This window comes from Arcobacter sp. F155 (assembly GCF_004116455.1).
Lineage (GTDB): Bacteria > Campylobacterota > Campylobacteria > Campylobacterales > Arcobacteraceae > Halarcobacter.
This window is the reverse complement of record NZ_PDJU01000002.1, coordinates 115,343-173,013: the sequence shown is the minus strand read 5'-3', so window position 1 is coordinate 173,013 and position 57,671 is coordinate 115,343. Positions and strand designations below refer to the sequence as shown.

53 protein-coding genes and 3 tRNA genes (2 of these 56 running past the window's edge) are annotated in these 57,671 nt (G+C 29.5%); 54 read left to right on the top strand and 2 right to left on the bottom strand.

Going from position 1 to position 57,671, the window contains the following annotated elements:
* The 37 genes from CRV03_RS03320 to CRV03_RS03145 all read left to right on the top strand — a co-directional run.
* A protein-coding gene (locus tag CRV03_RS03320) for a glucose-6-phosphate isomerase (RefSeq protein ID WP_129083727.1) crosses the window boundary here: on the top strand, positions 1-26 show its final stretch. 1,177 nt of this gene lie to the left of the window's left edge; 26 of the gene's 1,203 nt are visible here — the last part of the coding sequence; its start codon lies off the left edge, out of view; its stop codon occupies positions 24-26.
* A gap of 86 nt (positions 27-112) precedes the next feature.
* Entirely contained in the window at positions 113-1,336 is a 1,224-nt protein-coding gene (locus tag CRV03_RS03315) for a nucleotide sugar dehydrogenase (protein ID WP_129083726.1), read from the top strand.
* Positions 1,337-1,346: 10 nt separating this feature from the next.
* Positions 1,347-2,591, top strand: a complete 1,245-nt coding sequence (locus tag CRV03_RS03310; RefSeq protein WP_258238992.1) for a nucleotide sugar dehydrogenase — start codon at positions 1,347-1,349, stop codon at positions 2,589-2,591.
* A complete protein-coding gene (locus CRV03_RS03305; RefSeq protein ID WP_129083724.1) occupies positions 2,591-3,619 on the top strand; it encodes an NAD-dependent epimerase in 1,029 nt (342 codons plus the stop codon). The genes CRV03_RS03310 and CRV03_RS03305 overlap by 1 nt, the downstream gene beginning before the upstream one ends.
* Positions 3,612-4,751: a non-hydrolyzing UDP-N-acetylglucosamine 2-epimerase gene (wecB, locus tag CRV03_RS03300; RefSeq protein WP_309109184.1), complete on the top strand. Its 1,140-nt coding sequence runs from the start codon at positions 3,612-3,614 to the stop codon at positions 4,749-4,751. Before CRV03_RS03305 ends, wecB begins: the two co-directional genes overlap by 8 nt.
* Position 4,752: 1 nt before the next feature.
* Positions 4,753-5,952, top strand: a complete 1,200-nt coding sequence (wecC, locus tag CRV03_RS03295; RefSeq protein WP_129083723.1) for a UDP-N-acetyl-D-mannosamine dehydrogenase — start codon at positions 4,753-4,755, stop codon at positions 5,950-5,952.
* Positions 5,949-8,081: a bi-domain-containing oxidoreductase gene (locus CRV03_RS03290; RefSeq protein ID WP_129083722.1), complete on the top strand. Its 2,133-nt coding sequence runs from the start codon at positions 5,949-5,951 to the stop codon at positions 8,079-8,081. Before wecC ends, CRV03_RS03290 begins: the two co-directional genes overlap by 4 nt.
* Positions 8,074-9,309 carry an oligosaccharide flippase family protein gene (locus CRV03_RS03285; RefSeq protein WP_129083721.1) on the top strand — a complete coding sequence of 412 codons (1,236 nt, stop codon included), beginning with the start codon at positions 8,074-8,076 and terminating at the stop codon, positions 9,307-9,309. Before CRV03_RS03290 ends, CRV03_RS03285 begins: the two co-directional genes overlap by 8 nt.
* Positions 9,299-10,018 carry a class I SAM-dependent methyltransferase gene (locus CRV03_RS03280; RefSeq protein ID WP_129083720.1) on the top strand — a complete coding sequence of 240 codons (720 nt, stop codon included), beginning with the start codon at positions 9,299-9,301 and terminating at the stop codon, positions 10,016-10,018. The genes CRV03_RS03285 and CRV03_RS03280 overlap by 11 nt, the downstream gene beginning before the upstream one ends.
* A gap of 12 nt (positions 10,019-10,030) precedes the next feature.
* On the top strand, positions 10,031-11,416 hold the full coding sequence (locus CRV03_RS03275; RefSeq protein WP_164968609.1) for a hypothetical protein: 1,386 nt from the start codon (positions 10,031-10,033) through the stop codon (positions 11,414-11,416).
* The gene (locus CRV03_RS03270; RefSeq protein WP_129083718.1) at positions 11,413-13,560 is read left to right on the top strand and encodes an alginate lyase family protein; all 2,148 of its coding nucleotides are present in this window, start codon (positions 11,413-11,415) and stop codon (positions 13,558-13,560) included. Before CRV03_RS03275 ends, CRV03_RS03270 begins: the two co-directional genes overlap by 4 nt.
* The gene (locus tag CRV03_RS03265; RefSeq protein ID WP_129083717.1) at positions 13,557-15,227 is read left to right on the top strand and encodes a glycosyltransferase family 4 protein; all 1,671 of its coding nucleotides are present in this window, start codon (positions 13,557-13,559) and stop codon (positions 15,225-15,227) included. The genes CRV03_RS03270 and CRV03_RS03265 overlap by 4 nt, the downstream gene beginning before the upstream one ends.
* A complete protein-coding gene (locus tag CRV03_RS03260; protein WP_129083716.1) occupies positions 15,220-16,383 on the top strand; it encodes a hypothetical protein in 1,164 nt (387 codons plus the stop codon). The genes CRV03_RS03265 and CRV03_RS03260 overlap by 8 nt, the downstream gene beginning before the upstream one ends.
* A gap of 2 nt (positions 16,384-16,385) precedes the next feature.
* Positions 16,386-17,339 carry a hypothetical protein gene (locus CRV03_RS03255; protein WP_129083715.1) on the top strand — a complete coding sequence of 318 codons (954 nt, stop codon included), beginning with the start codon at positions 16,386-16,388 and terminating at the stop codon, positions 17,337-17,339.
* A gap of 12 nt (positions 17,340-17,351) precedes the next feature.
* Positions 17,352-18,494, top strand: a complete 1,143-nt coding sequence (locus CRV03_RS03250) for an FAD-dependent oxidoreductase (protein WP_129083714.1) — start codon at positions 17,352-17,354, stop codon at positions 18,492-18,494.
* A gap of 15 nt (positions 18,495-18,509) precedes the next feature.
* Positions 18,510-19,241 carry a glycosyltransferase gene (locus tag CRV03_RS03245; protein ID WP_129083713.1) on the top strand — a complete coding sequence of 244 codons (732 nt, stop codon included), beginning with the start codon at positions 18,510-18,512 and terminating at the stop codon, positions 19,239-19,241.
* Positions 19,238-20,173: an aldo/keto reductase gene (locus tag CRV03_RS03240; RefSeq protein ID WP_129083712.1), complete on the top strand. Its 936-nt coding sequence runs from the start codon at positions 19,238-19,240 to the stop codon at positions 20,171-20,173. Before CRV03_RS03245 ends, CRV03_RS03240 begins: the two co-directional genes overlap by 4 nt.
* The gene (locus CRV03_RS03235) at positions 20,166-20,555 is read left to right on the top strand and encodes a GtrA family protein (RefSeq protein WP_164968608.1); all 390 of its coding nucleotides are present in this window, start codon (positions 20,166-20,168) and stop codon (positions 20,553-20,555) included. Before CRV03_RS03240 ends, CRV03_RS03235 begins: the two co-directional genes overlap by 8 nt.
* Positions 20,548-21,054, top strand: coding sequence for a hypothetical protein (locus CRV03_RS03230; protein ID WP_129083710.1), 507 nt, complete (start codon positions 20,548-20,550; stop codon positions 21,052-21,054). The genes CRV03_RS03235 and CRV03_RS03230 overlap by 8 nt, the downstream gene beginning before the upstream one ends.
* Before the next feature lie 10 nt (positions 21,055-21,064).
* Complete coding sequence (gene asnB / locus CRV03_RS03225; protein ID WP_129083709.1) at positions 21,065-22,915, top strand: asparagine synthase (glutamine-hydrolyzing); 1,851 nt, start codon at positions 21,065-21,067, stop codon at positions 22,913-22,915.
* Entirely contained in the window at positions 22,908-24,011 is a 1,104-nt protein-coding gene (locus CRV03_RS03220; RefSeq protein WP_129083708.1) for a glycosyltransferase, read from the top strand. Before asnB ends, CRV03_RS03220 begins: the two co-directional genes overlap by 8 nt.
* Before the next feature lie 268 nt (positions 24,012-24,279).
* Complete coding sequence (locus CRV03_RS03215; protein ID WP_164968607.1) at positions 24,280-25,302, top strand: hypothetical protein; 1,023 nt, start codon at positions 24,280-24,282, stop codon at positions 25,300-25,302.
* Positions 25,299-26,303, top strand: coding sequence for a DUF4238 domain-containing protein (locus CRV03_RS03210; protein ID WP_129083706.1), 1,005 nt, complete (start codon positions 25,299-25,301; stop codon positions 26,301-26,303). The genes CRV03_RS03215 and CRV03_RS03210 overlap by 4 nt, the downstream gene beginning before the upstream one ends.
* A 163-nt stretch (positions 26,304-26,466) precedes the next feature.
* Positions 26,467-28,650 carry a bi-domain-containing oxidoreductase gene (locus tag CRV03_RS03205; RefSeq protein WP_129083705.1) on the top strand — a complete coding sequence of 728 codons (2,184 nt, stop codon included), beginning with the start codon at positions 26,467-26,469 and terminating at the stop codon, positions 28,648-28,650.
* On the top strand, positions 28,634-30,511 hold the full coding sequence (locus CRV03_RS03200) for a heparinase II/III family protein (protein WP_129083704.1): 1,878 nt from the start codon (positions 28,634-28,636) through the stop codon (positions 30,509-30,511). Before CRV03_RS03205 ends, CRV03_RS03200 begins: the two co-directional genes overlap by 17 nt.
* Positions 30,502-31,731: a glycosyltransferase family 4 protein gene (locus CRV03_RS03195; RefSeq protein ID WP_129083703.1), complete on the top strand. Its 1,230-nt coding sequence runs from the start codon at positions 30,502-30,504 to the stop codon at positions 31,729-31,731. Before CRV03_RS03200 ends, CRV03_RS03195 begins: the two co-directional genes overlap by 10 nt.
* A complete protein-coding gene (gene pglC / locus CRV03_RS03190; RefSeq protein WP_129083702.1) occupies positions 31,724-32,317 on the top strand; it encodes an undecaprenyl phosphate N,N'-diacetylbacillosamine 1-phosphate transferase in 594 nt (197 codons plus the stop codon). The genes CRV03_RS03195 and pglC overlap by 8 nt, the downstream gene beginning before the upstream one ends.
* Positions 32,317-32,652 carry a hypothetical protein gene (locus CRV03_RS14315; RefSeq protein WP_309109183.1) on the top strand — a complete coding sequence of 112 codons (336 nt, stop codon included), beginning with the start codon at positions 32,317-32,319 and terminating at the stop codon, positions 32,650-32,652. Before pglC ends, CRV03_RS14315 begins: the two co-directional genes overlap by 1 nt.
* Positions 32,653-32,656: 4 nt before the next feature.
* Positions 32,657-32,824, top strand: coding sequence for a hypothetical protein (locus CRV03_RS14310; protein ID WP_309109182.1), 168 nt, complete (start codon positions 32,657-32,659; stop codon positions 32,822-32,824).
* 139 nt (positions 32,825-32,963) lie between these two features.
* Positions 32,964-33,623: an acetyltransferase gene (locus CRV03_RS03180; RefSeq protein ID WP_129083701.1), complete on the top strand. Its 660-nt coding sequence runs from the start codon at positions 32,964-32,966 to the stop codon at positions 33,621-33,623.
* On the top strand, positions 33,623-34,060 hold the full coding sequence (locus CRV03_RS03175) for a MaoC family dehydratase (protein WP_129083700.1): 438 nt from the start codon (positions 33,623-33,625) through the stop codon (positions 34,058-34,060). The genes CRV03_RS03180 and CRV03_RS03175 overlap by 1 nt, the downstream gene beginning before the upstream one ends.
* A 17-nt stretch (positions 34,061-34,077) precedes the next feature.
* Positions 34,078-35,187, top strand: a complete 1,110-nt coding sequence (pglE, locus tag CRV03_RS03170) for a UDP-N-acetylbacillosamine transaminase (RefSeq protein ID WP_129083699.1) — start codon at positions 34,078-34,080, stop codon at positions 35,185-35,187.
* Between the two features lie 135 nt (positions 35,188-35,322).
* Positions 35,323-36,915 carry a polysaccharide biosynthesis protein gene (locus CRV03_RS03165; RefSeq protein WP_375153732.1) on the top strand — a complete coding sequence of 531 codons (1,593 nt, stop codon included), beginning with the start codon at positions 35,323-35,325 and terminating at the stop codon, positions 36,913-36,915.
* A gap of 62 nt (positions 36,916-36,977) precedes the next feature.
* Positions 36,978-37,991 carry an ADP-glyceromanno-heptose 6-epimerase gene (gene rfaD / locus CRV03_RS03160; RefSeq protein ID WP_129083697.1) on the top strand — a complete coding sequence of 338 codons (1,014 nt, stop codon included), beginning with the start codon at positions 36,978-36,980 and terminating at the stop codon, positions 37,989-37,991.
* 3 nt (positions 37,992-37,994) lie between these two features.
* Entirely contained in the window at positions 37,995-39,434 is a 1,440-nt protein-coding gene (rfaE1, locus tag CRV03_RS03155; RefSeq protein WP_375153730.1) for a D-glycero-beta-D-manno-heptose-7-phosphate kinase, read from the top strand.
* Positions 39,435-40,001, top strand: a complete 567-nt coding sequence (gene gmhA / locus CRV03_RS03150; RefSeq protein ID WP_129083696.1) for a D-sedoheptulose 7-phosphate isomerase — start codon at positions 39,435-39,437, stop codon at positions 39,999-40,001.
* Positions 40,002-40,862: a glycosyltransferase gene (locus CRV03_RS03145; RefSeq protein ID WP_129083695.1), complete on the top strand. Its 861-nt coding sequence runs from the start codon at positions 40,002-40,004 to the stop codon at positions 40,860-40,862.
* Here CRV03_RS03145 and CRV03_RS03140 read toward each other — a convergent pair whose 3' ends face one another.
* A complete protein-coding gene (locus tag CRV03_RS03140) occupies positions 40,863-41,666 on the bottom strand; it encodes a DNA ligase (RefSeq protein WP_129083694.1) in 804 nt (267 codons plus the stop codon).
* A gap of 147 nt (positions 41,667-41,813) precedes the next feature.
* Here CRV03_RS03140 and rpmB point away from each other — a divergent pair, with 147 nt between their 5' ends.
* The 17 genes from rpmB to cooS all read left to right on the top strand — a co-directional run bounded on the left by rpmB (position 41,814) and on the right by cooS (position 56,962).
* Entirely contained in the window at positions 41,814-42,002 is a 189-nt protein-coding gene (rpmB, locus tag CRV03_RS03135) for a 50S ribosomal protein L28 (protein ID WP_129007240.1), read from the top strand.
* Positions 42,003-42,024: 22 nt separating this feature from the next.
* On the top strand, positions 42,025-43,152 hold the full coding sequence (locus tag CRV03_RS03130) for a TrkA family potassium uptake protein (protein WP_129083693.1): 1,128 nt from the start codon (positions 42,025-42,027) through the stop codon (positions 43,150-43,152).
* A gap of 1 nt (position 43,153) precedes the next feature.
* Complete coding sequence (argJ, locus tag CRV03_RS03125; RefSeq protein WP_129083692.1) at positions 43,154-44,335, top strand: bifunctional glutamate N-acetyltransferase/amino-acid acetyltransferase ArgJ; 1,182 nt, start codon at positions 43,154-43,156, stop codon at positions 44,333-44,335.
* 63 nt (positions 44,336-44,398) lie between these two features.
* Positions 44,399-44,608 (top strand): YdcH family protein, encoded by a 210-nt coding sequence (locus CRV03_RS03120; protein ID WP_129083691.1) that lies wholly within the window; start codon positions 44,399-44,401, stop codon positions 44,606-44,608.
* Positions 44,609-44,747: 139 nt separating this feature from the next.
* The gene (gene gyrA, locus CRV03_RS03115; RefSeq protein WP_129083690.1) at positions 44,748-47,327 is read left to right on the top strand and encodes a DNA gyrase subunit A; all 2,580 of its coding nucleotides are present in this window, start codon (positions 44,748-44,750) and stop codon (positions 47,325-47,327) included.
* Entirely contained in the window at positions 47,327-48,364 is a 1,038-nt protein-coding gene (locus CRV03_RS03110; protein WP_129083689.1) for an aspartate-semialdehyde dehydrogenase, read from the top strand. The genes gyrA and CRV03_RS03110 overlap by 1 nt, the downstream gene beginning before the upstream one ends.
* On the top strand, positions 48,364-48,888 hold the full coding sequence (locus CRV03_RS03105) for a YqhA family protein (protein ID WP_258238991.1): 525 nt from the start codon (positions 48,364-48,366) through the stop codon (positions 48,886-48,888). Before CRV03_RS03110 ends, CRV03_RS03105 begins: the two co-directional genes overlap by 1 nt.
* 17 nt (positions 48,889-48,905) lie before the next feature.
* A complete protein-coding gene (gene hemE / locus CRV03_RS03100) occupies positions 48,906-49,943 on the top strand; it encodes a uroporphyrinogen decarboxylase (RefSeq protein WP_129083688.1) in 1,038 nt (345 codons plus the stop codon).
* Positions 49,944-50,861 carry a radical SAM protein gene (locus tag CRV03_RS03095; protein ID WP_129083687.1) on the top strand — a complete coding sequence of 306 codons (918 nt, stop codon included), beginning with the start codon at positions 49,944-49,946 and terminating at the stop codon, positions 50,859-50,861.
* Positions 50,862-50,935: 74 nt separating this feature from the next.
* A tRNA-Asn gene (locus tag CRV03_RS03090) sits at positions 50,936-51,010 on the top strand.
* Between the two features lie 43 nt (positions 51,011-51,053).
* A tRNA-Asn gene (locus CRV03_RS03085) sits at positions 51,054-51,128 on the top strand.
* A 31-nt stretch (positions 51,129-51,159) separates the two neighbouring features.
* Positions 51,160-51,234, top strand: a tRNA-Asn gene (locus tag CRV03_RS03080).
* A gap of 564 nt (positions 51,235-51,798) precedes the next feature.
* On the top strand, positions 51,799-52,767 hold the full coding sequence (locus CRV03_RS03075; RefSeq protein ID WP_129083686.1) for an ABC transporter substrate-binding protein: 969 nt from the start codon (positions 51,799-51,801) through the stop codon (positions 52,765-52,767).
* A gap of 5 nt (positions 52,768-52,772) precedes the next feature.
* Positions 52,773-53,522, top strand: coding sequence for an ABC transporter permease (locus CRV03_RS03070; RefSeq protein WP_129083685.1), 750 nt, complete (start codon positions 52,773-52,775; stop codon positions 53,520-53,522).
* Positions 53,515-54,282 (top strand): ABC transporter ATP-binding protein, encoded by a 768-nt coding sequence (locus tag CRV03_RS03065; protein WP_129083684.1) that lies wholly within the window; start codon positions 53,515-53,517, stop codon positions 54,280-54,282. The genes CRV03_RS03070 and CRV03_RS03065 overlap by 8 nt, the downstream gene beginning before the upstream one ends.
* A 3-nt stretch (positions 54,283-54,285) precedes the next feature.
* A complete protein-coding gene (locus CRV03_RS03060) occupies positions 54,286-55,041 on the top strand; it encodes an AAA family ATPase (RefSeq protein ID WP_129083683.1) in 756 nt (251 codons plus the stop codon).
* Positions 55,034-56,962 (top strand): anaerobic carbon-monoxide dehydrogenase catalytic subunit, encoded by a 1,929-nt coding sequence (gene cooS, locus CRV03_RS03055; RefSeq protein WP_129083682.1) that lies wholly within the window; start codon positions 55,034-55,036, stop codon positions 56,960-56,962. Before CRV03_RS03060 ends, cooS begins: the two co-directional genes overlap by 8 nt.
* A 64-nt stretch (positions 56,963-57,026) precedes the next feature.
* On the opposite strand, the gene CRV03_RS03050 is transcribed toward cooS, so the two are convergent.
* Positions 57,027-57,671 carry the 3' end of a protein adenylyltransferase SelO family protein gene (locus CRV03_RS03050; protein WP_129083681.1) on the bottom strand. The gene runs 1,044 nt beyond the window's last position, so 645 of the gene's 1,689 nt are visible here — the last part of the coding sequence; its start codon lies off the right edge, out of view; the stop codon is at positions 57,027-57,029.

The following is a 57,671-nucleotide window of genomic DNA, read 5'->3' as shown; positions in this document are numbered from 1 at the left end:
TAAAGAATAGCTTGAAAAGAAAATAATATAACAAACTTGTAAGAAGAAAATAGCTAAAATTACAAATTGAAATTAAAATAAAATATAGATAATATCAAGGATAAAATTATTAATGCTTAATAATAAGTCATATAAAATAGCAATAGCAGGCACTGGATATGTAGGTCTATCAAATGGACTACTTCTTGCACAACATAATGAAGTAGTAGCATTAGATATAGTTCCAGAAAAAGTGGAATTATTAAATAATAAAAATTCACCTATTGAAGATAAAGAGATAGAAGAATATTTATTAAAAGATGATTTAAACTTTAAAGCAACTCTTGATAAAAAAGAGGCATATAAAAATGCAAACTATATTATCATAGCTACACCAACAGACTATGACCCTGAAACAAACTATTTTAATACAAAATCAATAGAGTATGTAGTACAAGATGTTCTTGATATAAACCCAAAAGCTACAATGGTAATAAAATCTACTATCCCTGTAGGATATACAAAATCATTAAGAGAAAAGTTTAGTACAAATAATATTATTTTTTCACCAGAATTTTTAAGAGAAGGAAAAGCATTATTTGATAATCTTTATCCTAGTAGAATAATTGTAGGTGAAAAATCAGAACGTGCTACAATCTTTGCAAATCTTTTAGCACAAGGTGCTATAAAAGAAAATATAGATATTCTTTTTACAGACTCAACAGAAGCAGAAGCAGTAAAGCTTTTCTCAAATACATACTTAGCTATGAGAGTAGCATACTTCAATGAACTTGACTCATATGCTCAAACTCATGACTTAGATACAGAAGAAATCATCAAAGGTGTAGGCTTAGATCCAAGAATTGGAACTCACTATAACAATCCTTCTTTTGGATATGGTGGTTACTGCTTACCAAAAGATACAAAACAACTAAGAGCTAACTATGAAGATGTACCGTCTAACTTGATAGGAGCTATAGTGGAATCAAACACTACTAGAAAAGATTTTATAGCTGATAGTATTATTAAAAAACTTCATATAACACCACAAAATACTACAAATATAGATACAAATAAAAAAGTAGGTATTTTTAGACTTGTTATGAAACAAGGAAGTGATAACTTTAGAAGCTCTGCAATAGCAGGAGTAATTAAAAGAATCAAAGCAAAGGGAATAGAGGTAGTAATCTATGAACCAAACTTTAGTGAAGATACATACTTTAATTCAAAAGTTATAAAAGACATAAATGAGTTTAAAAAAGTAAGTGATGTAATCGTTGCAAATAGATTAGAAGATAGCCTAACTGATGTATCAGATAAGATATATACTAGAGATATCTTTAATAGCGATAGTTAAGGGAGTTTTTTTGGAAAAAATATGTGTATTAGGACTTGGTTATGTTGGTTTACCTCTAGCTCATGCATTTTCAAGTAAATATCAAGTTATAGGTTTTGATATAAATAAACAAAGAGTAGAAGAATTAAATAATAATTATGATAGAACAGAAGAATTAAGTACTATCCAGCTAAAAGAGGCTTTTACTAATGGTATTAAATTTACAGAAAATTTAGATGAAATCAAGAATTGTAATATTTATATTATAACTGTACCAACTCCTATTGATAAATATAATAAACCTGATCTTTCTCCACTTATAAAATCTTCACAAACTATAGGAACTATACTTAAAAAAAATGATATTGTTATTTATGAGTCTACTGTATATCCTGGTGTTACAGAAGAGGTTTGTGTTCCAGAACTTGAAAAAGAGTCAGGTATGAAATTTAATAAAGATTTTTTCTGCGGTTATAGTCCTGAAAGAATAAATCCTGGAGACAAAGAACATACAGTTACAAAAATACTTAAAGTAACAGCAGGTTCTACACCTGAAATAGCAGATAAAGTAGATAACCTTTATTCTTCTATTATTACTGCTGGTACATATAAATGCAGTTCTATAAAAGTAGCGGAAGCCTCAAAAGTTATTGAAAATACTCAAAGGGATGTTAATATAGCTTTAGTAAATGAATTATCGCTTATTTTTAATACAATGAATATAAATACAAATGAAGTCATTGAAGCTGCAGCTACAAAGTGGAATTTTATTAAATTAAAACCTGGTCTTGTTGGCGGACATTGTATAGGAGTTGATCCTTATTATCTAACATATAAAGCAGAAGAGTTAGGATATAAACCAAACCTTATTTTAGGTGCAAGACAAATAAACAATGGGATGTCTAAATATGTAGCAGAACGAACAATAAAGCTTATGATACAAAAAGGTTTACCAATAAAAGATTCAAAAGTACTTATTCTAGGAATTACTTTTAAAGAAAATTGTCCTGATGTAAGAAATACAAAGGTTATTGATATCATATTAGAGATGAGAGAATATGGCTGTAGTATAGATGTTCACGATCCTTGGGCAGATAAAGAAGAAGTGAATCTAGAGTATAATATTGATATAGAAGAGAATTATAATATAGATGATTATAAGGCAGTGATATTAGCTGTAGGACATGATGAGTATAAAAATTTAAAAATATCAAATGAAAATAAAGTGATATTTGATATTAAATCAATACTACCTAATGCAGATGGAAGACTATAATGAAAATTCTTGTGACAGGTACTGCTGGTTTTATAGGCTTTCATTTAGCAAAAAAACTTCTTGAAAGAGGAGATGAAGTAGTAGGACTTGATAATATAAATGACTACTATGACGTTAATCTAAAATATGCAAGATTGAATGAGCTTGGAATTTCACAAAATGAAATCACATCAAATAAATTGATAAAAAGTGATAAATATTCTACTCATAAGTTTATAAAAATGGATTTATCTAATACAAATGATATAAATGCACTTTTTGAAAAAGAGAAGTTTGATGCAGTATGTAACCTAGCAGCACAAGCAGGAGTAAGATACTCTTTAGAAAATCCTCATGCATATATTGATAGTAATATTAAAGGTTTTATGAATATCCTTGAAGCTTGTAGAAACTATGATGTTAAAAACTTATCTTATGCAAGTAGTAGTTCTGTGTATGGGTTAAATAAGTCTCAGCCATTTAAAACTACAGATAAAACAGATACCCCAATAAGTCTTTATGCCGCAACAAAAAAGTCAAATGAACTTATGGCACATACTTATTCTCATCTTTATGATATTAAAGCTACTGGACTACGATTTTTTACAGTTTATGGTCCATGGGGAAGACCAGATATGGCACCAATGCTTTTTGCTGATGCAATTACAAATGATAGACCAATTAACGTATTTAATCATGGAAATATGAGTAGAGACTTTACTTATGTAGATGATATAGTAGATGGGATTATAAAAGTAATTGATAATCCAACTAATTATAATGTATATAATATAGGAAATAATGCCCCTGTGTCATTAATGGAGTTTATAGAGACTCTTGAAAATTCAATAGGTAAAGAGGCTACAAAAAACTTCATGCCTATTCAAGATGGTGATGTAGAAAGTACATATGCAGATGTGAGTGGTTTAATTAATGACTTTGATTATAAGCCAGATACAAAACTAAGTGATGGTATTGAAAAGTTTGTAACTTGGTATTTAGAGTTTTTTTGGTATGAAAAAGATGGGAGTAAAATAAAAAATGATTAAAAGAATATTATTAGTATTTGGTACAAGACCTGAAGCTATCAAAATGGCTCCACTTGTAAAAGCACTTGAACAAGATAAAAATATTGATTCAAAAGTATGTGTTACAGCACAGCATAGAGAAATGCTTGATCAAGTATTAGAACTTTTTGATATAAAACCTGATTATGATTTAAATCTTATGAAGCCAGGTCAAGGTTTGTATGACATTACTTCAAGTGTACTTTTGGGGATGAAAGGTGTGTTATATGAATTTAAACCTGATGTTGTTTTGGTTCATGGTGATACTACAACTACAAGTTCGGCTTCACTTGCAGCTTTTTATCAGCAAATAAAAATAGGACATGTGGAAGCAGGACTTAGAACAGGTGATATTTATAGCCCTTGGCCAGAAGAAGCGAATAGGCAAATAACAGGAGTATTGTCAAATTACCACTTTGCTCCGACAACTACAAGTCAAAATAATCTTTTAAAAGAAAATAAAGACCCTAAAAATATAATAGTAACTGGAAATACAGTTATCGATGCACTCTTTTTAGCACTTGAGAAAATAAAAAATAATAATGAACTAGAAAATAAAATTTTACAATCACTAATCAAAAATAACTATTCTCTGAAAGGTGATAGAAGGATCATACTTGTAACTGGTCATAGAAGAGAAAATCATGGTCAGGGCTTTATAAATATTTGTGAAGCTTTAAAAATAATCGCCATCAATAATCCAGACATAGATATAGTGTACCCTGTACATCTAAATCCAAATGTTCAAAAACCAGTAAAAGATATACTTTCAAATACATCAAATGTGTACCTAATAGAACCACTCCAATATGAACAGTTTATTTATATGATCAACAATTCTTACTTTATAATCACAGATAGTGGTGGTGTGCAAGAAGAAGCACCATCTTTAGGTAAACCAGTTCTTGTAATGAGAGATACAACAGAAAGACCAGAAGCAGTGGAAGCAGGAACAGTAAAACTTGTAGGTACAAATAAAGAAACTATCATCAATGAAGCTCAAAGACTATTACATGATAGAAATGAATATAGTAATATGAGTAAAGCACATAATCCATATGGAGATGGAAAAGCTTGTCAAAGAATATTAGAATTTTTAAAAGAGGTTAAATAGTATGAATCAAAGAAAAAAAATATGTGTATTAGGATTAGGCTATATAGGTTTACCTACAGCGGCACTTCTGGCAAATAGAGGCTATGAAGTACATGGTGTAGATGTAGTAGAAAGTACTGTAAATACTATAAATAGAGGTGAAATTCATATTGTAGAACCTGAACTTGATACTTTTGTAAAGAGTGCTGTAAACTGTGGTAATCTTAAAGCTAGTTTGACTCCTGATGTGGCTGATGTATTTATCATTGCAGTTCCTACTCCTTTTCATGAGGGATATGTACCTAATACTGATTATATTGTAAGTGCAACAAAAGCAATAGCAGCATATGTAAAAGATAATGATATTGTAATACTTGAATCAACTTCACCAGTAGGAACTACAGAACTAGTAGAAAAGACTCTAAAAGATGAAAATATTGATACGAGTAAGCTTTATATTTCACATTGTCCCGAAAGAGTTCTTCCTGGTCATATTATGAGAGAACTTATTGAAAATGACAGAATAGTAGGAGGACTTACAAAAGAATCTACTATAAAAACAGTAGAGTTTTATAAAACTTTTGTGAGTGGAGAAGTTTTAAGTACAGATGCAAGAACAGCAGAGATGGCAAAATTAACTGAAAACTCTTTTAGAGATACAAATATAGCCTTTGCAAATGAACTAAGTATGCTATGTGATAAATTTGATATAAATGTATGGGAACTAATTAGTTTAGCAAATAGACACCCAAGAGTGAATATACTTCAACCAGGTGCTGGAGTTGGAGGGCACTGTATAGCAGTTGACCCTTGGTTTATAGTCCATGCAGGCGGTGAAACTGCAAAGATGATAAAAACTGCTAGAGAAGTAAACACATACAAAACAGAATGGGCAATAGAAAAGATAAAAAATTCAGCATTATCTTATGAATCTAAACATGGCAAAAAAGCAAAAGTCGCTTGTATGGGACTTGCATTTAAACCTGATATAGATGACCTAAGAGAATCACCCGCACTATATATAGCTAGAAGATTAAAAGCGGATGGATTAGATATATTGGCAGTAGAACCAAATATAAAAACTTATGATGAATTTGAAATAGTTGATTATAAAGAAGCATTAGAGCAAGCTAATATAGTGACATTTTTAGTGGCACATAAAGAGTTTAAAAAACTTGATATAGAAACAGATTTAGATTTTTGTGGGGTGTTAAATAAATGATTCAAGCAATTATTAAAAAAGGTAAAGTTTTAGGTGAAGAAACACCTGCTCCAAATGTTACTAAAGGTTCTTTACTTATAAAAGTTGTCAATAGTTGTATCTCAGCTGGTACTGAAATGAGTGGTGTTACAAACAGCGGAAAGTCTCTTATTAAAAGAGCGATGGAACAACCAGCACAAGTTGCAAAAGTTATTAATATGGCTAAAACTGTAGGACTACAAAAAACTATTGCAAAAGTTAAGGGAACTCTTGATGCAGGTAATGCTACTGGCTATTCTATAAGTGGTGTAGTTATAGCTATAGGGGATGGAGTTGAAGGTTTTGAAGTTGGAGATAGAGTAACTGCAGCAGGAGCAGGAATAGCTAATCATGCAGAATATGTAGATGTACCACAAAATTTAGTTATGAAAATGCCTCAAACTTTAGATTTTAAAGAAGCTTCTACAGTTACACTTGGTGGAATAGCTATGCAAGGTGTACGAAGAGCCGATATGAAATTTGGTGAATTTTGTGTTGTTACTGGAGCTGGAATACTTGGACTTTTGGCTGTTCAAATGCTTAAACTTAGTGGTGTAAGAGTTGCTGCTATTGACTTAGATGAATCAAGGCTAGGAGTAGCAAAAGAACTTGGAGCAGAGATTGTTATAAATCCGACAAAAGAAGATCCAATAAAAACAGTTGAAAGTTGGAGTGGTGGTTATGGAGCAGATTGTGTCCTTTTTACTGCCGCTACTAGTTCATCGGCTCCATTGTCTCAAAGTTTTCAAATGTGTAAGAAAAAAGGGAAAGTTGTACTTGTTGGTGTTGTCGGTATGGAGATAAATAGAGCTGATATTTATCAAAAAGAACTTGATTTTATGATTTCAACATCTTATGGACCAGGAAGATATGATAAATCTTATGAAGAAAAAGGAATTGATTATCCATATGCTTATGTAAGATGGACAGAAAACAGAAATATGACTGAATATCTTAGATTGGTTGGTACAGGTGATATAAAGCTGGATAAACTTATAAACGGTGTTTATCCTATAGAAGCGGTAACACAAGCATATGAATCTTTACAAGCAGACAATAAACCTCTTATGGTATTACTTGATTATGGACAAGTTGAACTAGGTAAAATAAATGAATACCTAAATCAAGATAAAAAAGTAATACTCCATACAAATGCTAATAAAAACAGATCTATAATAAATGTAGCACTCGTTGGTTCTGGTGGCTTTGCTACAGGTATGCATATGCCAAATATTGAAAAACTATCAAACAAATATAAACTTCATGCAGTTATGAGCAGAACAGGACACAGTGCTAAATCTGTGGCAAAACAATATGGTGCCACTTATGCAACCACAAATCTTGAAGATGTACTAAATGACAAAGATATAGATTTAGTGATGATAGCTACTAGACATGATAGTCATGCTTCACTTGTCCTTCAAGCCCTTAAAGCAGGTAAGCATGTATTTGTAGAAAAACCACTTGCTACAAATCAGCAAGAATTAGATTTGATAAAAGAGTTTTATGGTAGTGATGTAGAAAATAAGCCAGTACTATTTACGGGATTTAATAGAAGATTTAGCAAATACACTACCGAGATTGTAAAACATACTTCAAAAAGAAATAATCCTCTTTTGATTCAGTATAGAATGAATGCAGGGTTTATACCATTAGATCACTGGGTACATGAAAATGGCGGGAGAATAGTAGGTGAGGGCTGCCACATAGTTGACCTTATGACTTCTATAGTTGGTGAAAAAGTTATTTCTATCTCAAGTGAGAGTTTAACTCCTAAAAACAACAAATTTTCATCAACTGATAATAAATCTATAGTTTTAAAATATGAAGATGGCTCACTTGCAAATATTCAGTACTTTGCAACTGGTTCGAAAGATATCAGTAAAGAGTATATGGAAGTGCATTTTGATAATAAAACTATAGTGATGGATGATTATAAATCATTAAAAGGCTATGGTGTTAAAGTCGCTGAAATCATAACAAATATCAGTGAGAAAGGTCAGTTTGAAGAGCTTGAGGCATTATATGAAACTTTAAGTGGTAAAACTGCTAAATGGCCAATTGAATTATGGGATATGATTCAAACAACGGAAATCACTTTTAATGTTTAAAAGCGAGTTAGTTAGCAATATTTTACATTCGTACAGTTCAAGAATTATACTTATAGTTCTTGGGCTTTTAGGTAATGTTATTATTACTAGAAGTTTAGGTGTAGAAAATTATGGTACATATACACTCTTGTTAACTATTATCGCTATTGCAACACAATTTGGAAATTTTGGTTTACACTCAGCCAATATTTATTATGTGGCACAAAAAAAGATGTTTTTAGGGATGTTGCTTAAAAATTCTATTTGGTTTTCATTTTTTATCAGTTTGATTGTTGGTTTTATTATTTATTTTTTAAATTATCATTATCCTAGTATATTAAATATTGAACCAGACTTGTTGTATTTAGCACTTATATTTATACCTATTTCATTGATGTCTCTCCTTGTAAAGAACTTATTAGTAGGTATAGGAGAGATTAAGTTAGATAATAGATTGACAGTATATATAAGAGTTATAACTATTTTAGCTTTGGTATCTATTGTTACTTTTTATAACTTAGATGTAAAAAATGCACTCGTTATTTTTGGATTTAGCTTATTGCTTGGTTTGATTGTCACATATATCAAACTCAAAAAAGAGATAACATATAGGTATAAATTGTCTTTGAAATTATTAAAAAAGATTTCAAAATTTGGATTTAAAGCATATCTGTCTGCGATATTCGCATTTTTAGTTTTGAAATCAGATTTGTTTTTTGTGAATTATTATTTGATAAAAACTGATTTAGGACATTATTCTTTGGCAGTAAGTTTTATAGATTATATTTATATTTTACCAGTGGTAATTGGAACAGTTTTATTTCAAAAATTATCATCACTCAAAAAAAATGATGAAAAGTATAATTTAATGAAAAAAATCACTATTGTTTTTAGTGGAGTATATTTTTTATTTTTAGTATGTATCTATTTTTTATCAGAGTATTTGATTACATTTCTATATGGAGAACAGTTTAGTGATTCGGTTATTTTAGTGAATTTATTATTAATAGGAATATTCTTTATGGGTATTAATACATTATTTCAACAATATATAGCAACTACAGGATTTCCTAAAGAGTTGATTTATTATTGGATAGTTGCTTTTGTTGTTAATGTAGTTATAAATATAAACTTTATTGAAACTTATGGTTTGGAGCTTGTTGCTATAAGTACTATTGTTGCATATTTTTTAGTTTTTATATTTAGTTTTTTTAAAGTAATTAAGCAAAGGAATTTACATGTCTTATAAAAAAGATTTATTTGAAAAATATCACAGCATTCATGGAGCCAATATTGATTCATCTATAGAGGCAAAAGTTAATTATTATGAAAAATATTTTAGAAGTTTTTATGAAAAATACTTTCCAAAAGATAAACAAATTAATATTTTAGAAATAGGTTGTAACAAAGGATTTTTACTAAATGTTTTAGAGAAAAGAAATTATAAAAATTTATTTGGAATAGATTTATCTCATGAGGACTTAGAATACGCAAAAAAAATCAATAGCAGTAGCACATTTTTAGAAAATATAGATGCTTTTGAATATTGTGCAAATAATAAAAATAAATTTGATGTAATTATTATAAAAGCCGTTTTAGAACATATTGATAAAGAAAAAATATTTCCACTTATCAAATTAATGAGAGAATCATTAACTGAACAAGGTGTTCTAATAATTGATGTTCCAAATATGGATTGGTTATTTGCTACACATGAACGATATATGGATTTTACTCATGAGGTTGGATTCACAAGGGAGTCATTATCTCAAGTAACACTTAACTTTTTTGATAGAGTTGAAGTTTTTACAGCTGGTAATATTTTTAATACAAAAAAGGGGAAAGTAGTACACTTTATAGCAAAAAAAATAATGGGACTATTATTGAGAGCATTAGATCCAGAAGGTCACGCTACTGCGTGGAATGATAGAAATTTAATTGCAATTTGTAAAAAGTAAAATTAATATGATATGATGAATGAACTAAACCATTTATTTGAAACTCTTAAAGTACAATGTAGTAAATTCCCAAAAGGTATCGATGAGTTTATTTATATAGGCAATTGCTATGAAAAAGTTTTTGAGCTTTATGATGAAAATGTAGAGTTTAGAAACGATGTCAAAGAACTGATAGATTTATCAAATAGTGAAATTAAAGAGCAAATTGAAAACATTATTTTAAGTATATTAGTAGATAGATTTTCAGCTGACAATTATAAAATGAGTAACTTTTTCTCACAAAGTAAAAATGAGAATCAAAGAAAAAAATATATCTCAATCATTGCTTCAAGTATGATAACTCAAATAGTTAAAATAGGTCAAAATAATATTAATAAAGAAGAGTTTTGGAGTACATTATCTAAAGTCCTACATGACAAAAAATTGATTTATAATCTACTGCAAGAAAATATTAATGATATTGATATAAAAAAGTTTTATGATGATAATTTTTTAGCAGTATTTAATGAAATATATAAAGACAGATATGCATATATTTCAATTGACAACTATTATTTACTTTGTATAGTTTCTGATTTATTTACTAATTATTACAAACACTTAATAAATCCTTATAGTATAAAATCAAAAAGATTAGAAACAATATACAGAGATAAAAACTACGATCTAAATCAAGAAAATCAATATGAAAAATATGGGCTTGTAGAAATAGATAATTCAAGAGAATTGTTAATTTCAGATAGCAGAATTTTAGATAAAAAAACCAATATATCTTATGAGATAAATTTGATAGATTTCAATGTATATAAAGTATTGTTAGAATATTTTGAGAAATATAATTTTACACTTTCATTTGCACCTGATAATGAAAGTATATACGATTTTATATTTGATTCAACACTCACTACTGAAGCTGTAGAATTTGGTGTAAGTCCAACTATTGAAACATTGAGAACAGAATGTTCTCATAAAATTAAATTTGTTGATTATACATCAAAAGATACATTTTGGATTCGAAATATTAATAGTGATCTTTATATTGAAGAGATAGTGGGTGATTTTGTGGAACACCAAGATAGTATAGTAACGAAATTGATTCATATGGAATATACAACTAAAGATGAAGAACTTTATATTAAGCATATAGATTTTGAATATATTTTTTATAGTGTTGATGAATTTATAAATAGATATGACGAAAATAATTTTACACAAAAAGGTGAAATGTATAAAAGAAAGAAGATATTTAAAATCGATAATGCATCAATACCTTTTAATGGAGATTTTTTATATCCAATAGTTTATTTTACATTTGAGAACAAAGAACTTGTAAAAGAGGCATTAGAGAATATGGAGATAATTTCTAATGTATCATATATTGAGAAAGGTAGCAAATGAACCTAAAATTTATAATAAATAAAGCCCTAACAATACCACCGCATATATTTATTAAAAAAGTATATTGTGTAACGATACGAAAGATTAGACATATTGTCAAAAAAAGAAAAGACTTTGTATTTACAACTTATATAAACAACAGTAATTCAAGAGTAAAAAAATCCTATATTGTTTTGGATGATTTAAAAAATATAGACGATAAAAATCTCAAAGAAATTTCAAAACTTTATCTTGAACATCGATTTGATTTGCTTGGAAGTGGTTGGGTGAAAAATAGTTATGATTGTGAGGCTATTGGAGTTGAAGGAAACAGATACTATCAAAATGAAAAATTTGAAATTACTAATCTAGTATCAAAACCTAGTGTCCAGCATTCTAAAAAGATTTATTCTTTGGTAGATGATGGTTATGAGCCAATAGATTGGCAAAAAGATTTTAAAAGTGGATTTAGGTGGAGTGCGAATGAGTGGTATCTCAATCAGAGAAATTCACTTGCAGGTGTAGATATAAAAGTACCTTGGGAGATAGGGAGATTACAGCATTTGCCTCAATTTGCAATAAATTGTGTATCAGGGTATGATGAATTATTGATAAAAGAGTTTAGAAATCAAATATGCGATTTTATAGCTTTAAATCCTCCTCGCTTTGGGGTGCAGTGGACATGTACGATGGATGTAGGCATTAGAGTGGCTAATATGCTATTGGCTTATGATATTTTTAAACAAATGGATAAAACAAATATTTTAGATAAAGAGTTCGATAGAGCATTTTCACAATCTGTGTATGAATATGGTGTACATATAGTAAACAATCTTGAATATGGTGAAAATCTTACTTCAAATCATTACCTTAGTGATATAGTAGGTTTACTGTTTGTAGCTTCTTATTTGGAGTGCAATGATGAGATAAACAGATGGCTTGGCTTTGCGGTACAAGAAGTGATAAATGAGATGCAAAAACAGTTTTATGAAGATGGAAGTAACTTTGAGGCAAGCACAAGTTACCATAGACTTAGTTCAGAGTTTATGGTGTTTGCTACAGCATTGATACTAGGACTTGATAAAGAAAAATGTGAAGCACTACAAAACTATAAAACAGATAACTGGAAAGTGCAACCAAAACTCAAATCATATAAAGAGCAAGAGTATAAAATAATAGACAATAAAGTTGTACTACCTAGTTGGTATATTGATAGACTTTATAAAAGTGGAAAGTTTACAAAAGATATTACAAAACCAACAAGTGAGATAGTTCAGTTTGGAGATAATGATAGCGGAAGATTTTTTAGACTAAGTCCAAATGGAGAATGGTTAAATAAAGAGCAAGCTATATCTAAATATAAAAATCTTGAAAACTATAATCAAGATGATGAAAAGTATTGGGATGAAAATGTTCTGAATCATCAAACTTTATTATGTGCTATGGGTGGTTTGTTTGAAGAGAAAAAATTTGATACAAGTTTTCAAATAGAAAAAAAGATTATTGAATCTCTAGCAAAAAATAGGAAGTTGGATATTCCAAGTTTTGAGTTAAAAATAGTAAAACAAAATAATAAAATTTTTGATGATTTAGAGTATTCAACTACTAAAATTTTCGATTTACCTTTAAAAGACGATAAGTCGCTGTTGGACAATCTAAAATTCATAGCATACCAAGACACTGGAATCTATTTATTCAAATCAGACAGAGTCTATCTCGCTATTTGGGCAGGTTCAAACGGGCAAAAAGGAAATGGCGGACACGCTCACAATGATAAGCTTTCTTTTGAACTAAATATTGATAGTGAAGATATTATCGTAGATGCAGGAACATATCTCTACACACCTCTTCCAAATAGAAGAAATCAGTTTAGAAGTACAAAAGCTCACAATGCTTTGGTAGTAGAAAATGAAGAACAAAATGAGTGGCTAGACGGAAGATACGGTCTTTTTAGTATGAAAAATCAGTCAAAGTGTTATTTGTTAGACTATGGAGAAAATTTTGTTAATGTAGCTGTAGAGTACCGAGGCATAAAACAAAGAAGAAAATTCACAATTGAAAAAGAGAAAATAATAATAGAAAACTACAGTAATAAAAAATTTAGTGAAAACTACAATGATTTTAAACTCTATTCAAATGGATATGGAAAGTTGGTGAGTATATGAAAAATAAAATTTTTATATCGATTTATAGGTTTGATGAAGAGTATCTAACTTTTATAAATGATAATTTTAAAGAGAGTGAAAATGTTTTTGTATCACTTTTTGAGCTTAAAAATAAAGGGATAAAAAATCTTATAAAAGAGTTTATATCTTATAAAAAATATGACGAGGTTGTTATAGTCTTTAATGATGAGAACTATTTTTTAGTACAAGATCTTTTTTATACCTTAAGCCTTAGTATTTTTAGTTTAAATATCACTAGAATATTGCCTGATAAAAGACAAGAAAAAGTTTCATTATTAAAAAGAATCAGTTCTGTATTTAAGATGATAGGTAGTGCGATTGAAACAAAAAAATTAGTTAAAAAAATAGCGAGTGATATTAGAGTAAAAAATCAAAAATCAAAAATCAAACTTGATATGAATAGTAAAGTTTTTTATTTAAAAACAAATCTAAGTTTTGGCACAAAAGCTGGAGGTAGTTTGGGTCATATCTCTGGTGTGGTTAACTCTTTGGCAAAAAAATCAGACTTGACATACATATCTGCCGAAATACCGATAATGATAGATGAGAGTATAAAAAAAGAAAAAATATATTTAAATGATGTGGTATATAGTGTTCCTTATGAGCTTAATAGTATAAAAATAAATGAAGCTTTTTTAAATCAAGTGGATGAGTTAATGTTAGCTAACAAACCAGAAGTGATTTACCAAAGGCTTACACTTTTTAATTATGCAGGAGCATATCTTTCAAATAAGTATAAAGTTCCTTTGATAGTGGAATACAATGGCTCAGAGGTGTGGGTACAAAACAACTGGGGAACTGATGGTTTGAAATATTCTAAATTAGCTTTGGATATGGAAAAGTATGTTTTAAATAGTGCAGATACTATTATCACTGTTTCACAAGTTTTACAAGACGAACTAATCGAGAGAGGGTTTGATAAAGATAAAATCGTATTTTATCCAAACTGTATAGATGAGAGAGTATATGACTATAAAAACTTCCAAGAACCTAATAAGGTAACTTTGAGAGAAAAGTTAGGCTTCAATAAAAATGATAAAATATTTACATTTATAGGAACTTTTGGTGCATGGCATGGTGTGGAATTTTTGGCAAATAGCATAGTTCGATTGGTTCAAGATCATAAGCAAGAGTTAGATAATTCTAATGTTAAATTCTTACTTATAGGTGATGGTCTTCTAGGTGAAAAAGTAAGAAGCTTACTAGGAACAGAAGATATAAAAAGTTATGTAAAGCTTACAGGGCTTATACCGCAAAAAGAAGCTCCGATTTATCTAAGTATATCTGACTGTTTTTTATCACCACATATAAAGCAAAAAGGAAAATTTATAGGAAGCCCTACGAAACTTTTTGAATATATGGCATTTGCTAAACCAATCATCGCTAGTAATCTTGACCAGATAGGGGAAGTTTTTGCAGATAAGTTATATGCAAATGAGTTAGATAAGTTTAACACTATTAAAAGCGATAGTGCAATAGTTTATGAACCTGACAACTATGATGAATTTATAAAGTCAATATTATTTGTTGCTACAAAAGGTAATGAGATAGAAAATATTGGTAAAAATGCTTATGAAATGGCTATGGAAAAATATACATGGGATGTGCATGTTGATAAAATAGTTGAGAAGTTCAATAATGCTTGAATATATTGGAAATAAAATAATGCCCACAAGATACGAGGGTATTGAAGATGCAATAAGTGGAATAAATAAAAGCAATATCTATGGAGTTGGCGAAAAAGATGGTGATTTTTTTAATGCAGGATGGAGCGATGATCAGGGGTTGTATGTCTTTTCACAGTTTCTAAATAAGTATTTTAATTTGTCAGCTATGGAATCTATAGGTTTATTTTATGTATTGATTATAAGTCTTGGTTTTGTATTTTATATTTTGGGTTCAATGTTACTGTTCTCTAATAAAAAAACTATATTTGCATCTTTTATTGGAATATTGATACTAACCTTATTAACTTATAAAGTTAGAGATACTTATGTAATGTTTTATTTTACTGGTTCATTTATTTTTATTTTTCTTTGGATGTTTAAAAAACAGAAGGATATAAAACCTGCGTTGTTGCTTAGTGTGTTGTTTATCATTGGATTATTTCTAGAGATGTCAAATTTATTCAGAGGGCATGCTGGAACAGGAGTGTTACTGTTTATTTGTTTATATATTTTTCTTAGTAGATTTTGTATTAAAAATAAAGTTTTATTTATAAGTGTTTTGCTTACATCTTCTTTAGCTATTAATTTTTTATGGTCAAATACAATACAAATACCAAAAGAAAGATTTTTAAAGCAGGTTGGTACAGACTTACCTATTACTTCTAGTCATCCATTTTGGCATAGTGTTTATATAGGGTTAGGATTTGTTGATAATCATATAGTATCAACATATAAAGATGAAATAGGAATTGAGAAAGTAAAATCAATAAATCCTGATGTTAAATATTTATCGATGGAATATGAAAATATTCTTCGAGGTGAAGTTATTGAGTATGTTATAAAATATCCGTTGTTATTTCTTCAAAATATAAGTGCAAAAATTGGTGTTTTGGTTTTTTACTTTATTTTATTTGTTAATTTAGGAATATATTATATTGTTAAAAATATTAAAAATATTGAATATAGAGAAGCTTTACCATTTTATATAGGGATTATGTTTAATTCTTTATTTGGTATTTTAGTAATTCCTAGTTTAAATTATATTATAGGGTTTATTTCATTTTCAATATTGTTTGCTATTTACATTATGAACTATGCCTTTGAAAAAAATAAAACTATGAAAGGAAATTTATAATTATGAAAAAAGATAATTTTGTTTCAGTTGGAATTGTTTTAAGTGATAAAATTACTGTTCATCAAATTAAAGCTTTGCACAATATGATAGAAAAACAATATTCTTATTTTGAAATTTTATTATTAAATTTTAATATGATTTTAGAAAGTCAGCAAGACTATAATAATTTGGTTAAAGAAATAAGTAATTTAAGAATTATAGAACTTTCAAATTATGTTGATATTGAAGTTGCACATACAGTTTTAATTGAAAATTGTATTGGAGATTATTGTGTTATTATAGATTTAGCACATGACAGTTTAGATGACTTAAAAAACATGCTGGAAAAGGCAGAGTACTATGATGTTATTGTAGGAAAAAGAGAAAAAAAAGTACAATCTTTTTTTGAGGCAGTTACATCAAGGTTTTTTTACAAAACCATTTCATTATTTACGGGTATCAAAATAAACAGTATGTATAGTGATTTTTTTATTATAAATAGAAAGGTAATAAATTTCATAACAAAAAATGAAGATAGAGTAAAATTTTTGAAACTTTTAAAATTTAATAACGGATTTTCAAAATATGAATATTCTTATATGCCATTAGGTCCAAAAAGTAATCAAAGGAATTTTTTAGATAATATAAACTTTACTATCGACATTCTTATAAATTATTCACATAGACTTATAAGAATGGCAACAATACTTTCTTTAGGTGCATCACTTTTAAATCTTTTTTATACAATGTATGTATTAGGAAGTTATTTTTTTAGAGACAATGTAGTGGAAGGGTGGACATCTTCGAATTTCTATAATTCATCTATGTATTTTATACTATTTTTAGTACTAGCAGTATTGGGTGAATATATTAGAATGATTATACAAAACCAAAAGAATACCCCATTTTACGAAATCACAAATGAAAAAAGTAGTATGGCTATTTTCTCTAATAAAAAGAATATTGATAGTGAGTAAAGGTATTAAGTTTTGAAAAAATATGATTGTATAGTAATTGGCGGTGGTTTTTTTGGTTCCACATTAGGACTTTTTCTAAAAGAATATTTCGATGATGTTCTAGTGCTAGAACAAGAAAGTGATATATTGCAAAGAGCCAGCTATGTAAATCAAGCTAGAGTTCATATGGGGTATCACTATCCTAGAAGTTTAGTGACTGCATTTAGGTCTTTAGCTAATTTTCCAAGGTTTATTATGGATTTTGAAAAAGCAATAAAAAGTGATTTTGATAAATATTATGCTATATCAAAGATAGGTTCAAAAGTAAATGCAAATCAATTTTATGAAATATATAAAAAAATGGGAGCACCTATTAGTAAAGCACCAGCACATACTAAAGCATTGTTTAATGATAAGCTTATTGATGAAGTATTTAGAGTAAAAGAGTTTGCTTTTGATGCAAAAATACTCAAAGAGATAGTTTTAGATAAATATGATGAAAGCGGATGTGAATTAAGATTAAAGACAAGAGTAAACAGTGTAGAGCAAAGTGGTGAGTCTATAAATGTTCATTTAGAAGATGATGAGAAGCTTAATGCAAAGTTTGTATTTAACTGTACATACTCAGGACTCAATACAGTTTTAGAAAACTCACACTTACCACTGCTAAATCTAAAGCATGAAATTACTGAGATGTCTTTGATAGAGCTCCCAGATGAACTTAAAAACTTTTCTATTACAGTGATGGATGGACCATTTTTTTCTATTATGCCTTTTCCTTCAAGAGGACTAAATACTCTAAGTCATGTACGATATACCCCACACGGAAGCTGGATAGACAAAGAAAAATACAACAATGGTTATGAAGTGCTAAAAGAATACGAAAAAAAATCAAACTTTAGATATATGATAAATGATGCAAAAAGATATATTCCGCTTCTTGAAGATGCAATTTATAAGGATAGTATTTTTGAAGTAAAAACAGTACAAGTAAAAAATGAAATGGATGATGGAAGACCAATACTTTTTACAAAAGATTATGAGATGAAAAATTTCTCAAATATCATGGGTGGGAAAATAGATAATATCTATGAAATACTTGACACTATAAAAGAGACAAAAGAGTTTTTAGGTGTTAAAAAAAGACATTTTTGGAATATATTTTCAAGAATTTAAAAGGAGTTAATAAAAATGTCAAAACCAAAAATTGAAATAACTATTCCAGTTTTGAACGAGCAAGATACACTCAAAACGCAGATTGAAAAGATCTTAAGTTTTATAAATAAGGAGTGTAATAAATATGGAGAAATTAGATTAGTAATTGCAGATAACGGTTCTACAGATAAAACTCAAGAGTTTTCAAAAGAATTAGAAGCAAATAACTCTCAAATAAGATATTTAAGACTAGAACAAAGAGGAGTTGGAAGAGCACTTAAAGCATCATGGCAAAGTAGTACAGCGGATATAGTTGGTTATATGGATTTGGACTTGGCTACCGATTTAAAACATTTACATCAAGTTTTTGATGCATTATTAAATAAAAATTTTGAAATAGTTGCAGGTACAAGATTAGCAAAAGAGTCTGTCGTTATAGGACGAACTCCCTTAAGAAACTTTACTAGTAAAGTATTTAATAAAATTTTGAATTTTAAATTTAATGGAAATTTTACAGATGGAATGTGTGGATTTAAGTTTTTAAAAAGAACTATATTAAATGATTTAATTAGAAATGGAGCAGATAATGATGGTTGGTTTTTTTCAACAGAACTTTTAGTTGTAGCTGATTATAAGAAGTACAAAATACTTGACTTGCCAGTTGTTTGGACAGATGATCCAAACTCTAAAGTAAAAATTATAAAGTTATCTATTGAGTATCTTAAAGCGATGAATATATTGAAAAAAAGATTGGAAAATAATAAATGAATAATATTGAAAAAAGATTAATTCTGGGAACAGCATTGTGGGGATGGGGTGTTTCAAAAAAAGAAGCTTTTTTAATTTTAGACAATTATGTGGAAAATGGTGGTTTATATATTGATTGTGCAACTAATTATCCAATAAATAAAAATATAAAAGATTATGGTTTGGCTTTATTATGGATAGAAGAGTGGATTAAAATCAATAATAAAAAATTGTTTATAATTGTAAAAGTAGGCTCTATTGATAATTTAGGTACACCTAATTTTGATTTATCAAGCAATAATATATTAACAGTTTCTAAAAGACTTACAGATATTTTTGGTGATTCTTTGGGATGTATATCAGTACATTGGGATAATAGAATAGAAAATAAAGATTTTAAATTAGTACAAGAAACTGTAATTGCTCTAAAAGAAATTAAAGAAAAAAACAATTTATCTATAGGATTATCAGGTATTAAAAATCCAAGATTTTATTATGAAGCGATGCCAGATTTAGTAGATGATTGGATTATACAATGTAAAGAGAATTTTTTAACTCAAGAAGCAAGATTAAATTATCAAGAATATTTTCCCCTTGCAAAATATTATGCATATGGAATCAATATGGGAGGAATTAAACTTTCAGATGAGAAATCAGTTTCAGCACGAATAAGAGAAATTAATTACTCTAGTAAGCTAAAAGAGGTAATATCAACTAGTTTACAAGATAATCAAATCATAGATAATGGTTTAAGTACTGTAAATGACTTAAATATGGCATTCATTTTTCTCAATACTATTTATAACGGAATTATAATAGGTCCTAGAACAGTTGAACAGTTAATTTCAACATTTAAAACATGGGATGTTTTATCCAATTTAGACTCTAATAAATTAAATCAATTAAAATTATTTATAGATAACTTACATTCAAGGATTAAGGAAATTGAATAATATAAAAGAAGTTTTTCGTTATGTTTTAGCAGGATTAATAAATACTGCTGTAGGATATGGAGTCTTCCTTTTTTTGGTTTATTTTATATCTTTAAGTGCATACTATGCAAATGCTATTGGTTATTTTTTTGGTTTATGCACAGCTTTTATTTTAAACAAATATTTTGTATTTAATACAACACATACATCAATTGAACATTTATTTAAATTTGTTATATCTTTTTTTATTGCTTATACTATTAATATATGTGTCTTGTTTATATGTTTGAATATATTAAATTTATCACCTGCTGTAGGACAAATATTTGCTATGTTTTTTTATACGGTAAGTTTTTATATTTTAAATAAGTTTTTAGTTTTTAGGAAGGAAAAAAATGGCTAATTGTTTAAAAAAAATTATTAATGCAGAAGACAATGATATTATTATAACTTGGGGTGGAAGATATAGAGAAGTTGAACAGTCAATATTAGGTATTAACAATGCTAACATTTATGGTGTATGGGGAGAGCCATCTTTTTATCATAATGCAGGACATAGTGATAATCCAGGATTATATATTTTTGGACAAGTATTACATAAAATTTCATTTAAAGATTCAATACCATTTCTTATTGCACTTGCATTTACTTATCTTCCAGGTGTTTTAGTTGTTCCTTACACATATTACTTAGTTGGTCTTATAAGTATGGGGTCTGTGATGTTTATTTTTTATTCAGATAAATATTTATCTATTGTAGAAAATGAGGATAAATATAAATATTCAAGCAGTATTTATTTTTATGGCGCACTATTATATTTGTTTTTTTGCATATTTTACTTACAAAAGACTATTATAGATTCAGGGTACATTAAAATGCTTTTAATAAATCTTCTAAAATAAGGAAAATAAAATGTGTGGAATAACAGGTGCAATAAATTTTAAAAATATTAAAGAAAATGATAAAGAGTATGTAGAAAAATTTAATAGTTCTATCTCTCACAGAGGACCAGATGCAAGTGGAATGTGGAGTGATGAAAATGTGGTTTTTGGACATGTACGACTTTCGATAATAGATTTATCAACAGGTTCAAATCAGCCTATGCTAAGTCATGATGAAGATATTGTAATAGTTTTTAATGGTGAGATATACAATCATGAAGAGATAAAAAAAGAGTTCAAAGATGAGTTTGTATTTAAAACTGATCACTCAGATACTGAAGTGATTATTTATGCTTATAAAAAATGGGGTATAGAAGCTCTGCAAAAGTTTACAGGTATGTTCGCAATAGCTTTATATGACAAGGTTAAACAAAAAGTATATTTAGTAAGAGATAGATTTGGTAAAAAACCTTTTTATTTTACAACGGTAGATGATACACTCTACTTTTCTTCTGAAAATCAAGCTTTTTTTGAAAGTGGACTGATAAAAAAAGAGTTTAATGATGAAGCTATATATCATTATCTTACTTTTTTAACTGTTCCTGCACCGCAAACATTTTTTAAAAATGTATCTAAAATTGAAGCTGGATATTATTATGAGATATCAAGTTCTGGTATGAGTAAACATAAGTATTGGGATATAGCTGATTATCTAAATACCAAGAATAGTTGTAGCTACGATGAAGCTAAGGAACAGACTGAAAAGTTGTTAGAAACTGCTATGAAGTATAGAAATGTAGCTGATGTAACTATCTCTATAGCTCTTAGTGGAGGGCTAGATAGTTCGCTCAATCTTTTTTATACTAAACAAAACAGAAGTGATGAGATATCTACTATAAATATCTCATATGAAAAAACTTCAAAATTTGATGAGTCGGTGATAGCTGAAAAATACTCTAAAGAGATGGGTGTAAAATACTTGCCAAATCAAATCTCAGAGCAAGATTTTATAGACTGGATAGAAGAGTATTTGAGCATCTCAAAAGATATACCAACAGGTGATCCAAATACGGCTTTGATGTATGGTATATCAAAAATAGTAAGAGAAAATGGATTTAAAGTTTTACTTGTGGGAGAAGGTGGAGATGAGATAGGTGGATACCCTATTTATGATAAACTTGTAAAGCTTGATAAGTATATGAAATTTATTCCAGAGAGTTTGTCAAGGATTATTACCAAACTTCCATTTCCAAATAAAATAAAGAAGAAAGTAAACAGTGTTTTAGAAAACCCAGTTTATGCACGAAGGTTTATATTTGGTTTTTCTGAAAATCAAAAATCAAAATTTTGGAAGAAAAATAAAGGTTACGACTCATACAAGATTATCAAAAAGATAAGTGATGAGATAAATATAGACTCTAAAGATAGTTTTTTACGAAAAGTTTTAAATGTAGAATATAAGCTTAGACTTGCAGAACTATTACTTCCAAGAGTTGATTATCCAAGCATGGCTGCAAGTATAGAAGCGAGAAGTCCTTTTATGGATCATACATTGGTGGAATATAGTGCATCACTACCGTGGAGTATAAAAATGAAGCATGGAGCAAAGACTATTATCAAAGATATTGCCAAAGATAAATTACCTGAGTATATTGTAAATGCTCCAAAAGTAGGATTTGGGATGCTTCTAAATCCATTTTTACAAGATACTATGCCAGTGTGGTTTAAAAATGATATTTTAGATAAAAACTCACCTATAAAAGAGTATATCAAAGATGAATTTCTTGAAGATATTTACAGTAAACACTGCCAAAGTAAAAACTATGGGTATCAACTGTGGATACTATATTCACTCAATATTTGGATGGTAAATAATGGATAAAAAACAGATACTATTTTTACTTTCACATCAGCCAAATCCTAGATTTGTAAAGCAGATAAAACACTTAGCTACTTCAAATGATGTAAGTGTGATTTACTTTTATCGTGATTATATGAAAGATTTATCAGATGAGTATAATAGTAGCTGTAAGTTAAATGAAAATATAGCAAGCATATCAAATGGAAACTATCTTCAGCGAATAGGTAAATATTTACAATCTGTACAAAAGTTATACAAAATATTAAAAGTTAATAAATATGATACATTAATTGTAAACAATATAGATACATTGGCATTTTTTAAAATATGTACACTTTTCCAAAAAACTAATACAAAAATAGTGATTGAGATATCAGACCTACGAAGTCATACCTATACAAATAGTTTAAAATCAAAAGTGATGAGAGCAATTGAGCAGTTTATGTTCAGGTTTGTAGATAAGCTTATAGTAACTTCGCCAAAATTTTATGATATGTATTATAGTAAAATATTTAATGGTAAGTGGTTTTTGTTAGAAAATAAACCTTTATCAACTTTATTACCCCAAAAAGTTAAAAAAATAAACAATAATAAAGTTGTTATAGGAATAGTTGGACTTCTTTTGCAGGGAAAACCTTATGAAATACTTTTTGAAACTGTGAAAAATGATGATAGATTTGAAGTACATATATATGGAAAAGGGACTTATCAAAAACTAGTAGAAGAGTATGCATATAAATATAATAATATAAAATATTTTGGAGAGTACAATTTTTTTCAAGATAGTGCAAAGATATATGCGAGTCTTGATATACTTTATATGCCTTATGATACTACTAATGGGTCTTTAAACAACAAGATAGCACTGCCAAACAAACTGTATGAAGCTATGTATTTTCAGGTGCCTATTATTACTAGTAGTGGCACATATTTAGGTGAGCTTGTAGAAGAGTATCGTATAGGTGAGACTATAAAGTGTTGTGATAAAGAAAATCTAATAAAATTTATAGAAAATCTTAACTATAACGAAATTTCTGAGAATTTTAAGAGCTTGCAATCAAATAAATATTTAGCAGATGAAGACTATATAAAATTAGGTGATTTTTTAAATGAATGAGTGGATTCTTTTATACAAAGTAGTTGTTAGTATATTTTTTTTGTTGTTATATATTCATTTATACAAAAAAGTAAAACATACTTTTATTCCAAAATTGATATATTTTTATTATTTTACTTTTTATATGATAGGTGGAACATTCACACTTTTTATTACTGAATTTACTGATATTTTCTATCCAAATTCTGGTTTAAATATAATTACTCCAAGCTTAATGAGTTGGATAATTTATTCAATTCTTGTGTATGTTATACCTTATGTATTTATTATGATAAGCATTGTTTTGTTTGGAAAACAAAACAATGACATAAAGTTTATTAATACTTCAAAATACTTCGTAGTTATAGGTTTAGCTACTATTTATATACTTATGAATGTAGATGTAAATCAAGTATTTTTTAATATTGCTTTTTCTTCATATTCTGAATCTGTGGCTTATAGAGCATCACTAGATTATAGTCCATTTTTTATTTTCTTGGTTAAATCATTTATGTATGTATTGGTATTAGGGGTATCTATCGAGTATTTATTTCAAAAACGAAAAATAACATCTATCTTTGCATTTATTTTTGGACTAGCTTTATTTGGATTATTTGAGCATTTTATTTTTGCAACTAAAAATGGAATGGTTTCAATAGCATTCGCCTACTTAGTAATTATGCTATTTTATTTTAGATTAAAATATTTAATTTTATTTTCTACAATTATAGTTTTGTCTTATTTGACATATTATCAAATTAATATGGGAGAGCATCATGATTTTCAAATTGCTGTACCAATAATAGCTGGTATTACAAGATTTACACAAACTATACCGTATGTTATAGATTATTATATGTTTTTTGATTTTGACTTAAAATACTATTTTTACTCCACTATAATAGGAGATACAATCGTAAACCCTAATATAAAAGTATATGAGCATGTTGTTGATATTTCAAATCAGAAAATTATTGAAGGTACTAATAATGTGTATGGTACTATTACAAGTGGAATAATTGCATATAATTATGCTAATTTTGGACCATTGTCTATAATAAATTCTTTATTTGAATATATATTTATTATGCTTTGTTTTAGATACATAGTTATTAAAAATCAAATATCATCATTTAAAATTGCATTACTCTTTATGATTACTTATTATGTAATGCATTTTGAATTTATTACTATAGTAGCTAATACTTTAGTAGGATTTGCACTTTATGTATTTGTTTATTTTACAAAAAATACTTTACTACCTCAAATACTATTTAGGAAAAAAGTTAAAAGTGGAGAGGTTGGTTTATGAAGAAAGTTAAACGACAACACTATGTACCACAGTTTTATTTAAAAAGATGGCTAAATGATATATCAGATAGTCAAATATGGGTTTATGATAAAAATCTGAAAAAATCATTTTCAAACAGTGTGCAAAGTGTAGCATCGTCAAACTATTTTTATGATTTTCCTGATGTTTCACAAGAACAGATGGATCAAATGTGTGAGAAAATAGAAGAAACCATCAAAGATGAGACTGAAAAAGCAAAAGTATTGGAATACATAACAGGGCAACTTTATGAAAAGTCATTGTCTGAGATAGAAGCTATCAACAGTGAAGTGATAAAAGGTATCATTAAAAGAGTTGAAGATGTAAGAGCATTGCCATTAGATTATTTCATAAAACATCAATTTATAAAGATAGAAGATATAGTAGAATTGTCATTTTTCATCGCATTACAACACACTAGAACTACTGAAACAAGAATAGTATTTGAACAGTTTACACAGCAGTTTGGAAAACATCTTGCAGGTACGATGATAGATAATATTGATAAAATAGAACAAGATGAAGAGTTAAAAAAAAAGTTAGGTGAAGATAGCTTTAAAGAGTATATAGAAAGTGTTAGAAGTGGTAAGTTTGGAAAAGATTCTTTTAGTGTAAGTGTTGATGAAAAATATACAAAAATACAACATCTTAGAATGATGTTTGATATCGCAGAAGATATTGAAAATATCATAATGTACTATAAGTGGATATTTTGTGTAAATAATAGTGAAATACCATTTTTTACATGTGATAATCCTGTAGTAAAAAAAGCAAATCTAAATCATATACTTTATTCAAATGGATTTAATAGTAAAGGGATAGAGATTTACTATCCTATAAGTCCTAAATATTCTATATGCATTATCGAGCCATCATACTTAGAACAAAAAGCACCTGATTTGTTAGATAGAACTATATGGAATTTTTCAAAAGAGAATGTGATTCACTACAATGACCTAATAGTGAAAAATACGACTTCATAAATATACTCAAATAAAAATGATTTTAGTTGGGTAGAAAAAAGGCTTAGTGATACTCCAAGTGTGGGAGATAAAAGTAGGAAAAGAATAACATTTGAAGATATTGGTGGTGAGAGATGAAAAAAATGATTGCATTAGATAATAAAATAAGAGGAGTAAACGAAACATGAAACAACTACTACAAGACCTTAAAAAAGGTGAGATACTACTAGAAGAGATACCTCTTCCAAATTGTGGAGCAAATGAAGTATTAATAAAAACAGAGAGAAGTCTTATATCTCCTGGTACTGAAAGAATGCTTTTGGAGTTTGGTAGAGGCTCTTACATACAAAAAGCTAAAGCTCAACCAGATAAAGTAAAAATGGTACTTGATAAGATAAAAACAGATGGTCTTGTACCTACACTTGAAACTGTATTTGCTAAGCTTGGTGAGCCTATGCCTTTGGGGTATTGTAATGCTGGAACTGTTATTGAAGTTGGTCGTAATGTCACAGAGTTTAAAGTAGGTGATAGAGTCGTCTCAAATGGTGCTCATAGTGAGGTAGTAGCTGTAGGGAAAAACTTAGTTGCTAAAATACCTGATAATGTATCTTTTGAACAAGCTTCTTTTACTGTGATAGCTTCAATTGCTTTACAAGGGATAAGATTATTTCAACCTACACTTGGAGAAAAAGTAGTAGTAATTGGTCTTGGGCTTATTGGTCAAATTACTATGGAGTTTTTAAAAGCAAATGGATGTGAGGCAATAGGTGTAGATATAGACAATGGTAAAGTAGAACTTGCAAGAACAAATGGCTTTATAGCATTAAATCCAGCTAACGGAGAAGACCCTATATCTTTTGTGGCAAATCATACAGATGAGATAGGTGTAGATGGTGTAATCATCACAGCTGCTACTAAATCAAATGGACCATTAGAGCAAGCTGCAGAGATAACTAGAAGAAAGGGTAGAATAGTAGCTGTTGGTGCTATAGGTATGAACATACCACGACCACCATTTTATGAAAAAGAGATAGCGTTTCATATATCTAGCTCTTATGGACCAGGAAGATATGATGATAAGTATGAGGTAGAAGGGATAGACTATCCAGTAGGATATGTAAGATGGACTGAAAATAGAAATTTTCAAGCTATACTTCAACTTCTTTCATCTGGAGGACTTAATTTTGATTATCTTGTAACACATAAGTATAAATTCACAGATGCACCGAAAGCTTATAATGAGATACTTAACAATCGTGATGCTTTAGGTGTAGTTCTAGAGTATGAAACAAAAGAAAACGTAAAAATTGAACGAAAAGTAAATCTTATAACTTCAAATAGCAGTGCAATATCAAGTGAAGTTGGAATTGGTGTGATAGGAGCAGGAAACTTTACAAAATTGATAGTTCTTCCTATCCTTAAAGATTCAACTGCAAAACTTATAGGGGTATCTAGCAGTAAAGGACTTTCTAGTTCACTTGCAGCTAAAAAGTTTGGATTTGAGTATAGTACGACGGACTATAAAGAGCTTTTAAAAGATGAAAAGATAAATACTATCTTTATAACTACTAGACATAACAATCATGCTTCTTTAGTTGTAGAATCATTAGAAGCTGGAAAAAATTTATTTGTAGAGAAGCCGCTTGCTGTTGACATCAATCAGTTAGCAGAGGTAGTGAAATGTTGTAATAAATTAGCAATTGAAAACAGACTTCCTAAACTGATGGTAGGGTTTAATAGAAGATTTTCACCATTTATCCAAGATATATATATGAAGACAAAAGGTAGAAGTAGTGGTCTTGCTATGAATATGATTATCAATGCAGGAGTTTTACCAAAAGATCTTTGGGTGCATGACCCTATTGTAGGTGGTGGTCGTATTATTGGTGAGGGGTGTCACTTCATAGATACTATGAGCTTTTTAGCAAATAGTGAAGTTGAGTCTGTAAGTAGTGTAGCACTAAATAGCCAAAAAGAGTTATCTATAAAAAATGATAATGTAATATTAAATCTTAGATTTAGAGATGGCTCAATAGGAACTCTTAGTTATCTTGCAAATGGAAATAAATCATATCCAAAAGAGCAGATGAATCTTTTTTGTGAAGGAAAAGTTTTTGAGCTAGATAATTATAAAAAAGTAAATGCTTATGGCGCAAGTAGTATGAAAAAATGGAATCAAGATAAAGGACACAAAGATGAGATGGTAGGGTTTGTACAGAGTATCAAATCTTCAAAAGAAAATCTTATATCTTTTGAGTCATTAGTAAATACTACACTTGCAACATTTGCACATGTACGATCACTTGAAGAAAATAGAGTGGTTCAAATAAATGAACTAGAAGATGAGTTAAATGAGCTTATTAAATAAAATCAAACCAATATATGAATACATCAAGCTTATGGGGTTTGATTGGTTTGTGTTTAGAGTAAAGTATGAGATACTAAGAAAGATAAACTATTTTGATAAAGTAAATGATAGGATACTTAAAAAAGTATCTAATTATAATATAGAAAAGTTTTACTATAAAAAAATTGGTTTAATTAATAATGATTTTATAGACAGAAAATCATTCATACAAAAAGCAGATAATGCTATTGAGGGTAAGATATTTGCTTTTTCAAATGAGTATTTTGATTATAGTGAAGACGGAAACGTCAATTGGCAGATGAATCCTATATCAAAAGTTAAGGCAAATAATACACTATCATGGAATAAATTGCCAGACTTTGGAGAGTATGGAGATATAAAGCTTATATGGGAAGCTTCTAGGTTTCCTCAAGTGTATTATTATATAAATGCTTATAGTACTACAAAAGATGAAAAATATGCTAAACAATGCATAGCTCAGATATTAGACTGGATAGAAAAAAATCCATATCCTCAAGGTGTTAATTATAAATGTGGTCAAGAAATAAGTTTTAGAGTATTTGCTTGGATAAATGCACTTGAATATTTTAGAGAGTTTTTTACTAAAGAAGATGAACAAAAAATAGTAAAAAGTATTTATACTTCACTTTTAAGAATAGATGCAAATATAGATTATGCTGTAAAATCAGTTAAAAATAATCACTCTATAAGTGAAGCTGCTGGACTTTTTATAAGTGGACTTATATTCTCACAATTTAAGGAATCAAAGTATTTTATAAATAAAGGATTGAAGTATTTACTAAAAGAAACATCATATCAAGTATATAGTGATGGTTCATATATTCAGCATTCATTTATTTATCAACGACTTACTTTAGATGTACTTTCTTTTGTGATGGTTGTATCAAAAAAGATGAATTATAACTTACCAATAGAACTAGAGCAACGACATCAACAAATGATAGAGTTTTTAAACTCGTTTATTCAAGAAAATGGATGGCTTCCAAATTATGGTTCAAATGATGGAGCAAATTTATTTCCACTAACAGGTGATAACTATAGAGATTTTAGAAGTAGTTTAAACTTTGCTAGTGTAGTAAATAGAGGTTGTAGTCTGTTTGATGATAATAAAAAGTTAGTAGAATATTTTTTTTTAGAAGATAAAGAAATTAAAGAGTTAAATAAAAAAATAAAATTTGATGATGGTGGATACTACATATTAAAAAACAAAAACTTTTTTAGCTTTCTTAGATGCCACAGCTACAAAGATAGACCCGCTTCAAACGATATGTTTCATCTTGATGTTTGGAGTGATAATAAGAATATATTTTGTGATGCAGGGTCGTATTCCTACAACACTGATAAAAAGTTTAAAAATAATTTCATAGGAGTAGTTGGTCATAATACTGCGATGATAAATAATTCAAATCAGATGGCTCAAGTATTGAACTTTGGATATTCAAATTGGACAAAAGCAAAATGTATTTATTTTGATGAAAATCATTTTTTAGGTGAGAATTATGCATACAAAAAAGAGCTTGGAGTAGTTCAAGAAAGAGATATAAAACTAGAAAATGATAAAATAATAGTAATAGATAATATAAAGAATATTAAAGAGAATACAAACATTAAGCAAATTTGGAATACAAAGTTTGATGTAGAGAAAATTGATGAATATAGCTTGAAGGTTGATGAGTATATTATTTCTTCAAATATAAAGTGCAAGCTAGAAACCAGCTATATGTCTGATTATTATAACTCTTATGATAAGGGGGTTAGAATAAGTTTTGAGATTGATACTTTTAAAGATTTTGAGATAAGAACTATAATAAAAAAGAGGACTAACACTATATGCGAATAACACTTTTTCATCAATATTTTTTAGGGAAGAATGACCCAGGTGGTTCAAGATGGAATGAATTTACATCTTTTTTTAGTAAAAAGGCAGGGTTTAAAACAAATGTTATAGCTGGGAATATTCACTATGCCACAGGAAAAAAGATACTTTCAAATACTTGGTCAAATACTGAAAAAATAGAGAATAATATTACTTTATATCGTACTTGGACTTATTCTGGGTACAATAGTAACTTTGTAGGTCGAGTGATAGGGTATCTTTCATATACCTTCTCTTCACTTATAAAAGCACTGTTTCTAAAAAAACCTGATGTGTATATTGTAACTTCACCTTCTATTTTTGTAGGGATTAGTGCAATAATAGTTTCGAAACTAAAAAGAGTACCCTTTATCTTTGAAGTAAGAGACTTGTGGCCAGAATCAGCTGTAGCAACTGGTGTATTAAATAATAAGATTTTATTAAAAATTTTATATTGGTTAGAGCATAGACTTTATAAATATAGTAAAAAAATAGTTGTACTCACACCTGCTTTTAAAGAAAATATAGAAAAAAGATATCCAGAGTTTATAGATAAAATAGAGATTATTACAAATGGTGCTGATTTTTCTATAATGGGGGAAGAGCATAAAGGAAGTGAATTAAGAAAAAAATTTGGTTGGGGTGACAAAAAAGTATTTACTTATCTTGGAGCCCATGGTGTAGCAAATGACCTTATACAAGTAGTAGAAGCTGCAAAGGCTTTTAAAGAATATGATAATATTCACTTTGTACTTATTGGTGATGGTATGCAAAAAAAGCTTTTAAAACAAAAAGCTAGTGAGTATAATCTTAAAAACATAGAGTTTATAGACTCAGTACCTAAGCATGAAGTAGTGGACTATATAAATTCAAGTGATTTATGTATGGCAATACTCAAGAAGACTGATACTTTTAAGACAGTATACCCCAATAAGGTATTTGACTATATGAGCTGTAGAAAGCCAGTATTTGTAACTATAGATGGTATAACAAGAGATTTAATAAATGAAGCAAAGTGTGGGCTCTATGCAGAACCTGAAAACTTAGAAGAGTTTAAAAAAGTAGTTGATAAGTTTTTAAGTATGAGTGATACAGAACTAAAAGATTTTGGAGAAAATGGTTACAAGTATGTAAAAGAAAAGTTTGATAGAGAGAAATTAGCTGAACGCTATATTGAATTAATTAAAGAGGTTTCAAATGCTTAAATCAATATTTGATAAACTTTTAGCACTTTTTTTAATAATACTATTTTCTCCTATTTATATAGTAGTTAGCATATTAATTTTATTAAAAATGGGTAGACCAATTTTATTTAGACAAAAGAGACCAGGCTATAAAGAAAAGATATTTGGTATATATAAGTTCAGAACTATGACAAATGATAAAGATGAAGATGGAAATCTTCTTCCCGATGAAAAAAGACTTGTAGGTATAGGAAAGTTTATAAGAAGTACAAGCTTGGATGAACTTCCACAACTTTTCAATGTGATAAAAGGAGAGATGAGCTTCGTGGGTCCTAGACCACTTCTTATAGAATATCTTGATCTATACAATGAAACTCAAAAAAGAAGACATGATGTAAAGCCAGGTATTACAGGATGGGCTCAAGTAAATGGACGAAATGCTATATCTTGGGAGCAAAAGTTTGACTATGATGTATGGTATGTGGAAAATCAATCCTTTGCTTTAGATATGAAGATACTTTGGATGACATTTTTAAAAGTAGTAAAAAGAAGTGATATAAGCTCTTCAAGTAGTGTTACTATGGAAAAGTTTACGGGAAGTAAGTGATGGGTAAAAGTATCTATATTTATGGTACAAGTAGTCAAAGGCTTGTATCAGCTGATATAGCTTCATCTTGTGGGTATGATGATATTATATTTGTAGATGATGAGGAAAACGAATATCCATCATTTGATGATATAAAAAGAACCAACGGTATTTACATGACCTTTGCTATATGTAGTAATGCTATACGAGCAAAATTATATGAAAAAGTTCAAAGTAATGGCTTTGAGATAGTTAGTTTGATACACCCAAGTGTCATAATATTTCCAAGTGCTACTATTGGCAAGGGAACTTGTGATGCCAAATGTAGTAGTAAATGCAAAAGTTGTCATATGTGAGGGTGTGATACTCAATACCTTTTGTGTAGTAAAACATGAACGTGCGATAGAAAACTTTGTGCATATCTTCCCAAAAGTAGCACTTACAGAAGATGTAAAAGTGGGTGAATTTACTGATATTGGAAATTGTTCTAATGTGATACAAGGTATAATAATAGGAAAAATGCAATAGTAGGAGGTGAATGTATGGTTGTACGAAATATTGATGATAATCAAAAAGTTGTGGGCGTTCAAGTACGGTTGTTACCTTCAGCTTTAAATAAGAGGGGGATAAATAGTAGTTTTTATTTTCCAACTTCAAGGAAACCTTCATGAATAATGTTTATGGTATTTATGGGGCAAGTGGTTTTGGAAAAGAAGTTTTACCATTGGTCAAAGAACAGTTTGGAGTTGAATCTAAGATTGTTTTTGTAGATGATGGTAATGTTCCAAATAAACTCTTAGGATGTGATATTTTAAATTTTGAGCAGTTTGTAAATCATAATGGTAAAAAAAGAGTTACGATAGCTATAGCAAACAGTAAGATTAGAGAGAAACTTACTGTAAAGTGTCTTGAAAAAGGCATTGAAATTTTTGATGTAAAAGCTTCAAACTGTGTTGTGTTAGAAGATGAAAAAATGGGTGAAGGTTCTATACTTTGTCCTTTTGTTACACTCACTTCTGACATAACTATTGGTAAGAGTTTTCAAGCAAATATCTATAGCTATGTAGCCCATGATTGTGTAATAGGCGACTATGTTACTTTTGCACCAGCTGTAAAGTGTAATGGAAATGTTCATGTAGGTGACCATGCTTATATAGGAACAGGTGCTATTATCCACCAAGGAAAACCTAATCGACCTTTGAGAATAGGTAAAGGTGCAGTAGTAGCTGCAGGTGCTGTTGTGACAAAAAGTGTACCAGATGGTATGACTGTATTTGGTAACCCTGCTATTGAATTTACCAAAGAAAATATAAAGAGGAGAACATAATGTCTAGCTCTTTAGTTTTTAATCAAGTACCCATTGATGAGATACAACAGGGAATGGAAGTAAGTTATAGCCAAACTATAACAGATGCAGATGTAAAAGCATTTGCAGGAATATCTGGAGATAGAAATCCTGTGCATATGGATGATGAGTATGCTCAAGACTCAAGATTTAAAAAACGAATAGCCCATGGGATGATGTCTGCATCATATTTTTCAGCACTTTTTGGTACAAAAATACCAGGTAAGGGGTGTGTATATGTTGCTCAAAGTTTACAATTTAAAAGACCTGTGTATCTTGGAGATACAGTTGTAGCAACCGCAACAGTTACAAAAGTAGATTTAGATAAAAGAAGAGTATTTTTTAGAACAACTTGTAAAGTAAAAAATAAAATAGTAATAGATGGAGAAGCGGAACTTTATGTTCCCAAAGATAAATAGAATTAGGAAAGTTATAGATGAATAAAAGATTATTTTTAAGTGCACCACATATGAGTGGAAATGAATTAAAATATATTGAAAAAGTATTTGAAAGTAATTATATAGCTCCCTTAGGAGAATATGTTAATAAGTTTGAAGAAATTATTATAAATTATACTGGAACAAAAAATGCACTTGCTGTAACTTCTGGAACTGCAGCAATTCATCTTGCGTTAAGAGTTTTAGGAATAGGAAAAGGTGATGAAGTTTTAGCTTCAACATTTACTTTTATAGGCTCAATTAATGCAATCATCTATCAAAATGCAACACCTGTATTTTTAGATAGTGATAAAAAAACTTGGAATATTTGTCCAAAGCTTTTAGAAGAGTACTTGAAAAGTTGTGGTAAAAAACCTAAGGCCTTAATTATTACGCATCTTTATGGAATGAGTTCTGATATTCAAAAGATAAGTGATATTTGTAAAGAGTATGGAGTTTATTTAATAGAAGACGCTGCAGAGTCTTTAGGTGCTACACAAAATGGAAAGCATACTGGAACTTTTGGTGATTTTGGAGTTTATAGTTTTAATGGGAATAAAATTCTAACTACTTCGGGGGGTGGAATGTTAGTTAGTGATAATAAAGAATGGATTGAAAAAGCAAAATTCTATTCAACTCAAGCAAAAGAGCCTTTTATTCATTATGAACATGAAGAGTATGGCTATAATTATAGAATGTCAAATGTTTTAGCTGCAATTGGTGTTGCTCAAATGGAAGTTATTGAAGATAGAGTATCTAAAAAAAGGGAGATTTTTTCTTGGTATAAAGAATTTTTAGATGATATTGAAGAAATAGAGTTTATGCCTGAACTTGAAAATACTAGAGGAAATAGATGGCTTACTGCATTAACTTTTGATAAAACTTCACATGAAAAAATTATGCAAGCATTGGAAAAAGTAAATGTAGAGTCAAGACCTCTTTGGAAACCTATGCATCAACAGCCACTATTTAATTCTTCAAAGTCATTTTTAAATGGTACAAGTGAAGAGCTATTTAAAAAAGGTTTATGCCTTGCAAGTAGTACTATTATGACAAAAGATGATATAAAAATGATATGTGATACTATAAAAGAAAACTTGGATAAGTAGATGTTTCACATTGATAAACGAATTTTAAACTTTCTAGTTATTATTTCTCTTACTATATTTTCTTTTGCATGGACTTTTTTTATATTTCATAAGTCTTTTGATTGGTTTGTTGTTTTAACTATTATAGTTTTAAGAATGATTTCATCACTTATTCTTTTTAAAGATTTTTCTCTTTCTTGGAGTAAGGCAACACAAAAGACATTCATCTTAAAAAGTATAGTTTATATCACTCCTTTCTTTTTATATGCACCATATTTTCATGGAGAAGTTAGATTTGCACTTCTTGCTTCAGAACTTTTCTTATTTGTCTTTTCTGCAAACCTTTTAATGTACTCATACTATTTTGTAGTAAATAGAAGTAAAGTTCAAAAGACAAAAAGAGTAGTAATCTATGGTGCTGGAAAAGCTGGGATGAAGCTTGAAGAAGAGTTTAGACCTAGTAAATATAAAGTAAGATATTTTATTGATGATGATAAGATTATTCAAGGTAGAAGTATTGATGGTATAAGAATTCTTTCAAAAGAGAATTTTAAAGAAAAAGCTAAAAAATACGACCTTCTTGTAATTGCTATGCCAAGTGCAACTCAAGAGCAGATAAACTCTGTTTATAAAGAGTTAAAAGAGTATTTTACAGAGATACAAATTCTTCCTTCTTTAGAAGAGATTTTGAGAGATAAAGATTTTTCAACACAGTTAAAAGATATCTCTGTTGAGGATTTATTAGCACGGCATCCAAAAGATTTAGACAAACAAAGAATTGAAAACTTTATTAAAGACAAAATTGTACTTATTACTGGTTCTGGTGGAAGTATTGGTAGTGAGATTAGTAGGCAGTGTAAGAAGTTTGGAGCTAAACAACTTATCTTAGTTGACCATAGTGAGTTTAATCTTTACAGCATTACTGATGAGTTAAACTCTGAAATAGTAGTTCCAGTTATGCAAACAGTTAGAAATTTTGGCTTTATAGAAGAGACTTTTAAAAAATATAAACCTGACATTGTTATTCATGCGGCAGCTTATAAACATGTACCACTTGTAGAAGGAAATATTTTAGAAGGTATTTCAAATAATATTATGGGTACAAAAAACTGTATTGACCTTGCTATTAAATACAAAGCTGAAAAGTTTGTACTTATTTCTACAGATAAAGCAGTAAGACCTACAAATGTGATGGGTACTACAAAGCGTATTTGTGAACTATATGCTCAAAATATCAATACAGATAAAAACACAGAAATAGTAGCTGTAAGATTTGGAAATGTTTTAGGAAGTAGTGGAAGTGTTATTCCTAAGTTTAAATCACAAATTGAAAAAGGTGGACCAATAACAGTAACTCACCCAGATATTACAAGATATTTTATGCTTATTCCAGAAGCCTGTGAACTTGTACTTCAAGCAGCTAGTATAGGAAAAGGTGGAGAGATATTTATTCTTGACATGGGGGAACCAATCAAGATTGTAGATTTAGCTAAAAATATGATTGAGTTAAGTGGAAGAAATGAGATTGAAATTGAGTATTGTGGTTTAAGACCTGGTGAAAAGCTTTATGAAGAGCTTTTAATCAATGATAGTGATATGAAAACACAATATGAATCAATCACAGTAGCAAGTCCTACTAAATATGATATAAATAGACTAAACAAAGATATAGAAGAGCTTTTAGTTTGTGAAGATAAAATAGCAAAACTAAAAGAGATAGTACCAGAGTTTGACCATAAATTAAACTAATTTAGAATCTAATTAAATTTTTGCTAAAATAGTATCTTTTAAATTAAAGAGAGAATACTATTATGAAATATACAAATATAGATTTTAATAACAAAACAATACTTATCACAGGAGCAGCAGGTTTTATTGGTTCAAGCCTATGCTTCTACTTTCAAGAAAACTACCCAGATGCAGAAATTATTGCCTTAGATTGCTTTAGAAGTGGAGAGACTTTTTCAAATGGAAACCTAAAAAGCTTTGGACACTTTAAAAACCTTTTAGGGTTTAATGGACAAGTAATAAGTGGTGATATAAATGATAAAGAATTACTAAAAGAGCTTGAAAGAAACTTCAACCTTGACTATATCTTCCATCAAGCAGCAATCTCTGATACAACTGTTCAAGAACAAGACCTAATGGTACAAACAAATGTAAATGCCTATGAAGATTTATTAAAAATTGCAATTGCTCATGGTGCAAATATGATTTATGCAAGTTCAGCTGCAACATATGGAGATAGCGATAGATTTGAAGTTGGATTTGAGCAACCAAACAATGCCTATGGTTTCTCAAAAGTTATGATGGATAACATCTCATACAAATATATCAAAAAAGGTGTAGATATCTCAATTGTAGGACTAAAATATTTTAATGTATATGGTCCAAGAGAATTTTTCAAAAACAAAACTGCTTCTATGGTAGTTCAGTTTGGACATCAAATTTTAAATGGACAAACACCAAAGTTATTTGAAGGCAGTGATAAAATCTTAAGAGACTTTATTTACATTGAAGATATCGTTCAAGCAAACATAAAAGCTTGTGCTGCAAAACAAAGTGGTGTTTACAATGTAGGTACTGGATGTGCAAGAAGCTTTGAAGATATTGTAAATATTTTACAAAAAGAGTTAGAAATTGACAATGGCAAAGAGTATATCCCAAATCCATTTGTAGGTTCTTATCAATTCTTTACTGAAGCAAATATTAAGTCAACAAAAGAAAACTTAGACTATGAGCCAAGATTTTCTATGGAAGAAGGAATTAAAGCTTACCTTCCAGAGATAAAAAGACTGTTTGAAACAGAAGTAAAAAAAGGTTAATCATTGGAAAATATTCAAAAACTAGCTTCAAACTATTTGCCAAAGATATTAGTAATTGGTGATTTGATGATTGATGAGTACCTTTGGGGCTCTTGCGATAGAATATCTCCTGAAGCTCCTGTTCAAGTAGTTGATATCAAAAAAGAGACAAAAGTTTTAGGTGGGGCAGGAAATGTTATTAGTAATCTTGTAGCACTTGGAAGTGAAGTTTCTGTTATGTCTGTTATTGGTGATGATGAAGCAGGACATGAAGTGAAATCAATGCTTGATAAACAAGGGGTAAAATCTTTTTTAGTCGAACAAACTGGAAGAAAAACTTCAAGAAAAACAAGACTTATGGCTTCTCATTCTCAAGTTGTAAGATATGATAAAGAGAGTAAAAACTCTATTTCTGCAACAAGTGCAAAAGCTATTTTTGACAAGTTACAAGAGAAGATTACTAGCTATGATACAATTTTATTATCTGATTATAATAAGGGAGTTCTAACACGTGAGCTTTTAGAAAAAATCATTCCTTATGCAAATAAATATAATAAAAAAGTTTTAGTAGATCCAAAAGGAAGTGATTTCTCTAAATACAAGGGAGCATATCTTTTAACTCCAAATAAAAAAGAAGCACAACTAGCTTCTGGTATTGAGATTCAAAATGATGATACTTTAAGAAAAGCACTTGAAAAACTAAAAGCTGATGCAAACCTTGGAGTTTCACTTATAACTCTTAGTGAAAATGGAATTGCCATATTAAACAATGATGAGGTAATAGTAAAACCAACAGTTGCAAGGGAAGTTTATGATGTAACAGGAGCAGGGGATACAGTTCTTGCTTCATTAGGTTTTGCCCTAAGTTTAGATTGTGATATAGAGACTTGTTTAGAGTTTGCAAACTTAGCTGCTGGAGTTGTAGTTGGTAAGATAGGAAGTGCAACTGCTACTTTAGATGAAATTGAAGAGTATCAAGCAAGTTTACATAAAAGTTCAATTGAACTTCATATAAAATCAAAAGAAGATATAGCAAAAATATCTGCAAGGTTAAAAGTTCAGGGTAAAAAAGTAGTATTTACAAATGGTTGCTTTGATATTTTACATAGAGGTCATGTAAGTTATTTAAATGTGGCAAAATCTTTTGGAGATGTTTTAATTTTAGGACTTAATTCAGATGCGAGTGTGAAAAGGCTTAAAGGTGAAAGTAGACCTATAAACAACGAAGAAGATAGAGCATATATTCTTTCAGCTTTAGAGTGTATTGATTATGTTGTTATCTTTGATGAAGATACTCCTTATGAGCTTATAAAAGAAGTTGAGCCTGATATTTTAGTTAAGGGTGCTGATTACGAAGGTAAAGAAGTAGTAGGAAGTGATATTGCGAAACAAACAAAACTAGTTGAGTTTGTTGATGGAAAAAGTACTACAAAAACAATAGAAAAAATCCAAGGAGCAAATTAAGTGAAAAATGTAATTGAAAATGAATTTGAAGCTCATTTAGAAACTATTTTAAAAGTTAAAGAGAGTATGACTGAGCCATTACAAAAGGCTTCAGCTCTTATCGTTGAAACACTTAAAAATGGAAATAAAGTTTTATTCTTTGGAAATGGTGGAAGTGCAGCAGATGCACAACACATTGCAGCAGAATTAACAGGAAGATACAAAACAGAAAGACGTGGGCTTCCTGGTATTGCACTTACAACTGATACTTCAGCACTTACTGCTATTGGAAATGACTATGGTTATGATAGAGTTTTTGATAGACAAGTAGAAGCTTTAGCACAAAAGGGAGATTTACTTTTTGGTATCTCTACTTCTGGAAACTCTAAGAATGTTATAAATGCATTTAAAGTAGGGCAAGAAATTGGTTGTAAAATTGTTGGAATGAGTGGAAGAGATGGTGGAGCTATGAACGACTATTGTGATGTAAATTTAGTTGTTCCCTCAGATGATACTCCAAGAATCCAAGAAATGCATATTCTTTTTGGTCATACAATTTGCCAAATAATAGATAATGAGTTATCATAAATGATTACAATAAACTATAAGACAAGAAATTCTCTTATAAGTAAAATTCTTGAAAAAGAGAATATTCAAGAAGTAAAAAAGCCATCACTTTTTTCTAAAGTCCTTGGAAATAAAGAGTTTGCAGATATCTATTTTCATAGTGGAAACTTAGATGCCGATGCTATTGAAAACATTAAGAATGCTAAGAAAGTTTTTGTAAACTCTCAAACTGTTCACCATGAGTTACTTAAAAACTTTCAAGAAAACCTTGACAAAGTAGAAGTCTTATATCCAAGTGTAAATATTGAATATAAAAAACCAAAAGAGGTTAAACAAGCCTTTTGTGAAGAGCAAAATATTGACCCTAAAAAGAAGATTATCTTTTTTACAGCTAAAAACTTTAAAACTTCAGGTGTGAAAGAGTTTATTTCTATTGTATTGCAGTTAAGTAGTGACAACTATATTGCAGTAATAGAGAGTGATAAAAAGCAAATCACAAGTCTTAGATTTCAACTATCAAAAATAAATGTAGAAGATAAAATTCTTTTATTAGAAGACTATCCAAATAAAGATGAACTATTTTTAGCTAGTGATATTTTTATATTACCTACTCATAGTAAAAACTTTGCTTCAAATATTTTAAAAGCTATGTATTGTAAGTGTGCTGTTTTTGTAACTGCAACAAATCCTGCTAAAGAGTTAGTTGATGTATTTGCTATGATGGAAAGTCCAGATGATAGAAGTATGCAGTTTAAAGTAGAGGCTTTACTTCAAAATAAAAATGATTTAAAACTAATCAAAAAACAAAATAGAAAGATAGCAAAAGAACACTCTTTAGAAAATGCCTTATCAAAAGTTGAAGAGATAATTGCTACTTTATAATTAATCTTCTCTTACTCTTAAAAATGAAGCAAACTTCGGTTTGCCATTTTTAGTAAATCCATAATATTTAAAACTAACTATTGTTCCTATTTTAAAAGATTTTTCTCTTTGCTTTTTTGTAAAACCAGTCCCTAGATTAAAAGTTATTCCATTTTCAAGTTTTACTTTTAAACTTTTCAGTACACCTGTTTTTTGAGACATATTTATACCTATAACTTCTCCTTCCATATCAGAAAACTTTTTTACTTTTAGTATATTTGAATTTCTTCCTTGAAAATACTCTAAGTTAGGATTTTTTACTATTACACCTTCACCTTTTTTATTTATTATCTCATTCTTATACTTTTCTAAATGGGCTTTGTCTTTTATTTTAATTTGTTCTATTACTTTAATATGTTGTAATTTCTCTTTTTTTATATATTTTTGTACTAACTCTAATCTTGAAAGGAAATCTCCTTTTTGATTTGGCACTTCAAAAATATTGTATGTTATCTCTTTCCATTTCTTTGAGGGGTTTTTATCCATTACTATACTTTGAATATTTTCAAAGTCATCTCTTTTTGTCCATAGTTCACCATCAAGTTCAAAATTAGGTAGAGTTTTTATAAACCATTTTGGAGCATAAATCTTATTTCCTTTTCTTGTAAGAAGTTCCTTTGTATTCCAATAAGCTCTTATTCCATCTAGTTTTTCACTCATAACCCAGTTTTTTATGGTATGATGTTGCTTATAGTTTTTGGCCTTTTGTATGTCAAGAGCAAAAATAAAACTATTTAGTATTAGTATCAAAAATATTTTGTTCATGATAAACCTTTAAATCAAATAATAAAAAATATTATAATTATATAGCTTTAGAAAAAGTTAAAGATTAAGGTCTTGTTTAAACCAAACTTAAGAACAAAAGGATATAATACGCGAATATTTTTCACTAAAAAAAATTAAGGAAAGAAAATGTCAAGAAGATGCGCTGTATCAGGAAAAGGACCTATGGTTGGAAACAACGTAAGTCACGCAAATAACAAAACAAAAAGAAGATTTTTACCAAACTTAAGAACTGTTAGAGTTACTTTAGAAGATGGTACTACTAGAAAAATCAAAATCTCTGCAAAAGAGTTAAGAACTCTTAAAAAGAACTCATAGAAAGCACATGTAAAGTGCTTTCATGAGCATTTTTAAACGAATAAAAAAAGCTCTTGGCTGGGAGATACGTTCAGCTAAACCAGAATATGATTTAAATCCATTAATCTACTCAAAACTAAAACCAATAAGACTTCCTTTAATCTTAATTCAAGTTGTTTTAATGATAGGAACTATGGGTTATGTATATCTTGAAGATTATTCAATTATGCATGCCATTTTTCAATCAGCTTATACTTTAACTAACACAGGTTTTGGTGCATTAAACGAAGCAAATTTCAAAAATGTTACAATTGTATTTACAGTATGTCTAATGCTTGCAGGTTTCGCAAGTTTAATTTTTGCTGTGGGTATTGTAATTGATGTAATAACAAATGGTACTTTGAGAGAATTATTAAAGGAAAGAAGAATGCTTTACAAGATAGCAAGACTTAGAAGACATTTTGTGATTTTTTATCATAATGAGTATACTGCTCAATTAGCAAAGCAGTTTAATGAAAACCATATTCCATTTGTTGTAGTAGATCCAAGTGATGATTTAGAAGAGATTGCAAAAGAGTGTAACTACCCATATTTTGTAAAAGAAGAGCCTTATAAAGAGGATGCTTTCTTAAAATCACACCTAAGTTCAGCTAAGGGAGTTATTTCATTATCAAAGAATATCTCAAACAATATTACTCTTATTGCATCTGTTAGATTATATGAAAAAGAGTTAGGTAGAAGTCCTTTCTTAATCATTTCAAATGCAGAAACGCAAAATGAGAAAATCAGGCTTAAAAAACTTGGGGCTGATAAAGTTGTTGCAACTCCTTCTCTTATGGCAAAAAGAGTTTCAGCTATGGCTATTAGACCAGAGATGGAAAATGTACTTGAAGAGTTTTTATATAAAAGAGATACTCCTATTGATATGGAAGAAGCTTATGTAAATGAAAACTCATGGGTAATTAATAGAGAGATTAAAGATTTAAGGTTAAGGGATAAAATCAAAGTATCTGTTATTGGAATTACAGAGAAAAAAGGAAGATTTATCCAAATGCCAAAAGGTTCTACTATAATAACAGGAGAATCAAAACTACTTTTAGTTGGAAATCAAAAAGCAATCTCTAAAGCAAAAAGAATTATCTCTTTAGAAGAAAAACCAGAGGATTTATAAAATGTTTACAATTCTACCAATAAAAGGTTTCATAGACCAGATTGATGGTTTTTACTGTGATGGTATTCATGCAGGATTAAAACCAAATGGAAACAAAGATTTAGGATTTATTTATTCAGATACACTTTGTGAAATAGAAGCAGTTTTTACTAAAAATAGATTTCAAGCTGCTCCACTTAAACATTATCAAATGTATGAAAAAGGTTTCCAGTCAAATTTTGTACTTATAAATTCAAAAAATGCAAATGCTATGACAGGACAAAGAGGAATTGATGATATAAATGAAATTTTCTCTTCTATAAATCATAATATTGTAAATCCAATTATGAGTTCAACTGGAGTTATAGGAAATCCTCTTCCAAAAGAGAAGATTATTGTTGGAGCTAACTCTTTTGATTTAAGTTCAAAAAGTGGGCAAAATCTATCAGAAGCTATTATGACAACTGATGCCTATCCAAAAACTTGTATGTATGAAGTAAAAATTGATGAAGAGAACTCATTTAAAATAGGAGCAGTTGCAAAGGGTGCAGGGATGATAAATCCAAACCTAGCAACAATGCTTTGTTTTATCTGTACTGATGCAGCTATTCCTAAAGAAGATATGAAAGAGCTTTTAAATGAAGCCTCACATACTTCATTTAATGCAATTTCTGTAGATGGTGATACATCTACAAATGATACAGTTCTTTTATTAGCTAATAAAAAATCAAATGCATATAACAAAGAGGCTTTTAAAGAGGTTTTAAAACTTGTGATGCATGATATGGCTATGTTAATGGTAGCAGATGGTGAAGGTGCTAAAAAAGCTGTTGCCTTTGAGGTAGTAGGTGCAAGAAGTGATGAAGAGGCAGAAACTGCAGCAAAAGCTTTATCTAACTCATTACTTGTAAAGACTGCACTTTTTGGGGAAGACCCAAATTTTGGAAGAATAGCTTCAACTATTGGTGCAAGTCAAATAGAGTGTGATGAAACAAAACTAACTATTTCATATAACGATGTAAAAGTTTTTGAAAAGGGAGTTATCCTTTTTGATGAAGTATGTGAAGCAAAAGCAGCAGAAGTACTTAAAAACTGTGAATATAAGGTTTTATGTGATATTGGAATAGGTGAGGGTAAATTTACAGCATATGGTTGTGACTTAGGTTATAAATATGTTGAAATTAATGCTGACTATAGAACTTAGATTTAAATACAATTAAGTCCTGGGGTGATATAATTATTTAATAAACCAATATAAGGATTGACAATGTTTCATGAATATAGAGAAGAGATAACTGAATTAAAACAAAAAGATGCACATTTCGCAAAAGTGTTTGAAAAACATAATGCATTAGATGAAGAAATCCAAGAAATGGAAAAAAATCATGCTGATCAATTCGAAGTTGAAAAGAAGAAAAAAGAGAAATTACAACTAAAAGATGAAGTTTATAATATCATCGTAAATTATAAAAAATAGAACAATCTATAATTTTATAGATTATTTTACAAAAAGGATGGGAGTTTTTGACTTTCATCCTTTTTTTTTGCTTAAAACTACCGAAAACTAAGCCTTTTTTAGATAAAATATCTAAATTTTAGAACAAAGGCATTTATTAATGGAAAACCTTTTTGAAAATCAAGACATAATCGATATTAATATAGAAGATAGTATTAAGAGTTCTTATTTAGATTACTCTATGAGTGTTATTATTGGTAGAGCACTACCTGATGCAAAGGATGGTTTAAAACCAGTTCACAGAAGAATCCTTTACGCAATGCATGATTTAAATATGAGCTCAAGAAGCCCATATAAAAAATCAGCAAGGATTGTTGGGGACGTAATCGGTAAGTACCACCCACATGGAGATAGCTCTGTTTATGATGCATTAGTAAGAATGGCACAAGATTTTTCAATGAGAGCACCATTAGTTGATGGGCAAGGTAACTTCGGTTCTATTGATGGTGATAATGCAGCAGCTATGAGGTATACGGAAGCTAGAATGACTAAAGTTTCTGAAGATATCTTAAAAGATATTGATAAAGATACAGTTAACTTTGTTCCTAACTATGATGATACTATGAGAGAACCAGATGTATTACCAACAAGAGTTCCAACTCTTTTATTAAATGGTTCAGAAGGTATTGCTGTTGGTATGGCAACAAAGATTCCACCTCATAACTTAGATGAGTTATTAGAGGCTATTCTTCACGTAATCGATAATCCAGAAGCTACTGCAGATGAGTTAATGCAATTTATTCAAGGTCCAGATTTCCCAACTGGTGGTACAATCTTTGGAAGAAGAGGTATTATTGATGCATATAATACTGGACGTGGAAGAGTAAAGATTAGAGCAAAACACCATATTGAAACTAAGGGTAAAAAAGAAGTAATCGTTTTAGATGAACTTCCATACCAAGTAAACAAATCGAGACTTATTGAGCAAATTGCAACACTTGCAAAAGATAAGCATATTGAAGGTATTTCTGAAGTTAGAGATGAGTCAGATAGAGAAGGTATTAGAGTTGTAATTGAGCTTAAAAAAGATGCAATGAGTGAAATTGTATTAAACAACCTTTACAAGTCAACTCCTATGGAAACTACATTTGGTATTATTCTTTTAGCTGTACATAACAAAGAACCAAAAGTATTTAATTTACCAGAGTTATTAAATGTATTCTTATCTCATAGAAAAACTGTAATTATCAGAAGAACAATTTTTGATTTAGAAAAAGCAAAAGCAAGAGCACATATCTTAGAAGGTCTAAAAATTGCATTAGACAATATTGATGAAGTAGTTAAAATTATTAGAGCTAGTGCAACTGATGCTGAAGCAAAAGAGAGCTTACAAAATAGATTTGGATTAAGCCCAATTCAATCACAAGCAATCTTAGATATGAGACTTGGAAGATTAACAGGTCTTCAAAGAGATAAGCTAGAAGCTGAGTACCAAGAGTTATTAACTCTTATTGCAGAGTTAGAAGCTATCTTAAAATCTGAAGATAAATTAAATGAAATTATCAGAGATGAATTATTAGAAATCAAAGAAAAATACTCTGAAGAGAGAAGAACTGAGATTGAAGATTCATATGACGAAATTGATATTGAAGATTTAATTCCAAATGAGCCAATGGTAGTTACTATTACTCATAATGGATATGTAAAAAGAGTTCCAATTAAATCTTATGAAAAACAAAGAAGAGGTGGAAAAGGTAAAGTAGCCGTAACCACTCATGAAGATGACTTCATTGAGAAGTTCTTCGTTTCAAATACCCATGATACCTTAATGTTCATTACGAATATGGGTCAATTATACTGGTTAAAAGTATATAGAATTCCAGAAGGAAGTAGATCTGCAAAAGGTAAAGCAGTAGTTAACTTAATCAACTTAAGAGCTGATGAAAAAATTATGGCTATTTTACCAACATCAGATTTCGATGAGTCTAAATCATTAGCATTCTTTACAAGAAATGGTATTGTAAAAAGAACATCATTAAAAGACTTCAGTAATATTAGATCAAATGGTGTAAGAGCTATTGTTCTTGATGATGCAGATGAAGTTGTAACAGCTAAGATTACAACAGTTGAAACTCAAAACCTAATGATTTTCACAAGCTTAGGTCAATGTATCAGATTTGATATTGAGAAAACTAGAGAGCAAGGAAGAACTACAAGAGGGGTAAGAGGTATTAAGTTTAAACATGATACTGACTTTGTAGTTGATGCAGAGATTATTGAAGATGACCAACATGAGTTATTAACAGTGTCTGAAAAAGGTATTGGAAAAAGAACAACTGTAGATGAATACAGACTTACAAATAGAGCAGGTTCTGGTGTTATTTCTATGAAACTTCACCAAAAAACTGGAAATGTAATTGGTGCTGTACTTGTAGATGAAACACAAGACTTAATGGCATTAACATCTATTGGTAAGATGATTAGAGTTGATATGCAAACAATTAGAAAAGCGGGAAGAAATACTTCTGGTGTAATCATTGTAAATGTAGATGCAAAAGACAAAGTTGTATCTATTGCAAAATGTCCAAAAGAACAAGATGAAGAACTAGATATTGAAAGTGCCGCTACTATGGATGGTATTGATTTAAATGAGTTCAATCTTACAGATAAAAGTGAAGAAACAAGTGAAAACCAAAACGATGGTTTAGATATAAACAATGACGAAAAAGGAAATGAATAATGAGAAAATTTAATGTAGCAGTCGTTGGTGCTACTGGTGCCGTTGGGGAAGAACTATTTAGAGTTTTAAAAGAGTATGATTTCCCTATCAATAACTTAGTTCCTCTAGCAAGTGCTAGAAGTGCTGGAGACAAAATCGAATATGCAGGAAAAGAGTATACAGTTTTAGAATTAACTGATACTGTTTTTGAAGAGCAAGAAGTAGATATTGCATTCTTTAGTGCTGGTGGAAGTGTATCTGAGAAATTTGCAAAATTTGCAGTAGATGCGGGTGCTGTAGTTATTGATAATACAAGCCACTTTAGAATGGATCCAAATGTTCCATTAGTAGTTCCAGAAGTAAATCCAGAAGATATTGCAAAATGGAGAGAAACAGGAATTATTGCAAACCCAAATTGTTCAACTATTCAAATGGTAATGTCATTGAAGCCATTAGATGAATTATATGGAATCAAAAGAGTTGATGTATCAACTTACCAAGCAGTATCTGGTGCTGGTAAAACTGGTATGGAAGAGCTTGTTAAACAAATGCAAGACTTCTTTGCCTTTAAATTAGATGAGTCTCAAAAAGATGCATTTGCTCACCAAATTGCTCTTAATGTAATTCCACAAATTGACGTAGCTCAACCAAATGGATTTACAAAAGAAGAGATGAAAATGATTAATGAAACTCAAAAAATCATGCACAAAGAGATTGCCGTAGCTGCAACTTGTGTTAGAGTTCCAGTATTAAGATCTCACTCTGAGTCTATCACAGTTACATTTGAAAATGATGTAGACGTAGACGTAAATGAAGTAAGAGAGTCATTAGAAAGATTTGAAAATGTTGAAGTTATTGATGATTTAGAAAACAATGCATATCCAATGCCAATCATCTCAACTGATACTGATACTACTTATGTAGGTAGAATTAGAAAAGATGTTTATTCTCCAAATGTAGTACACTATTTTAACGTAGCAGACCAAGTAAGAGTTGGAGCAGCAACAAATGCTGTAAGAATCGGACTTAAGTGGGTTGAAATGGAGAATGAAGCTTAATGATGGAAAAAATCTTTGAAGGTGCAATGTGGAAGTCAAGATATCTTGTTCTTCTTGCTGTACTTTTTGGATTATTAGGAGCAGTAGTACTATTTGTAATCGCTAGTATGGATATTTTTGTTGTAGCAAAATATGCATTTGATACGATAGTTACTAATGCTCATCCTGAAAACTTTCACGAAGATTTAGTAAGTGGTATTATTGGAGCAGTTGATTTATATCTAATTGCTGTTGTTATGTTAATCTTTTCATTTGGTATTTATGAACTTTTCATATCTCCTATAAAGCATATTCAAGAGATGCAAGATGAACAAAGAGTATTAACAATCACTTCACTAGATCAATTAAAAGATAAAATAGCAAAAGTAATAGTAATGGTTCTTGTTGTAAACTTCTTCCAAAGAGTTTTACATACAGAATATAATGGTGCATTAGAAATGCTTTATTTCGCACTTGCTGTTGCTGCATTATCAGTAGGACTTTACTTCTTAGGTAAAGTTGGTAAAAAAGAAGAAAAGAAATAGATTTTAAAGGTTAATAGATGTCAAAAATTTTTGTAGATGCATGTTTAAGAAAAGAGACTCCTTACACTCCTGTATGGATGATGAGACAAGCTGGAAGATATCTTCCAGAGTATATGGAAGTAAGAGCTCAAGCAGGTAACTTCTTAAACCTTTGCCACGACCCTAAAAAAGCTTGTGAAGTAACTATTCAACCACTTGATATTGTTGGTGTTGATGCTGCTATTTTATTTAGTGATATTCTTGTTATTCCAGATGAAATGGGAATGGATTTAGAGTTTATTAAAGGTTTTGGTCCTAAATTCAATGACCCAATTGAAAAAGAAGAGGATTTAGATAGATTAATTGGTGGTGAAGAAGCTGCTGATAAACTAACTTATGTTTATGAAACTATTAAACTTTTAAAACAAGAGTTACCAGAAGATAAAGCTCTTATTGGATTTACAGGTGCACCTTGGACTTTAGCAACTTATATGATTGAAGGACAAGGAACTAAAACATATAACATTTGTAAAAAAATGATGTATTCAAACCCAGAGTTTTTACATAGAATTTTAAGAAAAGTAACTGATGTAGTTAAGCACTATATGATTAAGCAAATTGAAGCTGGTGCTGATGTTGTTCAAATTTTTGATTCATGGGCTGCTGCAATTGAACCTGGAAAATATGACGAGTTCTCTTGGAAGTATATGGTTGAGATTGCTGAGTATATTAAAGAAAAATACCCAGAGATTCCAGTTATAATGTTCCCTAAAGGAGTAGCTGCATTTATCGAAAGAGGTGAAGTTTACGGAAACTTTGATGTATTTGGTGTAGATTGGGGAACTCCAATGGCACTAGCAAAAGAAAAACTTGGTGACAAGTATGTATTACAAGGAAATATGGAACCTTGTAGACTATACTCAAAAGAAGCAACAACACAGTGTGTAGAAGCTATTCAAAATGTAATGCAAGGTGAAGGTCATATCTTCAACTTAGGACATGGAATTTTACCTGATGTTCCAGTAGAAAATGCAAAACACTTTGTAGCAGAGTGTCAAAGAGTTTCAAAAAAGTAAATGTCTTATTCAAATAATATTATCTTTGGTCCTATTCCTTCAAGGAGATTTGGAATCTCTTTAGGAATAGACCTTTCCCCTTCAAAAAAACAATGTAATTTTGACTGTCTTTACTGTGAGCTTGAAAAAGCTAAAACAGTTGATGCTATGACAACTTATCCAAGTGTAGAAGAAGTAATCTCAGAAGTAAAAGCTTCTTTCGAAAAACATCCAAAAATTGATGTTATTACAATAACTGCAAATGGTGAACCAACTTTATATCCAGATTTAGAAAAATTAGTTGATGAACTTAATAAAATAAAGAAAGATGCAAAGACTCTTATTCTTTCAAATGGTAGTACAATCTATGATGAAAAGATTTACAAGGCACTTCTTAAAATTGATACTGTAAAGTTATCATTAGATTGTGTAAGTGAAAAGTGTTTTAAAAAGCTTGATAGAATACATGATGGAATTGATATTGAGAAAATAGTTGATTATATGGCTAAATTTAGCCAAGAGACTAATAATATACTTGTATTAGAGGTTTTATTTGTAAAAACACTAAATGACAAGGAAGAAGAGATAAAAGCTCTTTATGAGGCTATTAAGAAAATCAAACCACATAGAGTGGATATTGGTACAATTGATAGACCACCTGCATATAATGTAAAACCAGTATCTTTTGAGACTTTAGAAAATATTGCAAATATCTTTGAAGGTATTAATGTAAATATTGCTTATAAAAATAGACCAAAACTTGAATCAAGTTTCTCAGAAGAAGAAATAAAAGCAATGTTAAAAAGAAGACCTTTAACACAAGAAGACATAGATAATATGTTTGACAATGATAGTAAAATGAGTTTAGAAAAGCTATTAAAAAATCAAGAACTTACACTTGTAGATAGTAGTGGAGTTAAATTTTATAGAAAATTATAAAAATTATAAAAAATCACTTGACAAATCAAGTATTTTTTACTATAATTCCAACCCATTTAAGAGGAAGAATAGATTCCGGCATAGCTCAGTGGTAGAGTAGATGACTGTTAATCATTTGGTCCCTGGTTCGAATCCAGGTGCCGGAGCCACTTATCATTCTTTTAGATGAACAATTTTAAATTTTATATAGATTCCGGCATAGCTCAGTGGTAGAGTAGATGACTGTTAATCATTTGGTCCCTGGTTCGAATCCAGGTGCCGGAGCCACTATTTAAATTTAAAACTTTTCAAAACAAATTCCGGCATAGCTCAGTGGTAGAGTAGATGACTGTTAATCATTTGGTCCCTGGTTCGAATCCAGGTGCCGGAGCCACTTTTTAAAGCTTTTAGATATTTGAACTTAGGTTCTTTTATCTAGAAGCTTTTTTTTGCTCAAATTTTAATCAAAATTATCAAATCTAATTAAAAGCAACTTCTATTTACTTAATAAAATATGTGAATAAACAAAAACTTTTAAAATTTTTAACTTTTTATTTTAATAACTTAAATTAATAATATTGATATATTCATATTTTTTAAACATTAAAATCAATTTGTAATATAAAAATATACTTTATGCACTGTTTTATTTGGTTTTTCCCTTTAAGTATAGTTCCAAAAATATAAATAAACATTTTATTTATTATAATCAAAAATTATAACTTACAAAATCTCTTACCCTTGCTAACATACTTTTTTTGACTTCAAATTGGTAAACTTATTTTTACCTTTTTATTTATTATTAAATATTTTTTATTATAATTTTGCTCAAGATCTCTGTCAGAGATAGACACTATTATTTTTATATCTCTAAAATAATATCTGTTAACACTCCTAAAAATAGTCAACCTATTAAAACAACAACATAATAAATTTCAATGTTCAAAAAAGGATTATAATGGATAGACGTTCGTTTATTAAAAATGCCGCAACAGTTACAATTTTAACTTCATCAAGTGTTTCTTCTTTATTTGGAAGCAGTAAGCAAGAAGTAAAAATTGGTTATTTACCAATTACAGACCACTTAACTGTAATCGCTAGTAGTTTAGAAAAATATGACAATATGGTTTTAAAACCTATTAAGTTTTCTTCATGGCCTGAGTTAGCAGAAGCTTTAAGAGCAAAAGCTATTGATGGTGCCTTTGCTTTAACTCCTATTGGATTAGCTTTAAAGAAAAAAGGTACACCTATAAAAGCAGTATTAGCTGGACATAGAAATGGTTCTGTTATCACAGTAAAAAATTCTAATCAATTTAATAACGTAAAAGATTTAATTGGAAAAAATATAGCAATACCAAGTAGATTCTCTACTCATTATCTTTTAATTCATAAGTTATTAGAAGAGAATGGTATTAACCCAAATAAAGATGTAAGATTAATTGATATGTCACCTCCTGAGATGGTAAATGCAATGTCAACAGGAAAGATTGATGCATTTGTTGTAGCAGAGCCATTTGGGGCACAAGCAAACTCTCAAGATATAGGAAAAGTATTAGTATACTCAAAAGATGTATGGCAAGACCATGTTTGCTGTACTTTAAACTTAAGAGATGAGTTAATCAATAACTCTCCAATAGTTACACAAGAGTTAATCAATAAGTTTGTTTCTACTGCTGACTTTATTGGTAAAAACCCAAAAGATGCAGCAAAACTATCTAAAAGATATTTAGGTCAAAGACCTTCAATCATTGAAGATATCTTACTTTCAGAGCAAGAGATTGTTTCTTATAATGACTTAGTTATTTCAAATAGTGATTTAGACAGTACACAAGTACTTATGAAAAACTATGGTGTATCAGATATTATAGTTGATCCAAAGGATTATTTAGACTCTTCTTTTGCATTAAAAGCATATAACAAGGCTTAATAAGAATGAGAAACACTTGTTTAGGCATTCTTGGAATTTTTGTATTTGTTATTGGTTGGTATATTCTATCTTTAGGATATACTCCCAATCAACTACCTTCTCCACAAGATACGTATATAGCATTTTTAGAAATACTTGAAGATGGAACGTTATTTGAACACTTAATAGCAAGTTTAAATAGATTTGGTGTTGGTTATTTTAGTGGTGCAATATTGGGAATGATCATAGGTTTATTAGCAGGTAGGTATCTACTTGTATTTTCATTTTTTGATTCACTAGTTCAACTAATTAGACCAATTTCTCCTGTTGCATGGTTTCCACTTGCTGTACTTTGGTTTGGTATTGGTGATGCTCCTGCTATTTTTATTATTATATTAGCTACGTTTTTCCCTGTACTTTTATCTACAATTTCTGGTGTAAAACATGTTGACCCGCTTTTATTAAAAGTATCTCAAAATTTTGGTGCAAGTGAACTAAAAACATTTTTCAGCGTAATTATTCCTGCTTCTTTTCCTCATATTGTTATGGGATTAAATATTGGTATGGCAACAGCATGGATTCATTTAGTTGCAGGAGAGATGCTTGGAGCTCAGTCTGGACTTGGATATATGATTGTTGATGCTAGAAACTTCTTAAGGTCTGACTTGATTATTTGCGGAATGATTTTAATAGGAATTATTGGTTGGGTAATCAATATCCTTATGAAAAAATTTGAAAAATATGTTAATAAAAGATGGGGTGTAAGAGATGTCTAATATCATAATAAAAGATGTTGTAAAAAAATTTGTATCAAAAAACAAAGAAATAACAGCTCTTACAAAATCTTCACTGAACATAACTTCAGGAGAGTTTGTTTGTTTAATTGGACCTAGTGGTTGTGGTAAAACAACTTTGCTTAATATGCTTGCAGGATTCTTGGCTCCAAGTGAAGGTGAAATATTTATTGATGAAGAGAAAGTAAGTAAACCAAACTCAAAAAGAGTAACTATATTTCAAGAGTATGGATTATTACCTTGGAAAAGTGTTTTAGAAAATGTTTTATTTGGACTAGAGTGTATCAAGGTAGAGAAAAACAAAGCTAAAGCCTTAGCAACACATTATATAAATCTTGTTGGCTTAACAGGAAATGAAAATCGTGCAGTCTCTGAATTATCAGGAGGTATGAAACAAAGAGTATCTATTGCAAGAGCACTTGCTGTTAAACCCTCTGTATTATTTATGGATGAGCCATTTGGTGCATTAGATGCCTTTACTAGATACAAAATTCAAAATGAGTTATTAAAAATATGTAAAGAGGATAATCCCACAGTTGTTTTTGTAACCCATGATATTGATGAAGCAGTATATTTAGCAGATAAAGTTGTAGTAATGGAGCCAAGTCCTGGAAGAATTGAAGATGTTATAAATATCCAATTAAGTCATCCACGAGATAGAACTTCTATAGAGTTTGAAGAGGTTAGACACCAAGTGTTTGAGTCTTTTAAAAAAGCTAATGACGATAGTTTGAAAGGTTAGATTATGACAATATCATTTGCAGGAAAAGGTGGTGTTGGTAAAACAACTATTTGTTCACTATTAAGTTTATACCTAGATAAAAAAGGCTTTAGAGTTTTATCTATTGATGCAGACCCAGATGCAAACCTTTCTGTTGCCCTTGGTGCAAACTATACCAAACCACTTTCAACTCAAAAAGAGCTTTTAAAATCTATTGTAAATAATCATAAAAATGGTTTACAAGGTTTTTATGAATTAAATACAACTGTAGAAGATGTAGTTGCAACTTATGGTGATAGCTGGGGAGATAATAGCAAAGTTCTAACTTTAGGGTGGAGTAAAAATGGTGGTGAAGGTTGTTATTGTGTAGAAAACACTGCCTTATCTAGTTTGATTCGTTCTGTTGATAAAAATGATTTTGATTTTATTATTATTGATGGAGAAGCTGGCTTAGAACACTTAAGTAGGGGTGTTTTTGCAACTTCTGATTTACTTGTACTTGTTTATCAAATGGGAAGAAGAAGTGTACAAACAGCAAAAGATGCAAAAAAACTTGCTAGTGATTTAGGAATCAAAAATATAAAAAATGCAATTAGTGGATACAAAGATGATGAATTGAAAATCTTTGAAGAGATTTTTGATGAAGAGTTTTCTATCAAAATACCACAACAAGATAATATAAGACAAAAAGATATCTTGGGAGAAAAGCTAGCACTAAACCATATAATTGAATATGAGTTTGAAACATTTTTGAATAATTTAAAGGTTAAAAATGATTAATCCAAAAGAAGTGAGAAAACTAACAAAATCTTTTCCTTCAAAACAAGATGTGATGCAACATACACCTGACAAAGGTGTTGTTACGATGCTTAAATTTTTTGAAGAGAAAAATATAGAAACCTGTTTTGATAGATTTGATGCACAAACTCCAAATTGTGCTTATGGTCTAACTGGTGTTTGTTGTAAAGCCTGTCATATGGGACCATGTAAAATCACACCAAAATCTCCAAGGGGAATATGTGGGGCAGATGAAGATGTTATTGCCTCAAGAAATATTTTAAGATGGATGGCAGGTGGTGTATCATCTCATGGTGCTCGTTCTAGAGAGATAATTCTAAATCTTAAAAGAGTTGCCCAAGATAAAGATGAAAGTAAAATTCTAGGTAAAGAGAAACTAATTGGAGTTTCAAAAGCTTTTGAAATCTATGATGAAAATAAAGACTTATGTACCTTAGCTGATGAGGTTTGTAATATTTTATTAGATGATTTATCTAGACCATATACAGATGAATTCAAAACTATTAAAGCCTTTGCTCCAAAGTATAGAATAAAACTATGGGAAGATTTAGAAATCATACCAATAAGTACATATCAAGAAGTTTTTGAAGCACTTCATAGAACAGGTATTGGTACAGATGGTGATTGGGAAAACCTTATGCAACAAATGCTTAGATGTGGATTAGCATTCTCATTTGGTAGTGTTATGGGTGGCTCAATTGCTATGGATATACTTTATGGTATGCCAAAAGTTAGTGAAGTTGATACAAATTTCAATGCTTTAGAGCTTGATTATGTAAATATTGCTGTTCATGGACATTCACCTACATTAGTTCATTCAGTTGTTGCTTTATCAAGAGATGAAGAGTACATTAAAAAAGCAAAAGCAAATGGTGCAAAGGGAATAAAGATATATGGTATTTGTTGTAGTGGCTTATCAGCAAACTACAGACAAGGTGATGTTTCTCCTTTATCAAACTCTATTGGAGCTGAACTTGTTATGGGTACAGGAGCATTAGATGCTTGGGTTGTAGATGTTCAAGACATCTATCCATCAATTATGGATGTTGCAGAGTGTTTCCATACAAAAGTTATCACTACAAATGACTCAGCAAGACTTCCTGGTGCTATTCATATAGGACTGGACCATTATCATAGCAACTTAGATGAAATACCAAAATTAGCAGGTCAGATACTTGATGTTGCAATAGACAATAGAAAAGAGAGAGTTGAAGGCAATCTATTTATTCCTCAAACATCTGCAAAAGCACAATTAGGATTTAGTGTAGAGTCATTATTCCAAAAATTTGGTGGCGGAGATAAACTACTTGAAAAACTAAAAAGTGGTGAAATAAAAGGAATTGTTAATTTAGTTGGATGTAATAATCCAAAGGTTATGTATGAAAAAACAATTTGTGATGTTACAGACCATCTTTTAAAAAACAATATATTAATTTTAACAAATGGTTGTGCTTCATTTCCTCTTCTTAAATTAGGTTATTGTCTTCAAGATGCAAAAGAGAAGTGTGGTGAGAGTTTAGCAAAGATTGTTGAAGAGATTGATATTCCACCAGTACTACATTTTGGAGAATGTTTAGATAATGCTCGAGCTTCAGGATTATTTAGAGCCTTAAGTGATTTATCTCAACTTGAAACTAAACAGATGCCATTAGCATTCTCTTCACCAGAATGGAGTAATGAAAAAGGTATTGGTGCAGCTTTAGGTTTTAGACTTATGGGATTTAACTCATACCATTGTGTTGAACCTCCAATATCTGGATCTCAGAATCTAAGTAACTATTTTTATGAAGATTCAGTAAATGTAATTGATGCAAAGATGGTTGTAAATAGAGACCCACTTGAATTAGCTAAAACTATAGTAAACGATATAAATACTAGAAGAAAAAATATTAATTGGGATTAAAGCAGTTTTAATCTTTTATTTGTGGCTCCAAATTTTGGAGCCACTTTTTTACTTATTTTAGTTTTTATGAAGAACAACTAACATGAGAAACCCCAGCTATACCAAAGAAGCCTGAGTCTTTTTTAGCATAATATTTAGTTTCTATCTCAAGTGTTTGTTCTGAATATGGGTTTGTCATTATCTCTTGTAGTTTATTTACAAGATTGTAATTTCCTTGTTCAGCTTCTTTATACGTAGGAACTAATATCCACTCCCTTAGAGTATACTTTGGATTTATAAGCTTCATTTGTTTTGAAAGCTCTTCTTTTTCTTCACTTGAATTTATGTTTAGTAAAGTGTTCCATTTTTCTAGCCATCTATTCCATTTTGATTTTATAACTTCATTTTCAATCTTAGTATAAAAACTTTTTTCAAGCTCTGTTATATCTTTTGGTATATTTGATAACTCTCTAAAGAATATAGTGTAGTCAACTTTTGTTTCAATCATTAGATTAATAAGTTCATCAAAAAGTTTAGAATCAAACTTTTTAATACCTAATTTACTTACCCACATTTTTTCAATTTTTGATTGCATAATTTTAGGAAAATTAACTTCTATTTTTTCAAGTTCATTTATTGATTCTAGGTTTGAGATAATTAGTGGTTTTAAAGCAGAACAAAATGATTTGAAATTCTTTTGTGCTGCTTGTGGTTGATTGAAAAAAGAAAA

What these genes read in the sequence shown, in the direction of transcription:
- CRV03_RS14315 (WP_309109183.1), top strand. Translation starts at nt 32,317, where the DNA reads ATGGGTAAAAGTATCTATATTTATGGTACAAGTAGTCAAAGGCTTGTA.
- CRV03_RS03230 (WP_129083710.1), top strand. Translation starts at nt 20,548, where the DNA reads ATGGCTAATTGTTTAAAAAAAATTATTAATGCAGAAGACAATGATATT.
- CRV03_RS03285 (WP_129083721.1), top strand. Translation starts at nt 8,074, where the DNA reads ATGTTTAAAAGCGAGTTAGTTAGCAATATTTTACATTCGTACAGTTCA.
- gyrA (WP_129083690.1), top strand. Translation starts at nt 44,748, where the DNA reads ATGGAAAACCTTTTTGAAAATCAAGACATAATCGATATTAATATAGAA.
- rpmB (WP_129007240.1), top strand. Translation starts at nt 41,814, where the DNA reads ATGTCAAGAAGATGCGCTGTATCAGGAAAAGGACCTATGGTTGGAAAC.
- CRV03_RS03175 (WP_129083700.1), top strand. Translation starts at nt 33,623, where the DNA reads ATGTCTAGCTCTTTAGTTTTTAATCAAGTACCCATTGATGAGATACAA.
- pglC (WP_129083702.1), top strand. Translation starts at nt 31,724, where the DNA reads ATGCTTAAATCAATATTTGATAAACTTTTAGCACTTTTTTTAATAATA.
- CRV03_RS03270 (WP_129083718.1), top strand. Translation starts at nt 11,413, where the DNA reads ATGAACCTAAAATTTATAATAAATAAAGCCCTAACAATACCACCGCAT.
- CRV03_RS03120 (WP_129083691.1), top strand. Translation starts at nt 44,399, where the DNA reads ATGTTTCATGAATATAGAGAAGAGATAACTGAATTAAAACAAAAAGAT.
- CRV03_RS03220 (WP_129083708.1), top strand. Translation starts at nt 22,908, where the DNA reads ATGGATAAAAAACAGATACTATTTTTACTTTCACATCAGCCAAATCCT.
- CRV03_RS03105 (WP_258238991.1), top strand. Translation starts at nt 48,364, where the DNA reads ATGATGGAAAAAATCTTTGAAGGTGCAATGTGGAAGTCAAGATATCTT.
- rfaD (WP_129083697.1), top strand. Translation starts at nt 36,978, where the DNA reads ATGAAATATACAAATATAGATTTTAATAACAAAACAATACTTATCACA.
- CRV03_RS03200 (WP_129083704.1), top strand. Translation starts at nt 28,634, where the DNA reads ATGAGCTTATTAAATAAAATCAAACCAATATATGAATACATCAAGCTT.
- CRV03_RS03205 (WP_129083705.1), top strand. Translation starts at nt 26,467, where the DNA reads ATGAAACAACTACTACAAGACCTTAAAAAAGGTGAGATACTACTAGAA.
- CRV03_RS03195 (WP_129083703.1), top strand. Translation starts at nt 30,502, where the DNA reads ATGCGAATAACACTTTTTCATCAATATTTTTTAGGGAAGAATGACCCA.
- CRV03_RS03165 (WP_375153732.1), top strand. Translation starts at nt 35,323, where the DNA reads ATGATTTCATCACTTATTCTTTTTAAAGATTTTTCTCTTTCTTGGAGT.
- CRV03_RS03060 (WP_129083683.1), top strand. Translation starts at nt 54,286, where the DNA reads ATGACAATATCATTTGCAGGAAAAGGTGGTGTTGGTAAAACAACTATT.
- CRV03_RS03210 (WP_129083706.1), top strand. Translation starts at nt 25,299, where the DNA reads ATGAAGAAAGTTAAACGACAACACTATGTACCACAGTTTTATTTAAAA.
- CRV03_RS03275 (WP_164968609.1), top strand. Translation starts at nt 10,031, where the DNA reads ATGATGAATGAACTAAACCATTTATTTGAAACTCTTAAAGTACAATGT.
- CRV03_RS03130 (WP_129083693.1), top strand. Translation starts at nt 42,025, where the DNA reads ATGAGCATTTTTAAACGAATAAAAAAAGCTCTTGGCTGGGAGATACGT.
- CRV03_RS03070 (WP_129083685.1), top strand. Translation starts at nt 52,773, where the DNA reads ATGAGAAACACTTGTTTAGGCATTCTTGGAATTTTTGTATTTGTTATT.
- wecB (WP_309109184.1), top strand. Translation starts at nt 3,612, where the DNA reads ATGATTAAAAGAATATTATTAGTATTTGGTACAAGACCTGAAGCTATC.
- CRV03_RS03180 (WP_129083701.1), top strand. Translation starts at nt 32,964, where the DNA reads ATGAATAATGTTTATGGTATTTATGGGGCAAGTGGTTTTGGAAAAGAA.
- argJ (WP_129083692.1), top strand. Translation starts at nt 43,154, where the DNA reads ATGTTTACAATTCTACCAATAAAAGGTTTCATAGACCAGATTGATGGT.
- CRV03_RS03280 (WP_129083720.1), top strand. Translation starts at nt 9,299, where the DNA reads ATGTCTTATAAAAAAGATTTATTTGAAAAATATCACAGCATTCATGGA.
- CRV03_RS03240 (WP_129083712.1), top strand. Translation starts at nt 19,238, where the DNA reads ATGAATAATATTGAAAAAAGATTAATTCTGGGAACAGCATTGTGGGGA.
- CRV03_RS03305 (WP_129083724.1), top strand. Translation starts at nt 2,591, where the DNA reads ATGAAAATTCTTGTGACAGGTACTGCTGGTTTTATAGGCTTTCATTTA.
- CRV03_RS03110 (WP_129083689.1), top strand. Translation starts at nt 47,327, where the DNA reads ATGAGAAAATTTAATGTAGCAGTCGTTGGTGCTACTGGTGCCGTTGGG.
- CRV03_RS03290 (WP_129083722.1), top strand. Translation starts at nt 5,949, where the DNA reads ATGATTCAAGCAATTATTAAAAAAGGTAAAGTTTTAGGTGAAGAAACA.
- pglE (WP_129083699.1), top strand. Translation starts at nt 34,078, where the DNA reads ATGAATAAAAGATTATTTTTAAGTGCACCACATATGAGTGGAAATGAA.
- CRV03_RS03215 (WP_164968607.1), top strand. Translation starts at nt 24,280, where the DNA reads ATGATAAGCATTGTTTTGTTTGGAAAACAAAACAATGACATAAAGTTT.
- CRV03_RS03095 (WP_129083687.1), top strand. Translation starts at nt 49,944, where the DNA reads ATGTCTTATTCAAATAATATTATCTTTGGTCCTATTCCTTCAAGGAGA.
- cooS (WP_129083682.1), top strand. Translation starts at nt 55,034, where the DNA reads ATGATTAATCCAAAAGAAGTGAGAAAACTAACAAAATCTTTTCCTTCA.
- CRV03_RS03145 (WP_129083695.1), top strand. Translation starts at nt 40,002, where the DNA reads ATGATTACAATAAACTATAAGACAAGAAATTCTCTTATAAGTAAAATT.
- CRV03_RS03140 (WP_129083694.1), bottom strand. Translation starts at nt 41,666, where the DNA reads ATGAACAAAATATTTTTGATACTAATACTAAATAGTTTTATTTTTGCT.
- CRV03_RS03265 (WP_129083717.1), top strand. Translation starts at nt 13,557, where the DNA reads ATGAAAAATAAAATTTTTATATCGATTTATAGGTTTGATGAAGAGTAT.
- CRV03_RS03315 (WP_129083726.1), top strand. Translation starts at nt 113, where the DNA reads ATGCTTAATAATAAGTCATATAAAATAGCAATAGCAGGCACTGGATAT.
- wecC (WP_129083723.1), top strand. Translation starts at nt 4,753, where the DNA reads ATGAATCAAAGAAAAAAAATATGTGTATTAGGATTAGGCTATATAGGT.
- CRV03_RS03075 (WP_129083686.1), top strand. Translation starts at nt 51,799, where the DNA reads ATGGATAGACGTTCGTTTATTAAAAATGCCGCAACAGTTACAATTTTA.
- asnB (WP_129083709.1), top strand. Translation starts at nt 21,065, where the DNA reads ATGTGTGGAATAACAGGTGCAATAAATTTTAAAAATATTAAAGAAAAT.
- CRV03_RS03255 (WP_129083715.1), top strand. Translation starts at nt 16,386, where the DNA reads ATGAAAAAAGATAATTTTGTTTCAGTTGGAATTGTTTTAAGTGATAAA.
- CRV03_RS03260 (WP_129083716.1), top strand. Translation starts at nt 15,220, where the DNA reads ATGCTTGAATATATTGGAAATAAAATAATGCCCACAAGATACGAGGGT.
- hemE (WP_129083688.1), top strand. Translation starts at nt 48,906, where the DNA reads ATGTCAAAAATTTTTGTAGATGCATGTTTAAGAAAAGAGACTCCTTAC.
- CRV03_RS03245 (WP_129083713.1), top strand. Translation starts at nt 18,510, where the DNA reads ATGTCAAAACCAAAAATTGAAATAACTATTCCAGTTTTGAACGAGCAA.
- CRV03_RS03065 (WP_129083684.1), top strand. Translation starts at nt 53,515, where the DNA reads ATGTCTAATATCATAATAAAAGATGTTGTAAAAAAATTTGTATCAAAA.